General features: G+C 32.3%; 57 protein-coding genes (2 of these 57 only partly in view). 23 read left to right on the forward strand and 34 right to left on the reverse strand.

Annotated features, from left to right (window positions below; genetic code table 11):
• The 6 genes in view from BLQ93_RS00910 to BLQ93_RS00935 are tightly spaced (at most 3 nt apart) and all read left to right on the forward strand, a layout consistent with a single transcriptional unit that may run on beyond the window.
• A protein-coding gene (locus BLQ93_RS00910; protein WP_092127509.1) for a Lon protease family protein crosses the window boundary here: on the forward strand, positions 1-2,287 show its 3' portion. It extends 56 nt beyond the left edge of the window; only the last 2,287 of its 2,343 coding nucleotides appear in the window; the start codon falls outside the window, past its left edge; it ends in the stop codon at positions 2,285-2,287.
• A complete protein-coding gene (aroC, locus tag BLQ93_RS00915; protein ID WP_092127510.1) occupies positions 2,280-3,434 on the forward strand; it encodes a chorismate synthase in 1,155 nt (384 codons plus the stop codon). The genes BLQ93_RS00910 and aroC overlap by 8 nt, the downstream gene beginning before the upstream one ends.
• Positions 3,431-3,898 carry a shikimate kinase gene (locus BLQ93_RS00920; RefSeq protein WP_092127512.1) on the forward strand — a complete coding sequence of 156 codons (468 nt, stop codon included), beginning with the start codon at positions 3,431-3,433 and terminating at the stop codon, positions 3,896-3,898. Before aroC ends, BLQ93_RS00920 begins: the two co-directional genes overlap by 4 nt.
• Before the next feature lie 3 nt (positions 3,899-3,901).
• Positions 3,902-7,276, forward strand: a complete 3,375-nt coding sequence (gene dnaE / locus BLQ93_RS00925) for a DNA polymerase III subunit alpha (protein ID WP_092127514.1) — start codon at positions 3,902-3,904, stop codon at positions 7,274-7,276.
• Positions 7,273-9,276: an LUD domain-containing protein gene (locus tag BLQ93_RS00930; protein WP_092127516.1), complete on the forward strand. Its 2,004-nt coding sequence runs from the start codon at positions 7,273-7,275 to the stop codon at positions 9,274-9,276. Before dnaE ends, BLQ93_RS00930 begins: the two co-directional genes overlap by 4 nt.
• A gap of 2 nt (positions 9,277-9,278) precedes the next feature.
• Entirely contained in the window at positions 9,279-9,803 is a 525-nt protein-coding gene (locus BLQ93_RS00935; RefSeq protein ID WP_025392554.1) for a cob(I)yrinic acid a,c-diamide adenosyltransferase, read from the forward strand.
• On the opposite strand, the gene BLQ93_RS00940 is transcribed toward BLQ93_RS00935, so the two are convergent.
• The 5 genes from BLQ93_RS00940 to BLQ93_RS00960 are packed head-to-tail and all read right to left on the reverse strand — an operon-like array spanning position 9,804 to position 12,604.
• Positions 9,804-10,667 (reverse strand): sulfate/molybdate ABC transporter ATP-binding protein, encoded by an 864-nt coding sequence (locus tag BLQ93_RS00940; protein ID WP_143338644.1) that lies wholly within the window; start codon positions 10,665-10,667, stop codon positions 9,804-9,806.
• On the reverse strand, positions 10,654-11,328 hold the full coding sequence (gene modB, locus BLQ93_RS00945; RefSeq protein WP_025392556.1) for a molybdate ABC transporter permease subunit: 675 nt from the start codon (positions 11,326-11,328) through the stop codon (positions 10,654-10,656). Before modB ends, BLQ93_RS00940 begins: the two co-directional genes overlap by 14 nt.
• A complete protein-coding gene (locus tag BLQ93_RS00950) occupies positions 11,321-11,713 on the reverse strand; it encodes a TOBE domain-containing protein (protein WP_092127519.1) in 393 nt (130 codons plus the stop codon). Before BLQ93_RS00950 ends, modB begins: the two co-directional genes overlap by 8 nt.
• A 43-nt stretch (positions 11,714-11,756) precedes the next feature.
• On the reverse strand, positions 11,757-12,113 hold the full coding sequence (locus BLQ93_RS00955) for a DUF4282 domain-containing protein (protein ID WP_092127521.1): 357 nt from the start codon (positions 12,111-12,113) through the stop codon (positions 11,757-11,759).
• 11 nt (positions 12,114-12,124) lie between these two features.
• Positions 12,125-12,604 carry a hypothetical protein gene (locus BLQ93_RS00960; protein ID WP_025392559.1) on the reverse strand — a complete coding sequence of 160 codons (480 nt, stop codon included), beginning with the start codon at positions 12,602-12,604 and terminating at the stop codon, positions 12,125-12,127.
• A 138-nt stretch (positions 12,605-12,742) separates the two neighbouring features.
• Between BLQ93_RS00960 and BLQ93_RS00965 the strand changes: the two genes are divergently transcribed.
• The 6 genes from BLQ93_RS00965 to BLQ93_RS00990 are packed head-to-tail and all read left to right on the forward strand — an operon-like array spanning position 12,743 to position 17,771.
• Complete coding sequence (locus BLQ93_RS00965; protein ID WP_092127523.1) at positions 12,743-12,967, forward strand: hypothetical protein; 225 nt, start codon at positions 12,743-12,745, stop codon at positions 12,965-12,967.
• Complete coding sequence (locus BLQ93_RS00970) at positions 12,951-13,595, forward strand: metal-dependent transcriptional regulator (RefSeq protein WP_092127525.1); 645 nt, start codon at positions 12,951-12,953, stop codon at positions 13,593-13,595. The genes BLQ93_RS00965 and BLQ93_RS00970 overlap by 17 nt, the downstream gene beginning before the upstream one ends.
• A gap of 4 nt (positions 13,596-13,599) precedes the next feature.
• Complete coding sequence (locus BLQ93_RS00975) at positions 13,600-13,821, forward strand: FeoA family protein (RefSeq protein WP_092127609.1); 222 nt, start codon at positions 13,600-13,602, stop codon at positions 13,819-13,821.
• Positions 13,818-15,809 carry a ferrous iron transport protein B gene (gene feoB / locus BLQ93_RS00980; protein ID WP_092127527.1) on the forward strand — a complete coding sequence of 664 codons (1,992 nt, stop codon included), beginning with the start codon at positions 13,818-13,820 and terminating at the stop codon, positions 15,807-15,809. Before BLQ93_RS00975 ends, feoB begins: the two co-directional genes overlap by 4 nt.
• Before the next feature lie 9 nt (positions 15,810-15,818).
• Positions 15,819-16,550 (forward strand): FeoA family protein, encoded by a 732-nt coding sequence (locus BLQ93_RS00985; protein ID WP_092127529.1) that lies wholly within the window; start codon positions 15,819-15,821, stop codon positions 16,548-16,550.
• Between the two features lie 9 nt (positions 16,551-16,559).
• A complete protein-coding gene (locus tag BLQ93_RS00990; protein ID WP_092127531.1) occupies positions 16,560-17,771 on the forward strand; it encodes a hypothetical protein in 1,212 nt (403 codons plus the stop codon).
• An 86-nt stretch (positions 17,772-17,857) separates the two neighbouring features.
• On the opposite strand, the gene gdhA is transcribed toward BLQ93_RS00990, so the two are convergent.
• Together gdhA and BLQ93_RS01000 are read right to left on the reverse strand one after the other, a co-directional pair.
• On the reverse strand, positions 17,858-19,222 hold the full coding sequence (gene gdhA / locus BLQ93_RS00995) for an NADP-specific glutamate dehydrogenase (protein WP_092127533.1): 1,365 nt from the start codon (positions 19,220-19,222) through the stop codon (positions 17,858-17,860).
• A 63-nt stretch (positions 19,223-19,285) separates the two neighbouring features.
• Entirely contained in the window at positions 19,286-20,356 is a 1,071-nt protein-coding gene (locus tag BLQ93_RS01000) for an NADH:flavin oxidoreductase/NADH oxidase (RefSeq protein WP_092127535.1), read from the reverse strand.
• A 116-nt stretch (positions 20,357-20,472) separates the two neighbouring features.
• Here BLQ93_RS01000 and BLQ93_RS01005 point away from each other — a divergent pair, with 116 nt between their 5' ends.
• The gene (locus tag BLQ93_RS01005) at positions 20,473-21,480 is read left to right on the forward strand and encodes a FecCD family ABC transporter permease (protein ID WP_092127537.1); all 1,008 of its coding nucleotides are present in this window, start codon (positions 20,473-20,475) and stop codon (positions 21,478-21,480) included.
• Positions 21,473-22,204 (forward strand): ABC transporter ATP-binding protein, encoded by a 732-nt coding sequence (locus tag BLQ93_RS01010; protein WP_092127539.1) that lies wholly within the window; start codon positions 21,473-21,475, stop codon positions 22,202-22,204. The genes BLQ93_RS01005 and BLQ93_RS01010 overlap by 8 nt, the downstream gene beginning before the upstream one ends.
• A 61-nt stretch (positions 22,205-22,265) precedes the next feature.
• On the opposite strand, the gene groL is transcribed toward BLQ93_RS01010, so the two are convergent.
• Positions 22,266-23,897 carry a chaperonin GroEL gene (gene groL, locus BLQ93_RS01015; protein ID WP_092127542.1) on the reverse strand — a complete coding sequence of 544 codons (1,632 nt, stop codon included), beginning with the start codon at positions 23,895-23,897 and terminating at the stop codon, positions 22,266-22,268.
• A gap of 20 nt (positions 23,898-23,917) precedes the next feature.
• Positions 23,918-24,178: a co-chaperone GroES gene (gene groES, locus BLQ93_RS01020; protein ID WP_092127544.1), complete on the reverse strand. Its 261-nt coding sequence runs from the start codon at positions 24,176-24,178 to the stop codon at positions 23,918-23,920.
• Positions 24,179-24,385: 207 nt separating this feature from the next.
• On the opposite strand from groES, the gene argB reads away from it, so the two are divergent.
• Genes argB through BLQ93_RS01045 form a run of 5 tightly spaced genes read left to right on the forward strand, consistent with a single transcriptional unit; the run spans position 24,386 to position 29,383 of the window.
• Positions 24,386-25,231, forward strand: a complete 846-nt coding sequence (gene argB, locus BLQ93_RS01025; RefSeq protein ID WP_092127546.1) for an acetylglutamate kinase — start codon at positions 24,386-24,388, stop codon at positions 25,229-25,231.
• 2 nt (positions 25,232-25,233) lie between these two features.
• Positions 25,234-26,235 carry a galactose-1-phosphate uridylyltransferase gene (gene galT / locus BLQ93_RS01030; protein ID WP_092127548.1) on the forward strand — a complete coding sequence of 334 codons (1,002 nt, stop codon included), beginning with the start codon at positions 25,234-25,236 and terminating at the stop codon, positions 26,233-26,235.
• A gap of 8 nt (positions 26,236-26,243) precedes the next feature.
• Entirely contained in the window at positions 26,244-27,674 is a 1,431-nt protein-coding gene (gene glgA / locus BLQ93_RS01035; protein ID WP_092127550.1) for a glycogen synthase GlgA, read from the forward strand.
• Positions 27,661-29,049: a sensor histidine kinase gene (locus BLQ93_RS01040; protein WP_092127552.1), complete on the forward strand. Its 1,389-nt coding sequence runs from the start codon at positions 27,661-27,663 to the stop codon at positions 29,047-29,049. The genes glgA and BLQ93_RS01040 overlap by 14 nt, the downstream gene beginning before the upstream one ends.
• Entirely contained in the window at positions 29,021-29,383 is a 363-nt protein-coding gene (locus BLQ93_RS01045) for a response regulator (protein WP_038572420.1), read from the forward strand. Before BLQ93_RS01040 ends, BLQ93_RS01045 begins: the two co-directional genes overlap by 29 nt.
• On the opposite strand, the gene BLQ93_RS01050 is transcribed toward BLQ93_RS01045, so the two are convergent.
• From BLQ93_RS01050 to BLQ93_RS01060, 3 genes are read right to left on the reverse strand one after another with little or no spacing between them, the layout of a single operon-like run.
• On the reverse strand, positions 29,380-29,850 hold the full coding sequence (locus BLQ93_RS01050; RefSeq protein ID WP_092127553.1) for a PaaI family thioesterase: 471 nt from the start codon (positions 29,848-29,850) through the stop codon (positions 29,380-29,382). The genes BLQ93_RS01045 and BLQ93_RS01050 overlap by 4 nt on opposite strands.
• The gene (locus tag BLQ93_RS01055) at positions 29,838-30,119 is read right to left on the reverse strand and encodes a hypothetical protein (RefSeq protein WP_025392576.1); all 282 of its coding nucleotides are present in this window, start codon (positions 30,117-30,119) and stop codon (positions 29,838-29,840) included. Before BLQ93_RS01055 ends, BLQ93_RS01050 begins: the two co-directional genes overlap by 13 nt.
• Positions 30,116-30,484 (reverse strand): hypothetical protein, encoded by a 369-nt coding sequence (locus BLQ93_RS01060; RefSeq protein ID WP_092127555.1) that lies wholly within the window; start codon positions 30,482-30,484, stop codon positions 30,116-30,118. The genes BLQ93_RS01055 and BLQ93_RS01060 overlap by 4 nt, the downstream gene beginning before the upstream one ends.
• 288 nt (positions 30,485-30,772) lie before the next feature.
• Here BLQ93_RS01060 and BLQ93_RS01065 point away from each other — a divergent pair, with 288 nt between their 5' ends.
• Together BLQ93_RS01065 and typA are read left to right on the forward strand one after the other, a co-directional pair.
• The gene (locus BLQ93_RS01065) at positions 30,773-32,356 is read left to right on the forward strand and encodes a DEAD/DEAH box helicase (RefSeq protein ID WP_092127557.1); all 1,584 of its coding nucleotides are present in this window, start codon (positions 30,773-30,775) and stop codon (positions 32,354-32,356) included.
• Entirely contained in the window at positions 32,349-34,187 is a 1,839-nt protein-coding gene (typA, locus tag BLQ93_RS01070) for a translational GTPase TypA (protein WP_092127558.1), read from the forward strand. Before BLQ93_RS01065 ends, typA begins: the two co-directional genes overlap by 8 nt.
• Here typA and aroQ read toward each other — a convergent pair.
• The 10 genes from aroQ to BLQ93_RS01120 all read right to left on the reverse strand — a co-directional run bounded on the left by aroQ (position 34,184) and on the right by BLQ93_RS01120 (position 44,293).
• Positions 34,184-34,618 (reverse strand): type II 3-dehydroquinate dehydratase, encoded by a 435-nt coding sequence (gene aroQ, locus BLQ93_RS01075; RefSeq protein WP_092127560.1) that lies wholly within the window; start codon positions 34,616-34,618, stop codon positions 34,184-34,186. The genes typA and aroQ overlap by 4 nt on opposite strands.
• Positions 34,615-34,962: a histidine triad nucleotide-binding protein gene (locus tag BLQ93_RS01080; RefSeq protein ID WP_025392582.1), complete on the reverse strand. Its 348-nt coding sequence runs from the start codon at positions 34,960-34,962 to the stop codon at positions 34,615-34,617. The genes aroQ and BLQ93_RS01080 overlap by 4 nt, the downstream gene beginning before the upstream one ends.
• 11 nt (positions 34,963-34,973) lie before the next feature.
• Positions 34,974-36,239 carry an adenylosuccinate synthase gene (locus BLQ93_RS01085; protein ID WP_092127562.1) on the reverse strand — a complete coding sequence of 422 codons (1,266 nt, stop codon included), beginning with the start codon at positions 36,237-36,239 and terminating at the stop codon, positions 34,974-34,976.
• Between the two features lies 1 nt (position 36,240).
• Entirely contained in the window at positions 36,241-37,176 is a 936-nt protein-coding gene (locus tag BLQ93_RS01090) for an ATP phosphoribosyltransferase regulatory subunit (RefSeq protein WP_092127564.1), read from the reverse strand.
• Entirely contained in the window at positions 37,166-38,287 is a 1,122-nt protein-coding gene (locus BLQ93_RS01095; RefSeq protein WP_092127566.1) for a pyridoxal-phosphate-dependent aminotransferase family protein, read from the reverse strand. Before BLQ93_RS01095 ends, BLQ93_RS01090 begins: the two co-directional genes overlap by 11 nt.
• A gap of 16 nt (positions 38,288-38,303) precedes the next feature.
• Positions 38,304-39,500 (reverse strand): M16 family metallopeptidase, encoded by a 1,197-nt coding sequence (locus BLQ93_RS01100; protein ID WP_092127568.1) that lies wholly within the window; start codon positions 39,498-39,500, stop codon positions 38,304-38,306.
• A complete protein-coding gene (gene pnp / locus BLQ93_RS01105; protein WP_092127570.1) occupies positions 39,481-41,619 on the reverse strand; it encodes a polyribonucleotide nucleotidyltransferase in 2,139 nt (712 codons plus the stop codon). The genes BLQ93_RS01100 and pnp overlap by 20 nt, the downstream gene beginning before the upstream one ends.
• Positions 41,616-41,894: a 30S ribosomal protein S15 gene (gene rpsO / locus BLQ93_RS01110; RefSeq protein WP_025392588.1), complete on the reverse strand. Its 279-nt coding sequence runs from the start codon at positions 41,892-41,894 to the stop codon at positions 41,616-41,618. The genes pnp and rpsO overlap by 4 nt, the downstream gene beginning before the upstream one ends.
• A 64-nt stretch (positions 41,895-41,958) precedes the next feature.
• Positions 41,959-43,236, reverse strand: coding sequence for a methylenetetrahydrofolate--tRNA-(uracil(54)-C(5))-methyltransferase (FADH(2)-oxidizing) TrmFO (gene trmFO / locus BLQ93_RS01115; RefSeq protein ID WP_092127572.1), 1,278 nt, complete (start codon positions 43,234-43,236; stop codon positions 41,959-41,961).
• A 79-nt stretch (positions 43,237-43,315) separates the two neighbouring features.
• The gene (locus BLQ93_RS01120) at positions 43,316-44,293 is read right to left on the reverse strand and encodes an aldo/keto reductase (RefSeq protein ID WP_092127574.1); all 978 of its coding nucleotides are present in this window, start codon (positions 44,291-44,293) and stop codon (positions 43,316-43,318) included.
• 183 nt (positions 44,294-44,476) lie between these two features.
• Between BLQ93_RS01120 and BLQ93_RS01125 the strand changes: the two genes are divergently transcribed.
• The gene (locus tag BLQ93_RS01125; RefSeq protein ID WP_092127576.1) at positions 44,477-44,818 is read left to right on the forward strand and encodes a hypothetical protein; all 342 of its coding nucleotides are present in this window, start codon (positions 44,477-44,479) and stop codon (positions 44,816-44,818) included.
• Between the two features lie 11 nt (positions 44,819-44,829).
• Positions 44,830-46,959: a bifunctional diguanylate cyclase/phosphodiesterase gene (locus BLQ93_RS01130; RefSeq protein ID WP_281182313.1), complete on the forward strand. Its 2,130-nt coding sequence runs from the start codon at positions 44,830-44,832 to the stop codon at positions 46,957-46,959.
• On the opposite strand, the gene BLQ93_RS01135 is transcribed toward BLQ93_RS01130, so the two are convergent.
• The 12 genes from BLQ93_RS01135 to BLQ93_RS01190 all read right to left on the reverse strand — a co-directional run.
• Positions 46,939-47,898 carry a 2-hydroxyacid dehydrogenase gene (locus BLQ93_RS01135; RefSeq protein WP_092127580.1) on the reverse strand — a complete coding sequence of 320 codons (960 nt, stop codon included), beginning with the start codon at positions 47,896-47,898 and terminating at the stop codon, positions 46,939-46,941. The two genes, BLQ93_RS01130 and BLQ93_RS01135, sit on opposite strands and share 21 nt — an antisense overlap.
• A complete protein-coding gene (locus BLQ93_RS01140; protein ID WP_092127582.1) occupies positions 47,895-48,536 on the reverse strand; it encodes a cytidylate kinase-like family protein in 642 nt (213 codons plus the stop codon). The genes BLQ93_RS01135 and BLQ93_RS01140 overlap by 4 nt, the downstream gene beginning before the upstream one ends.
• Positions 48,536-50,047 carry a DHA2 family efflux MFS transporter permease subunit gene (locus BLQ93_RS01145; protein ID WP_092127584.1) on the reverse strand — a complete coding sequence of 504 codons (1,512 nt, stop codon included), beginning with the start codon at positions 50,045-50,047 and terminating at the stop codon, positions 48,536-48,538. The genes BLQ93_RS01140 and BLQ93_RS01145 overlap by 1 nt, the downstream gene beginning before the upstream one ends.
• Positions 50,044-51,075, reverse strand: a complete 1,032-nt coding sequence (locus BLQ93_RS01150) for an HlyD family secretion protein (protein WP_092127586.1) — start codon at positions 51,073-51,075, stop codon at positions 50,044-50,046. Before BLQ93_RS01150 ends, BLQ93_RS01145 begins: the two co-directional genes overlap by 4 nt.
• Positions 51,072-51,650, reverse strand: coding sequence for an OmpA family protein (locus BLQ93_RS01155; RefSeq protein WP_092127588.1), 579 nt, complete (start codon positions 51,648-51,650; stop codon positions 51,072-51,074). The genes BLQ93_RS01150 and BLQ93_RS01155 overlap by 4 nt, the downstream gene beginning before the upstream one ends.
• A gap of 67 nt (positions 51,651-51,717) precedes the next feature.
• Positions 51,718-52,410, reverse strand: coding sequence for a tryptophan synthase subunit alpha (trpA, locus tag BLQ93_RS01160; protein ID WP_092127590.1), 693 nt, complete (start codon positions 52,408-52,410; stop codon positions 51,718-51,720).
• The gene (gene trpB, locus BLQ93_RS01165; RefSeq protein ID WP_092127592.1) at positions 52,407-53,567 is read right to left on the reverse strand and encodes a tryptophan synthase subunit beta; all 1,161 of its coding nucleotides are present in this window, start codon (positions 53,565-53,567) and stop codon (positions 52,407-52,409) included. Before trpB ends, trpA begins: the two co-directional genes overlap by 4 nt.
• On the reverse strand, positions 53,564-54,136 hold the full coding sequence (locus tag BLQ93_RS01170) for a phosphoribosylanthranilate isomerase (RefSeq protein WP_025392599.1): 573 nt from the start codon (positions 54,134-54,136) through the stop codon (positions 53,564-53,566). The genes trpB and BLQ93_RS01170 overlap by 4 nt, the downstream gene beginning before the upstream one ends.
• A complete protein-coding gene (locus BLQ93_RS01175; protein WP_092127594.1) occupies positions 54,127-54,843 on the reverse strand; it encodes an indole-3-glycerol phosphate synthase TrpC in 717 nt (238 codons plus the stop codon). Before BLQ93_RS01175 ends, BLQ93_RS01170 begins: the two co-directional genes overlap by 10 nt.
• Positions 54,836-55,783: an anthranilate phosphoribosyltransferase gene (gene trpD, locus BLQ93_RS01180; protein WP_025392601.1), complete on the reverse strand. Its 948-nt coding sequence runs from the start codon at positions 55,781-55,783 to the stop codon at positions 54,836-54,838. The genes BLQ93_RS01175 and trpD overlap by 8 nt, the downstream gene beginning before the upstream one ends.
• On the reverse strand, positions 55,770-56,345 hold the full coding sequence (locus tag BLQ93_RS01185) for an anthranilate synthase component II (RefSeq protein WP_092127596.1): 576 nt from the start codon (positions 56,343-56,345) through the stop codon (positions 55,770-55,772). Before BLQ93_RS01185 ends, trpD begins: the two co-directional genes overlap by 14 nt.
• Positions 56,329-57,671 carry the 3' portion of an anthranilate synthase component I family protein gene (locus BLQ93_RS01190; protein WP_092127598.1) on the reverse strand. Its footprint extends 67 nt past the window's final position, so the window shows 1,343 of its 1,410 coding nt (coding positions 68-1,410); the start codon falls outside the window, past its right edge — the gene reads right to left on this strand; the stop codon is at positions 56,329-56,331. The genes BLQ93_RS01185 and BLQ93_RS01190 overlap by 17 nt, the downstream gene beginning before the upstream one ends.

Below are 57,671 nucleotides of genomic sequence, written 5' to 3' on the forward strand. Positions count from 1 at the left end.
TAATATAGATGAAGAAAAAGCTGACTACTTTGTTGAACAAGAACGTTTAAATCGTGCGCTAAAACTGCTTGTTGATATGCAAAATCCATACTACAATCTATATATATCTGGAGATATGGGACAAATCAAAGAATATATAAAAGATAAAATTATTGAATTATCCAACAATAAAGAATTTAAGATATATGATTATGCTTATGTAAATAATTTTAAAAATCCAAAAATGCCAAAATTACTTGTTTTGCCAAAAGGCAAAGCAAATATTTTAGCAACAAGAATGAATGAATTTGTAGAGTATCTTGTATCAAATATACCAGCAATTTTTGAAAGTAAAGAGTATGAAAATAGAATTCAAGCTATTAATCTTGAATATAACGAAAAACAAAATCAAATATTTGAAGAATTAGAATCAAAGGCTTCAAAACTGGATTTTGTTATTAAACCAACTCCATCTGGTCTTGTAGTAAATCCTGTTCTTGAAGGTAAAATTATTACAGAAAAAGAATTTTCCATGCTTGATGTTAATATAAAAAAGGAAATTGAAGAAAAAAGAAAACAACTGGAAGTACATATAAATGAATTTATGTTTGCATCAAGAGAATTAGAAAAAGAGCGTATCCAAAAAATAAAAAAAATTAACGACGAAATGGGTTTATCAATCATAAGCACAAAACTTGATAAAATAAAATCTGAGTTTGAAGGAATAAAGTGCGTAGAGGATTATTTAAATGAAGTAGAACATTATACAATAAACAACATAGTAATTTTTCTACCCAGCAAAAACGAGCCTTTCCCGTTTTTAAGCATGCCTTCAAAATATATTGAATACAAAGTTAATGTAATTGTGGATAACTCAAATATTGATATTCCAATATATTATGAACAAAATCCAACATATTCAAATTTATTTGGAAAAATTGAAAAACAAGCGTACTTTGGTATGCTAGTTACAAATTTTACAAATATTGTTGGAGGCCAGATAGTAAAAAATAATGGTGGTTTTTTAATACTTGATGCATTGAGTGCACTTACAAATCCTTTCGTATGGGATAGTCTTAAAAAAACACTAAAATCAAGGCAATTAATAATAGAAGATCCTTTTGATAAATACGGCGCCAACGTAGCAGAAAGTCTAAAACCAGAACCTATAGATTTGAATATAAAAGTTATACTGATAGGTGATGAATTTTTATACGATTTATTGTATGAATACGATGAAGACATGAAAAATCTATTCAAACTTAAAACCAATTTTAATCATATGATAGATGCAAAAACTTCTACCATAAATCAATATTTAGCAAACATAATAAAATTATGTAAACAAAAAAACCTCAAAATACCAACAAAAGATGGCCTTTTAGCAGTTGCAAAATACGCATTTAGACTTGCCGAAAGCTCAAATAAAATCTGGTCTAGAATTGATGAGTGTATAGATATTATTGAAGAAGCAAACACACTAACTACTGATAACATAGAATATAAACACATACAACAAACCATTGAAAACAAAATATTTATAAAAGACCTATATAGAGAAAAAATTCAAGAAATGATCAAAGAAGGGACAATCTTGCTTGATTTGAAAGGTGAAAAAATAGGTCAGGTCAATGGCTTATCCGTTTTGCAAATTGGAGATTTTTCTTTTGGTAGACCAAATAGAATTGTAGCTAAAACCTATGTTGGAAAAGGCGGTGTAATAAATATAGAAACTGAAAGCAAATTATCTGGCAAAATATTTGATAAATCATCATTTATAATTGGTGGGTATATAGGCTCTAAATATGCTTACGATAAACCACTTAGTTTACAGGCTACCATTAGTTTTGAACAATCCTACTCTTATATTGAAGGAGACAGTGCAACATTAGCCATGGTAATAGCTCTTTTGTCATCGATTGCAAAAATACCAGTTAAAAATAATTTAGCCGTTACAGGTTCGATGAGCCAGGATGGACTCGTCCAACCTATTGGTGGCGTAAATGAAAAAATTGAAGGCTTCTTTGATGTTTTAAAAATTTCTGGTAATTTATCAGATGCGGGGGTTGTTATTCCCTATCAAAATAAGAAAGATTTAGTTTTAAGAGACGATGTATTAGAAGCCATGAAACAAGGTATTTTTAAAATATACACAGTTGAAACAATAGATGATGCTATTGAAATTTTTATGGGCAAACCTGCAGGAAAAATTATTAAAAATAGATACGAAAAAGGAACAGTTCACTATATGGTAGATATGGCTTTTCGAAAGACAATAAAGCAATTAAAAGATAACAACAATGATTAGTTACCTTGATGCGGGCGAGTCGCACGGAAATTGCCTATGTGCTATTATAGATGGTCTCCCAGCTGGCCTAAACATTGATGTAAATTTTATCAATAATTTGCTCAGTTTAAGACAAAGTGGTTATGGTAGAGGGGGCAGACAAAAAATTGAAAAAGATAAAATCGAGATCTTAAGCGGTGTGCGTTTTGGTCAGACAATAGGAAGTCCAATCACACTAAAAATAGCTAACAACGATTATAAAAACTGGCAAGATATAATGGCACCTTTTGCTACTTATACAAACCAAAAACAGGTCACAAAGCCAAGGCCCGGTCATGTTGATTTAGTAGGATATTTAAAGTATGACAGAAACGACATGAGAGACTGCTTAGAACGTTCAAGTGCAAGGCAAACCGCCATTAGGGTAGCTGTTGGGGCAATTTGCGAGTTATGTTTAAAAGAAGTAGGTGTCAACTTTTACAATTTTGTAAGTGCCATTGGTAATGTAAAAGCTAACATTGACTATTCGAATGTAGATGAAATTAAAAACAACTTAGACAATGAATTGCTCTGTCCAGACAAAAATGCATTGGTTGAAATGAAAAAAATTATTGATTATGCATCACAAAATGGTGACAGCCTGGGAGGCGTTGCTGAAGTTATTGTGGAAGGTGTAGTTGCTGGAATCGGCTCTTATAAATGGGACAAAAAACTTGATGCAAGGATTGCTTTAGCTGTTATGAGTGTGCAGGCCATCAAAGCGGTTAGCATCGGTGAGGGAGTTGAAAACGCATTTAAATACTCAAGCCAGGTACAAGATGAAATATTCTATGATAGCCAAACTCAAACCTATAAACGATTTACAAATCGCTTAGGTGGTATTGAAGGTGGTATATCAAATGGAGAAAATATTATTGTTAAAGCATATATGAAACCTATTCCAACTACGCGCAAGGGCTTAAGAAGCGTGGATGTGAAAACAAAAGAAGCTCAATTATCTACTTACGAACGATCTGATGTTTGTGCAACAAGTGCTGCAAGTGTTGTAATAAGAGCTGCAATTGCTTTTGAAATATTAAACGCATACTTAGAAAAATTTGGTGGTGACTGCATAAATGAATTTAAAACAAATGTGAATAATTATAAAGAGTATTTAAAAACAAAATGAATCTGATTTTAATTGGTTTTATGGGAAGCGGCAAAACCACTGTCGGCAAAATTCTTTCAAAACAACTAAATTGGAAATTTGTTGATACAGATGAAATTATTGAACAAAAAGTAAAAATGCCTATTAAAAAAATATTTTTCCTTTATGGAGAATATTTTTTTAGGAGGCTTGAACGCCATATTCTGCAAAATATTGATATAAAAGAACCATTTATCCTCTCAACAGGCGGCGGAATGCCTTGTTTTAAAGATAATATTGATATAATGAAAAAAAAAGGTATTGTTATTTATTTAAAAGCTCCAAAAAGCCGTTTGTTTAAAATTGATAAAAAAAACAGACCGCTTCTTAAAAAAGCTAAAATACTTATAAATAAAAGGAAATACTGTTATCAAAAGGCGGATTACATAATAGAAAACTATAAAATTGATTCGTGTATCAAACAGTTAAAACAACTTGTGAGGTGAAATATGGCATTTGTGCATTTGCACAATCATTCAGAATATAGCTTGCTTGATGGAGCAACAAAAATCAATGCAATGGTAGAAAAAGCAAAAAACGATAATCAAGAATACATTGCTCTAACAGATCATGGTAATATGTTTGGCGCACTTGATTTTTATAAAACCTGTATAAAAAATAATATAAAACCTATAATTGGATTTGAAGCATATCTTGTAACAAATAGATTTGATAAAACAAACAAAGGCAATTTTCATTTAACTCTTCTTGCAAAAAATAACGAAGGTTATAAAAACTTACTTAAATTATCGACTTTTTCTTATACCGAAGGTTTTTACTATAAACCAAGAATCGATATGGATCTTTTAAGAAAATACTCAAGCGGCATAGTAGCCGGAAGTGCATGTTTACACGGCGAAATCAATTATTATCTTTTAAATAACGACTACAATTTAGCAAAGAAAGCCTGCCTTGAATATCAAGAAATTTTCGGCAAAGACAATTTTTTTATCGAAATTATGAGGCATGACTTACCTGAGCAAGCTCAGATAGAGCCATTGTTACTTAAACTTGCCAATGAAACTAATGCTCCAATTGTTGCCACAAATGATTGTCACTATTTAAACAAAACAGATGCAAAAGCCCAAGATGCACTGCTTTGCATTCAGACAAACAGGCTCATAAGTGAAGAAGATAGGATGAAAATGAGAACGCAGGAATTCTACTTCAAAACACAAGAAGAAATGTATGATAAATTTAAAGACTTAAAAGAAGCACCAGATAATAGCTACCTTATAGCAAAAAATTGCTCAATTGATCTTGAGCTTGGAAAACTTATATATCCAATCTTTTCTGAAAACATGCAAAAAGACAATGAGATGCTTGAAAAACTTGCAAAAGAAGGTCTTGAAAAACGTATAAAAAATTTTGGTCTTGAAAATCAAAAGGATATTTATTATGCACGTCTTGAGTATGAATTAAATGTAATCAAACAAATGCATTTTAGTGGTTACTTTTTAATCGTTTGGGATTTTATAAATTATGCTAAAAGTCACTCAATACCTGTTGGGCCCGGAAGAGGCTCAGCAGCTGGAAGCCTTGTTTCTTATAGTCTTGGGATAACTGATATAGATCCCCTAAAGTACGGTTTGCTATTTGAGAGATTTTTAAACCCAGAGCGAATATCTATGCCTGATGTTGATGTAGACTTTTGCGTTGAACGAAGAGATGAGGTAATAAATTATGTTCAAAATAAATATGGACAATACAATGTAGCCCAAGTTGCAACATTTGGTACGATGCTTTCAAAAGCAGTAATTAGAGATGTAGCGCGAGTTATGGGATTTAGCTATGCAAGCGCCGATAAAATTGCAAAACTTATACCAACAAATGCAACGCTTGATGAAGCTATAAATCAAGTCGATCAATTAAAAAAGATGATTCAAGAAGATAAGCAAATACAAGAATTGTTTGATTTATCAAAAACACTTGAAGGCTTAAAACGCCATGCATCAAAACATGCAGCTGGTGTTGTTATCTCACAAGAACCAATATACAATAGATGCCCCCTGTATAAACCAGCCGGCGAAGATGCTATAATTGCTCAGTTTTCAAAAGAACATTTAGAGGATGTTGGTTTAATAAAATTTGACTTTTTGGGCTTAAGAAACCTTACCGTTATTGATTTTGCAGTTAAACTGATAAAAAAATATGAAGATGAAAGCTTTGATTTACTAAACATACCAACGGACGATAAAGAAGTTTTTAAACTACTTCAAAGTGGTGCCACGCTTGGTGTGTTTCAGCTTGAAAGCTCTGGTATGCAAAAGTTAATAAGCGAGCTTAAGCCAACAGTTTTTGAAGATTTGATAGCTTTGGTTGCACTCTATAGACCTGGACCACTAGGTAGTGGTATGGTAAAGGATTTTATTGAAAGAAAACACGGCATCTCAAAAGTAGAATATCCTTTGCCTCAATTGGAGCCCATTTTAAAAGAAACCTATGGCATAATACTATATCAAGAGCAAGTTATGCAAATTGCTAATGTTTTGGCAGGATACACTCTTGCAGAAGCTGACATTCTTCGCAAAAGCATGGGTAAAAAAGATAAAGAAAAAATGGCTCAACAAAGAAGTGTATTTGTAGAGCGTTGCGTCAAAAACGGCATTGATGAAAAAAAAGCTGAAAGCATTTTTGATTTAATGGAATACTTTGCTGGATATGGTTTTAACAAATCTCACTCAGCTGCTTATGCTTATATTGCTTATCAAACAGCTTACCTAAAAACCCACTACCCTGCGTACTTTATGTGTGCTTTACTGACAAGCGAAGCAAACAACACAGACAAAGTTGCAATCTATATTGATGAATGCAATAGGCTAAATATACCTATTTTGCCACCAGATATAAATGAAAGCTATACTAATTTTACTGTTGTTTCTCAAAAAGATTCAAATAAAAAAGCTATCAGATTTGGTCTTTCAGCAATAAAAAATGTAGGCGATGCAGCTATAGAAAGCATCATTGAAGAAAGAAAAAAGGGTCCTTTTAAAGATTTATTTGATTTTTTAAATCGTGTAAACCAAAGAAAAGTAAACAAAAAAGTTGTAGAAAGTCTAATCAAAAGCGGTTGTTTTGATTTTGTCGATAAAAATAGAAATCAATTGCTTATTCAAGCAGAAAACCCAAAAAAGGCTTCACTTGATTTGTTTGGAATGGATAATAATGTATCTCTTAAACCTCAAGTCACAACAACCCAAGAAGAAATTACAAGTTACGAAAAAGAACTATTAGGTGTGTTTATAAGCTATAATCCCCTTAAAAAATACGAAAGTTTAATTAAATCTCTTGATATAAACTATACTTCACAGTTGGACAATTTAAATGATGAATCAGAAATAAAACTTATAGGTGTCGTTTCAAGTTTAAAAGAAATTAATACAAAAAACAAACAAACAATGGCTTTTGTTAATTTTTCAGATTTACACGGTAGCATCGAGATTGTAGTATTTCCAAGCTTATACGAACAGCTAAAACAACTAAACAGTATCGAACCAATTTTGATTATTGGAAAACTTGAAAAAAATGAAGAAAAAACATCAATTACAGCTAAGCAAATAATCCCTATACAAGAACTAATAAACCAAATCTCAAAAATAACAATTGAAGTAGACTCTAATGCCTCCGATGCAGAAACTATACTAAAAGATATAAAACAATTAACAAATAGTAATTCAGGTAATGCTCAATTATTTATTTGTTTAAAAAAATCTCAATCAAAACAAACTATGTTTAAAACAAAATCAAGTTTAAAATGTGATTTTGAATTACTGGAACGTCTTAAAAAATATGATATAGGTATAAAATTAGAGTTAGCTTCATGAAAGAAGAAGATTTAGTAAATGATAAATTCTTGCAAGATGCTCTATCAAGACTTGAAACAAATTATTTTCAAAAAAGAAAATATTTAGAAAAGATATTTGACTATGATAATTACAAAAATATTACACAAACAATAAAGCAAAAAAATATAAAAAATCTTAAATCAAACACACTGGCTCTTTTTGAAAATTTAAAGAGAAAAAACATAGATGTTGTATATGCGCAAGATTCGGCTGAGGCTTGCAATGCCATATTAAATATACTGCAAAAACATAATGTAAAATGTGTTGTTAAATCAAAATCGCTAACAACGGAAGAAATACATCTTAATGAATTTTTAAAACAAAATGGAATTGACGCATTTGAAACTGATCTTGGAGAATGGCTTGTTCAAATTGCAAACCAGCCAAGCACCCATATGACAGCTCCTGCAATACATATGTCAAGAGAAAAAATTCAAAACCTGCTCAACGAAAAATTTGGTGCAAATCTATCTAATGATTTAGATGAACTCGTTCAATTTTCTAAAAACAAGATCAGAGAGTATTTTAACTATACTAATGTAGGTATTTTTGGATCAAATGTTGTAACTAAAGATGGTTTATTTTTTATTATAAGCAATGAAGGCAATGTAGAACATGTTATATTAAAAGACATTAACATATGCGTTATTGGAATAGACAAAATTGTAGATAACATTGAAGAAGCATTAACTATTGTTGATTTTTTGCCAAAAGCCGCAACTGCCCAGTTATCAACATCCTATGTAGATTGTTTTGAAAAACCATTTGGCGAGTTTCATGTAATTCTGTTGGATAATGGCAGAAGCAAATTATCAAAAAATAATGAATTCTCACCAATTTTGCAATGTATTCGCTGTGGAGCCTGTCAAAATGCATGTTGTGTATATACAACTGTGAGCGGTTTGGCTTTTAGAGGCGATGCGTACGCTGGTCCAATTGGTGTTTTACTATCATATTTGACTAACTACCCTGATATTGGAGAGTTTGCAAACTATTGCCTTGGTTGTATGGCTTGTGATTCTATTTGTTCAAGCAAGATCCCCATACAATCTTTAATTTTGAAAATTAAGTCAAAACACCCAAAAAACAGTCTAATTAAAGACAAAATTTTAGATAGCCTTACCAATTACTCTATGTTGCGCTTTTCTATCACTATACTATCAAAACTCTTTAAAAATCAAATGAAGTTTAACAATAAAACACTTGATGAGTATTTTGGATTTGATTTTAGAGTATTTCCAAAACCAAACAAAAAATCATTTGATCTAATAAAAACACAAAAATCAAACATTGGTTTATTTGCTGGATGCGCTGTGAACATTTTTTATGATGATTTAGGCAACGATTGTTTAAGCTTAGCAAAAAAACTCAACATCAATATTTCGGTAATCAAACAGAGTGCCTGTTGTGGAGCTGCTTGTTATTACAACGGAAAACAGTCTCAAGCTGTAAATAGCGCAAAAAAAGTTTCAACCCAGATAGAACAATATGATGAAGTTATTTTTTTGGATCCTCACTGCCAACATATGATTGAAAGAGATTACTTTGAACTTGCAGGCATAGACCTAAATGCTGCGTTAGTTGATGCAAGCTCATATTTTCTTAAAAAAATAGATAAAAATAAGTTAAAACCACTTAACAAAAAAATCACATACCATCATCCATGCCATTTACTAAGAGGCCTTAAAACTTCTTTGATATTAGAATCATTTATCAAAGAAATAGAGCCAAAATTTGTTAATTTAAATGAAAGTGATAAGTGTTGCGGTTTTGCTGGAAGTTATTCTATAATGCACAAAAGTATATCAAAAAAACTTGTTGAAAAAAAAGTAAACAATATTGTTGATACTGATGCAGAAATTGTAATTACAGCTTGTCCTGGGTGCATTATGCAAATACAAGGGTTTATACAAAATAAAGGTCTTAATATTAAAGTAATGCATTTTGTTTCTTATTTGAACGAAATTTTAGGAGGCTAAATGTGAAAGAAAAAGGCTATGTACAAGTATACACAGGAAACGGCAAAGGTAAAACAACCGCAGCAATTGGTTTAACAATACGAGCTTTAGGAGCAGGATTAAAGGTTTTGTTTGTACAATTCGTTAAAGGATTACCCTACAGCGAACACAAGGCGCTTTCAAGGTTTGAAAACCTTACAATAAAGCAATTTGGCAGACCAGAATTTATTCATTCAAAACCTTCAGACGAAGACATTAAAGCCGCAAAAGATGGGTACAATTACGTAATGGATATATTTACCAATAGCCCGAATCTTTTTGATGTTGTTGTGTTGGATGAAGCAAATATTGCCGTGTTTTTTGGACTTTTTAGTGATGATGAGCTTATTGAGCTAATTGATAAAAAGCCACAAAACACCGAGCTTATTATAACTGGCAGGTATGCAACGCAAAAAGTTATAGATAGAGCCGATTTGGTTACAGAAATGAAAGAAATAAAACACTACTATACCCAAGGCGTAATAGCAAGAGATGGCATAGAAAAATAATTAATCAAGTATAATTTTTTTTGTAGAAAAATTAAACGCTTTTGTAGTTATAAGTATTTTGTCACCAATAGATAAATTTGAAAACTGGTTTTTATTTGTAGGTATATAAACTATACTATTTCCTATTAATACCTTTAGTATACCTAAAAGATCACTAGCTTTTTTATCAATTACTGTTCCAAAAATATTTACATTATTTGTATCTATATCAAAAATTGCTTGAGGTTTGCCATGCTTTGTTATTTTGCCATTTTTTATAACAAAAATGTAATCACTTAGCTTTGCTACTTCTGAAATTTCATGGCTAACCATTATAGCAGTAATGTTAAATTTTTTTTGCAAAAACAATAGCTCATCTTGCAATGTTGCCCTCAGTGACCAATCCAAAGCAGACATAGGCTCATCCAAAAGCAAAACTTTCGGTTTTCTAGCTAAAGCTCTAATTAGTGCAAGTCTTTGCTTTTGCCCACCAGATAATAAACTAATTTTTTCATTTTTATACTCTCTTAAATTCACCAGTTCAAGCAACTCATCAACATATCCAGAATCTTTTTTTGATTCAAGCGCAAACTCTACATTTTTTGCCACACTCATATTCTCAAACAAGGCATAATCCTGAAAAACAAAACCTATTTTCCGTAGCCTGACCGGCAAATCTATATTGTCTTTACTTGAATACCACACTTTACCATCAACGCAGATATATCCAGAATCTGGTTTATCAAGGCCTGCAATAAGCCTTAAAATAGTGGTTTTACCAGCACCGGATGGACCAAAAATTGATACAAAATCATTTCCCTGTATAGTTAAATCCACATTTAATTCAAATGTAAAAAGTTTCTTTTTTAACTTAACTTCTATCATTTGATACGAATTTTTTATTGATAAAAAACACAAACATCAAAAAACTCAAAGATACTAATGACAAAACAAGCGAGTAAAAGTTTGCCAATTTGTAGTTAAGTGCCATAGAAGCATCAAAAATAGCTATAGAGGCAACTTTTGTGACACCTGGAATATTGCCACCAATCATTAATACAACACCAAATTCGCCAATTGTGTGGACGAATGTCAAAACAACCGCACTTAAAATAGACGGCTTCATGTTTGGCAATAAAACCTTAAAGAATGTTTCAAGCTTTGTTTTGCCCAGCGTATACGAGGCTTCTTTGAGAGATTTAGGTAAAGCTCTAAATCCTGATACCAGAGGATTTACCATAAATGGAAAACTGTAGAGAATGCTTCCAACAACAAGTCCAGAAAAACTAAATACAAGTTTTATACCAAAATATTCCAGTATTTTACCCAAAAACGAAGCAGGACTAAAAATTACAAGTATATAAAAACCCAAAACAATTGGTGGCAAAAACAAAGGTATATTTACCAAAGCTTCATATACAAAACGTAGCTTAGACTTTGTGTATGCTAAAAAATATGCAACGAAAATACCAATAAAAAATAATACCACTGTGGCAATAATTGCAAGTTTAAATGTCAGGTAAAGCGGCAGTAAAAAATCACTCACATAAAACCTCTATAGAAATAGCTTTTACCAAAAAATAAACTTCGTCGTTAACTTTTATATTAAGTTTTTTAAGCGATTTATTTGTTACTAAACTATAAATAAGATGACCTTTGTATAAAAGCTCAATTCTAGCAAGTAAGTGGCCACTTTCTATGCTCTTTACAATAGCCTTGTGTATATTTGAAATGCTAATTTCTGAGATTGCATTCTTTGCAATACTTACATCATTTTCACGAAACCTTAACTTTACAGTATTTAGTTTGTCGCATCCATTTTGTAGCTGCAAAATAAAAAAAGTATCACCTTTTACATTAACTTCAAAAAAATACACACCATTTGAAAATTCCGTGTTTTCTAATACACCCTCAATTTCATTAATTATCATTTCGGGTGTATTATATTGTATATACCGCTTGCAGTCAAGCCAATTAAACTAATTTGTTTTTTTCATTTATTTGTTTTAATTCCTCATAAATTCTAAAAACAACAATAATAAACTCAAAATAAACTCTAATAAGCAAAAATAACAAAACAAATACTATTGGTGCAGCTAAGATAAAATAAACTCCTCTTGTCATCATACCTATACTTACAAGCGCAACACCAAATAAGCTTAACCAGTAAAAAAATTGCAACAACTTTGGCGTAAGCATTTCCTTTAAAAACAATATACTGTTTACAAAATCATTTGTGTTTTTACTTTGAGGTTTATCAAATCTTGTGCCACAACTTGGACAAAATTTTGAATCATCTGGTATTTGAGTACCACAATTTGGACAAAACATTTACTTGCCTCCTATATTTTCACTAATTTATTGTTAATGAGTTTTAATTTCAAAATTTTGTGAAGAGTAGGCTTGCAAGCCATACAATCGTTAGGTCCGTGCTCATAATAATCCACATATAAAATATTACCTTTTATATAAGCTTTTTTGTAATCTATCCTATCTCCTAAGTCTATATTATTTGAAATCTGTTTGTATTTACCGCCGACTTTTTCCATTACCCTAACATAAGAAAAACAACCGCTACCGCCACCACCTTCACCGCTAACAAGCACCGCAACTCTTTTATTGTTTAAATTACCAAAAACCACATCATATACACTTATGTAGCACCTTTGCAAATCTGATTTGAATTCTCCATTTTTCAAATGTACGGTCAAATCACAAGCACCGCTTTGTATCGTAGAATTTTTAACCAAACTCAAATCATTAGCAAAAGCCTTACTTACAAGAACTAGACATAAACCCAAAAAAACCACAAGTTTCTTCATACTTGCACCTCCATCAAAGTGTTTTCAATATTAAAAACGAATTTTTTGAATTTTTTTGACAATTTAGCATAAAATTTTTTGCTTGACAAATTGTTAGATTTATCTAATATTATTTTATGATTCTATCTTGGAGGTTTTATGAGAGAGTATATAATGCATTTATTGCACAAACAAAAAGGCATAACATTCAATGATTTATTGAAAAAAACAAATTTAAAGCCAGAAGCTTTGATCAAAATAATATTTGATTTATCAAAAAAAGACAAAGTATATTTTTTGAATTCAAAATCAATAAAAAATTGTTCAGTATGTTTTGCAAAAAATATCTGCAAAAAAAGGAGGCAAAATGGTTTACTTAAGTGAAACGCAAGAAGATTACCTGCTTGATATCTTAGAGCACACAACAAAAAGTACAGTTGCCCGTATAAAAGATATAGCCAAAACAAGAAATGTAAGTTTACCTACAGTTGTTAGTGCAATAAAAACGCTTGCAGAAAAAAATATTATTAACCATGAAAAATACGGTTATATAACGCTTACAGATTACGGTATTGAACTTGCAAAAAATTTACTTGAGCGCAAAAAAAATATACTAAGATTTTTAACTTTTACGCTGGGAATTCCAGAAGATATAGCAATTATAGACGCTCACAAACTTGAACATGATTTATCCAAACAAACTTATGAACAATTTATAAAGTTAACAGATTTTTTAGCAGCAAATCCGCTTATTAAAGAACAATTTGATAAATTTGCAAAAAGGGAGGCATATATGAAGTTAAACGAGATTAATGTGGGAGAAACAGCTAAAATTGTCAAAATAGAAAACTCTCCAATAAAAAGTAAATTGCTTTCTATGGGTACAACGCCAGGTGTGCAGATTAAAGTAGAAAAAGTCGCACCTCTTGGAGATCCAATTGAAGTAACGCTTCTTGGATATCATTTAACACTAAGAAAAGACGAGGCGGAGAAAATAATTGTTGAGAGGTGAAGCTATGTCACTAATTTTAGCAGATGAAAATGCTGAGTATGAAGTTGTTAGAATAGAAGGCGGTCATGGATCGTACACAAAATTTTTAGAAATGGGTTTAGTACCAGGTGCAAGGCTAAGGGTAATCTATAACGCAAAAGGACCTATAATTATTGCAATAAACGGTTCAAAGTATGCTTTAGGCAAAGGCCTGGCTTCAAAGATTATAATTAAGGAGGTTGCATGAAAAGCTTTACGGTTGCCTTAATTGGCAATCCAAATGTAGGAAAATCAGCCATATTTAACGAACTAACTGGCTCAAGCGCACATGTTGGCAACTGGCCTGGTGTTACAGTAGAAAAAAAAGAAGGTAAATTCACATACCTTGATGCACAAATTAATGTAGTAGATTTGCCAGGTATTTATAGTCTAAGCGCAAATTCCATAGATGAGCGAATAGCGCGTGACTTCATAGTAAAAGAAAAACCAGATTTAGTTGTTTGCATAGTAGATTCTACAAACTTAGTAAGAAATTTGTATTTGTTTGTATCATTGAAAGAGCTTGGAGTTAAAACGCTACTTGTGCTAAATATGATAGATCTAATAGAAGATAAATTGGAAATCGATACAACAAAATTGTCTAACAGTCTTAAAACACGTGTTGTTAAAACCTCAGCTACAAAAAAAATAGGAATTGGCGAACTAAAAGAGGCAATATTTGATGAACTCCACTATCCACAAGAAGAATTGTATGTTGACTATGGGAATGATATTGAACGCTCAATTGAAAGAATAAAAAATTTACTTAATGGTACAAATTTGCCATACAATAAACGGTTTTTAGCTATAAAGCTTTTAGAACAAGATCCTCTCATTATACAAGAACTAAAACAGCAACAAAAGGAAAATATTGTAGAAAATGCTATTTTAGAAATAAACAGTCTTGAAAAAATATACCCTGATTTAGAAACAGAAATTATTGAAAAAAGGTATGGTCTAATAGAAGGCGTTGTAAAAAATTCAACAAAACATTTAGTAAGCATCGAAGATAGACTAACAACATCGGATAGAATAGACAAGATTGTAACGAACAGGTATCTGGGTATACCGCTTTTTGCTATTGCAATGCTTATAGTTTTTGAAGCTACATTTAAACTTGGCGGTTTTTTTGCTGACTACATAGAGCAATTTTTTGGGTGGGCTGGTGATGGATTATCTCAATACATTTACAACCCAATATTGCAATCATTTGTAAAAGATGGACTCATTGGAGGCGTTGGTACAGTAATTGTATTTTTACCCAATATACTGATTTTGTTTTTATTTTTATCGTTTTTGGAAGATGTTGGCTATATGGCAAGGGCAGCTTTTGTTATGGATAGACTGATGCATAGCATAGGACTTCCTGGTAGGGCTTTTATACCTTTGATACTGGGTTTTGGGTGCAATGTGCCAGCCATTATGGCAACACGCACAATTGCAGATGAAAAAGACAGACTGCTTACAATACTTATAAATCCATTTATATCTTGTACTGCACGCTTGCCTATATATGTTTTGTTTACTGGAATTTTTTTCAAAGAAAACCATCCCGGCCTTATTATTTTTTCACTTTATGCTTTAGGTATAATTGTGGCAATATTGAGTGCAAAACTATTCAGAAGCACAATACCCCAACTTAAAGGTAAAGTATCGTTTTTGATAATGGAGCTTCCTATCTACAGAATGCCTACAATAAAAGCTGTCTTAATACATGCATGGGAGCGATCAAGAGAATTTTTAAAAAAAGCTGGTACAATTATTCTACTTGGCGTTATTTTGGTGTGGTTGCTATCAAGTCTACCATTTGGCGTGAAATATGCAAGTGAACAATCATTTGTAGGCGCATTGGGTAAGTTTTTTGCACCTATTCTATCACCATCTGGGTTTGGTTTCTGGCAAGCCGCAGTAGCTTTAATCTTTGGACTTTTAGCCAAAGAAACCGTTGTTGGCACAATGGGAACACTCTTTGGTGGCGAAGACAAACTATCTATAGCGCTACCTCACCTATTTAGCCCGCTGAGTGCTTATGCTTTTATGGTAATGAGTTTGCTCTATATACCCTGCATTGCAACAATTGGTGTAATTTATAGGGAAACAAATTCATTAAAGTGGACTGCTTTTAGTGTTTTTTACAGTTTATTCATTGGATGGATTAGCGCAACTTTAATTTACCAAATAGGATCAATTTTATAGGAGGTTTTTATGTCTGAAGTAAAAGCTTTAAGCGAATTTTTGCAAAATGGTCACACAAAATTTGAAGTGGTAAAGATTGAGGGAGGCAGGGAACTAAGAGACTATCTTGAGCAAGAGGGCATAAAAGAAGGTAAAATATTGGTTTTAGAACCAACTATAGTTCATCAACATCACGGACCGTTAGCAGTAGAGTTTGATTCTAAGGAGGTTATTTTAAGTCAGGGTATTGCAGAAAAGATAATTGTCGAAGCGCATGGTACTAAAAAAAATCTCCTGGAGCTTGAAGCAAACGACACAGGGATTATTAAAAGTTTTGAGTGCGGCAAAAAGATAAAAGAAGGCTTAGACAAAATCGGCTTAAAAGAAAATATAAACATAAAGGTAAAAGGACACCTAACAGATGAAACATACAATATAGAGTGCAATGGACAATCGGCTGAGCTTTGCACAGGAGAAGCCTCAATGCTTTTGATAAAAACAGGCGAAAAAATCCTGCAACTACCACAACTCAAAACAGGCGACGAAGGCAAACTCGAATACATAATAAGTGGGATTGCACTGGAAGAAAGACTAAAAGATGCAGGCATACAGGTAGGCAAAACCATAAAACTTGTCTCAAAAACATCCGTTTCTGGTCCAGCAAAACACATAGGTTGCAATTTTCACTTTTTAGTAGATGGAAAGAAAGTTTCAATTGGTCATGGTATAACTCAAAAAATTAAAGTCAAACCTGTTGAATAGGAGGAATGAATGGACTGCAAAATATTTGGCTCAAAGGTTTTAAAAGGAAACCTGTTAGTGTATATAAAAAGTTGCAATACTTGTGTATTAAAAGTTTTATCATTCATTCTATTTTTCTTTTTACCTGTAATGTCTTTTGCAGGTAGTGTTACCTCAAGCGATGATACAAAATTATCTCTTTATGGCTCAATAAAGCAATATTTTGTTTGGGGAAATGGCAACTACGCAGAAGGTTATCCAGCCAATACTGCAATTAGAAAATCCGATCTAACAACATTTAACTCCTATATGGGCTCTACAAAACTTGGTCTTGATATAGAATCTGATAAAATATCTGCAAATATTGAATCAGACTTTGAAGGCGACAAAAATACTCTTATCTTGCTAAAAGCATACTTTGCATACAAATTATCCGATAACCTAAAACTTTTAATTGGACAGGATGAACCACTAGGGGAGTTAAATACATTTTCAGATAACTACTATGCAATGCCTGGATTTGATAAAACAAGACCAGAAGGCGTAAGCCAAATCAGGCTTGAAGGCAACTTTGACCTTGGATCAATAAGTCTAACACCTGCCATTGCAATTGAAAATGTTTACCCGTATATGTTTAGAGACGAAGAACAAGAAGAAAAAAATATCTCTGTAAAAATGCCAGGAATTGGAGCAAAATTAGCTTTAGAATTTCCTTTTTTGCAGCAAAAAGCAAGAATTTACGGATTTTTTGAAACACAAAAAGTCTACTTCCAAAACAGCGAATCTCACTGGCCCTACATTTACGGGATAGGCGTGCAGCTTCCAATAAAGATGGTTACATTGCAATCGGAATTCCTATACGGCAAAGGTTCAACACACTATGTTGGCTTAATTGAAGCAATAAATAAGTTAGGTATGGAAACAGAAGTGCCACGTGGATATACAGACAATTTAAACGCCAGAAGACTTAGGGCATACAACATAGAAGCTAATATTGCCCTAAATGATGCATGGGGCATATATGGAGGCTTTGACAAGGTAAACTTCATGAATGAATTACACAACGCCAACATACAATCTGCAGATGGCAAGTTTATTGGCATCTCTTTCAATTTAACAAAATCAACCACGCTAAAACTTGAATATGATAATTTTAAAACACAATTTTACTGCCCAAAACATGATGAACTAAAAAGCGCAACAGCAAACCAGGTATTCTTGAGCGCTCAATACAATTTCTAAACCAGTCATTAAGCATCAGCGAAGAATCTCCTAGCATTCTAAAGCTGAGGGGTTCTTCGCTGTACTTATAATTACAAAGCCTTTTTTTAAACAATGCCTTGTTCAATCATTGCATCAGCTACTTTTTTAAAGCCTTCTATATTTGCGCCAACTATATAGTTATTTGGAAATCCATACTCTATAGCAGCTTGTGAACAACGCCTAAAAATGCCTTGCATTATTTTTTTTAGCTTATTTTCTGTGTACTCAAAATCCCATCTGGTTTTGCCAGCGTTTTGCTCCATCTCTAATGCAGATGTAGCAACACCACCTCCATTTGCAGCTTTACCTGGACCAAACAACACTTTTGCCTTTTCAAACACCCTGATAGCTGCAGGTGTACATGGCATATTTGCACCTTCTGCTATAGCAATAACTCCATTTTTTACAAGCATTTCTGCATCATTTTCATCAAGCTCGTTTTGTGTTGCACAAGGTAGCGCTATATCACAAGGGATTTCCCAGATATTTCCGTTTGGTTTATAAATTGCATGTTTATGATAAGGTATATAGTCTTTTACGCGCCTTCTTTCAACTTCTTTTAACTGTTTGAGTAAATCCAAATCAATACCTTCTTTATCATATATATAACCATCGGAATCAGAGACAGCTATAACTTTTCCGCCTAATTGGTGAATCTTTTCAACAGTATAGATTGCAACATTACCAGAACCAGAAACCACACAAGTTTTACCTTCAAATGTTTCATTAATCGTTTTTAGCATTTCATCAACAAAAAAAACAAGCCCGTAACCAGTTGCCTCAGTTCTAACTGCAGAACCACCGTACCTTAAACCTTTTCCCGTTATTACACCCGCTTCAAATTTATTTGTGATACGTTTATACTGACCAAATAAATATCCAATTTCTCTTGAACCCACACCAATATCCCCTGCCGGAACATCTGTATTTTCTCCTAGGTGCCTGTAAAGTTCTGTCATGAAACTTTGACAAAAAAGCATTATTTCTTTATCAGATTTTCCTTTTGGATCAAAATCCGCTCCACCTTTTGCGCCACCAATTGGTAAATCTGTAAGAGAATTTTTAAATATTTGCTCAAAACCTAAAAACTTAATCACACCAAAATTTACTGATGGATGAAATCTTAATCCACCTTTATAAGGACCAAGTGCACTGTTAAATTCTATTCTAAAACCTCTATTTACATGTATTTCGCCTTTATCGTCAACCCACGGTACGCGAAACACAATTTGTCTTTCCGGCTCTACGATACGTTCCAATAATTTTTCTTCTAAATATATAGGATTTTTCTTCAAAAGAGGAATAATAGAAAAAAACACTTCTCTTACTGCCTGATGAAATTCAGGCTCAGCAGGATTTTTTCTTACAACCTCATTGTATATTTCTTGTACTCTTTGTTCAATATCAATTGTTGCCAAACTCCTACCCATACTACCTCCAATTAAAAATTTATTTCATAATAGTATAACTTATTATATATATTTCGTCAAGTTTTAAATATGTTTTGCCCTTAAATACTGTTGTGGCCAATCAATATCTACATTAAGCACTTTAGCTGCATGCAAACACCAATATGGGTCAGAAAGTAACGCTCTGCCCATAACTACGATATCAGCTTGCTTACTTGAAAGTATATGCTCGGCCTGATAAGCATCTGCAATTAAACCTACAGCAGATACAAGAATATCTGCCTCATGCTTTATTTTATAGCTAAAATAAGTCTGATAGCCAAAATCTGAATCTATTTGAGCGTATGGCACAAGACCGCCACTTGATACATCCATCAAATCTACGCCTAATAGTTTTAGTTGCTTTGAAAATTCAATAGAGCTTTCTAAATCCCATCCATCTTTTGCCCAATCTGTTGCAGATATTCTTACAAATAACGGGATTTCGACAACCTCCCTAACAAATTTTGCTATCTCTAGTGGAAAACGCATTCTATTTTCTAAACTCCCGCCATACTCATCTTCTCTTTGATTTGATAATGGTGACAAAAATTCATGCAATAAATAACCGTGCGCCATATGAAGTTCAATAAAATCAAACCCTGCTTCTTTTGCCATTTTAGCTGATTTAATAAAACTTTCTTTTACAAAATCGAGTTCCTGTTTGTTAATTTGTTTCGGCATAGAAGAATTTTCATCAAATGCAATTTGGCTTGGTGCTATTGTATCATATCCATTTTCTTGTTTTGTTAGAAGTTTTTCACCTAGCCACGGTTTATCTTTTGAACCTTTTCTTCCAGCGTGTGCAAGCTGAATACCAATTTTAGTATCTGGGCTAAATTTTTTAATGATATTAATTAATTCTAAAAATGCATTTTTTTGCTCATTGTTATATAATCCCAGATCAAATGGAGTAATTCGACCTCTGGGTTCTACTGCCGTTGCTTCTATAACTATAGCACCAGCACCGCCAATTGCCCTTGATAAATAATGTGTAATATGCCATTGATTAACAAGACCATTTTGAGCACTATATTGACACATTGGCGACATAAAAACGCGATTTTTAAAATTTACGTTTCCAATTGTAATAGGCGAAAATAATAAATTTTTCATAAACCCTCCTTTTTAAGGTTAGCTACAAACTATCTAAAATATATACAACATTCACCAAAAAACAACGCCAAAACTTTTTCTTGATAAAAATACAAATTTTAATACACTTTGTGTGTATGAAAAGAAAAGAAGTTTATTTAATAGTTTTGGTTGCACTGCTTGTAATGGCTTTTTTTTGGTCTTTGGGGTTAGGAGATGTTCATATAAGTACAAAAAAAATTATCGAAATCTTTGAAAATCAAATGTTTAATACACACAATAAGGTAAGTTTTACAGATAAATATGTGCTCTTAAACTTAAGACTGCCAAGAATTCTAAGCGCAATGCTTGTTGGTGCAAGTTTATCGCTTTGCGGTGTTATTTTTCAAGCAGTACTTTTAAATCCATTGGCTGATTCATATACATTGGGAGCAGCAAGTGGTGCCGCTTTTGGTGCTACGCTTGCTTTTATATTAAATTTATTTTATATAAGTGCATTTTCTGTTTCGTTGTTTGCATTTTTTGGGGCAGTTTTATCTCTTGTTATTGTTCTTTACGTAGCAGGCTTTAAATCAAATCTATCAAGTATCAATTTAATTATTTCTGGTATAATAGTGGCTACGATTTTTTCGTCCGCTATAGCATTACTTGATTACCTGGCATCAAAAGATGTTGCATACATTATGTTCTGGCTTATGGGTAGCTTTGATTCAAGTAACTGGCATAATATACGTATTTTGTTTCTTGTACTTACAATTGTATGGTTTTTTGCCTTTTTCTGGGCAGATGAGCTTGATATAATATCTCTAAATGAACTCTCGGCTCAGAGTTTAGGCGTAAATGTTGTCAAAATAAGATTTATCGCTTTGATTTTAGCTACATTACTTACCGCTGTATGCGTCAGCTCATCTGGCATTATTGGCTTTATTGGATTAATTGTACCACATATTGTAAGATTTATAATCGGACCAAAAAACAGATTACTTTCAATTTATTCAGTTTTACTTGGTGCATTATTACTTTTAATAGCGGATACTTTTTCTCGAAGTTTTTCATTTCAAATACCTATTGGTGTTTTAACAGGTCTCATTGGTGGTCCATTTTTTTTGTACATTTACAAAATAAAGGTGAAAAAGTTTGTATAAACTTAATAATATAAGTTTTTCATATACCAAACCAATTTTAGAAAATATCACTTTAAATATACAAAAAGATAAATTTTACTCAATAGTGGGACCAAATGGGGTCGGTAAAACTACATTATTACTGTTGCTTGCTGGCTTACTAAAACCAAAAAGCGGGAATATTTTGCTTGAAAACAAACCAATAGACTTTTATTCAAAAAAACAATTAGCAAAAAAGATATCTTTGGTTTCCCAAGAAAGAATTTTTTTTGATTATACCGTATATGAAATAGTAAGTATGGGTAGGTATCCCCACAAAAAGCGCTTTTATTTTTCTATTCAGGATTGTATAAAAATCGATCAAGCAATAGAAATTTGCGGACTTTCTCATTTTAAAAACGAAAGTATACTAAAACTTAGTAGTGGTGAATATCAACGAGTTTTAATAGCTCGCAGTCTTGCCCAGGATACACCTATTTTACTTTTAGACGAAGCCTTTTCTAATTTGGATTTAAAGTATATTTTAACTATACTTGATGCCTTAATTTCTCTAAACAAAACAATCATAAGCGTTTTTCATGACCTTAGACTTGCACGTTTAGCTGATTATACAATATTTTTAAAAAATGCAAAAATATACAAAATAATTAGTAAATCCGAACCAATTTCTCCTGTTTTTCTTGAACAATTTTACGAAATAGAAACTTCTCAATTTTATAATATTAAAAATTTTGCATTAATATAAAATAAATAAAATAAATTATTTTCATTAAAAAAGGGAGGCAAATAAAACCTCCCTATTTTAATTAATACATATCTGGCATGCCACCTGGCATTGGCGCAGCTGGCTTGTTTTCTTCTGGCATATCTGTAATTAAAGCTTCTGTCGTTAGCATTAATCCTGCAACTGAAGCTGCATTTTGGAGTGCAATTCTTTCAACTTTTGTTGGGTCAATTATACCGGCTTTTAACATATCTACAAATTCGCCTTTTCTTGCATCGAAACCATAGCTTTTACTACTGTTTTCTTTAATTTTATTTACAATTATTGAGCCTTCAAATCCAGCATTTTTTGCGATAGCCCTGATAGGTTCTTCTAATACTTTGAGAATTATTGAAGCACCTATATTTTGATCTTCGTTTTCTAATTTAATATCTTTAAGCGCTTCTGCGCATTTTAGTAATGCAGTACCACCGCCTGGAACAATGCCTTCTTCAACAGCTGCCTTTGTAGCATTTAGTGCATCTTCTACTCTTGCTTTTTTCTCTTTTAGCTCGGTTTCAGTCGCTGCACCTACTTTAATTACAGCAACACCACCTGCTAATTTTGCTTTTCTTTCTCTCAGCTTTTCTTTATCATACTCACTTGTTGACTGTTCAATTTGGGCATCTATTTGTTTAATTCTGCCTTGTATATCTTCTTTCTTGCCAGCGCCATCAATAATAGTCGTATTTTCTTTATCAACTACGATCTTTTTTGCCCTTCCAAGCATTGATAAATCAGTAGTCTCTAATTTCATACCCGTTTCTTCACTAATTACTGTCCCACCTGTTAGAATTGCTATGTCTTTAAGCATTTCTTTTCTTCTATCGCCAAAACCCGGAGCCTTTACGGCTACACAAGAAATTGTACCCCTAATTTTGTTTACAACCAGGGTTGCAAGAGCTTCACCTTCTACTTCTTCAGCAATTACTAAGAATGGCTTTCCGGCTTTTGCAATTCTTTCTACTAAAGGCAAGAATTCTTGCATAGAAGAAATTTTCTTATCAGTTATAACTATAAATGGGTCTTCTAGCTCTGCTATCATCTTTTCTGTGTTTGTAACAAAATACGGAGAAATATAACCCCTATCAAATCTCATACCCTCTACAACCTCGAGCTCTGTTTGGGTGGATTTTGCTTCTTCAACTGTAATTACGCCATCTTTACCTACTTTGTCCATAGCTTCTGCAATTATCTCGCCAATTTCTCTTTCATTATTGGCAGAAATTGATCCAACTTCAGCAATTTCTCTTTTTTCTTCTATTGGTTTGGAAATTTTCTTTAATTCTTCAACAACTTTTTCTACAGCTTTATCTATGCCTCTTTTGAGTTCTATTGCACTAACTCCTGCTGTAACATGCTTTAAGCCTTCCCTGTAAATTGCTCTTGCCAAAACTGTAGCTGTCGTAGTACCATCGCCTGCTACATCGCTTGTTTTGCTTGCAACTTCTCTAACAAGTTGCGCTCCCATATTTTCATAAGGATCTTTTAGTTCAATTTCTTTTGCAACTGTAACGCCATCTTTTGTAATAAGCGGGCTTCCAAATTTTCTATCTATAACAACATTTCTACCTTGTGGCCCAAGTGTTGCACTTACTGCATCTGCCAACTGATTTATACCTTTTAAAATTTTCGATCTAGCAATGTCTCCAAATTCTATTTGCTTTGCGCCCATATCTTCACCTCCTTAATAAATTACTCAAAAATACCTAAAACTTCGTCTTCTTTTAAAATAATGTAATCTTGATCATTGAGCTTTAGTTCTGTGCCAGAATATTTGGCAAACAATACAAGATCTCCTACTTTAACATGCTCAACATCGCTACCTACAGCTTCAACTCTTGCTTTTTGTGGTTTTTCTTTTGCAGTGTCTGGTATAATGATCCCAGACTCAGTCTTTTGTTCTTGTTCTTCAATTTTACCTAAAATCCTATCAGCTAATGGCTTAAACTTCATAAACTCACCTCCCGTTTTTATTAGCAGTAAACTAACACTGATGCTAATAATACACTTAATATTCAAATTTTCAAGTCTAATTATAAGCATTTACAAGAAATTATAAAAATTTATATCAAATTATGTTAAAATAATTTTGTTTTTTGATAAAAAAATTGCTTGCTTTTTTTGTTGATTTAGTCTAAATTATAAAAAGAGAGTATTTATATGTATAAAAGCGAAAAGGGTCAATATTTAGTAGAGTTTTTGCCATACATTAAGGAATTTTATGGTAATACTTTTGTTATAAAATACGGCGGAAGCGCTATGATCAACGATGAACTTAAAATGGCTTTTTCAAAAGACATAGCGCTACTTAAACTTGTAGGAATAAACCCTATTATTGTCCATGGTGGTGGTAATGAAATTGGTGATACATTAAAAAAACTTGACATAACAACAAAATTCCATAAAGGTTTGCGCATTACCGATGAAAAAACTATGGAAGTTGTGGTAATGGTATTAGCTGGAAAAGTAAATAAAGAAATTGTACTAAATATAAATCGTTTCGGCGGTAGAGCTGTAGGCTTAAGCGGTGTTGATGCCAGTATTATAAAAGCCAAAAAATTGCTTTTAGAAGATGTAGATTTAGGTCTTGTTGGAGATGTTGAAGAAGTAAACCCAGATATATTAGTTAATTTATCTAAAAATGGCTACATTCCTGTAGTATCACCAATTGGCTTTGACGATGCAGGATCAAGATACAATATTAACGCAGATACAGTGGCTTCAAGCATAGCACAGGCTCTGCAAGCAGAAAAATTAATATACATATCAGATGTTGATGGCGTTTTGGATACAGAAAATAAACTAATTAGCGAAATAAAAATCAAAGACATAGATAAAATGATAGGAAGTGTATTAACGGGCGGCATGATACCAAAAGTTATATCAGCCAAAGAAGCTATAGAAAATGGTGTAAAAAAAGTCCACATTATAAATGGTAAAAAACAACATGCAATTCTAGAAGAAATATTTACAGATGCCGGTATAGGCACTCAAATAGTGAGGTAGACATGAGTGAACTAAGAAAAGACCCTATCGTAGAAAGGTGGGTTATAATATCAACCGAGCGTGGCAAAAGGCCACATGATTTCAAACAAGAAGAGCAGATTAAAATAACCGGTGGTTTTTGCCCTTTTGACCCTGGAAACGAAAAGTACGTGCCACCTGAGATTTATGCTGTTAGGGCACCAGGCAGTCAGCCAAATGATCCGCACTGGACATTGCGTGTTGTGCCAAATAAATTTCCCGCTTTAGGTATAGAAGGTGATTTAGATAAACATGCTGTAGGCTTATACGACGCTATGAATGGAATTGGAGCACATGAAGTTATAATAGAAACACCAAATCATTCTGAAACACTTGATATTATGCCACTTGATAGAATGAAAGATGTTGTATTTGCATATAAAGCGCGCATTGAGGATTTAAAAAAAGATAAGCGCATGAAGTATGTGCTTGTCTTTAAAAATTACGGGGCAGTAGCAGGTGCAAGCTTAGAACACTCTCACTCACAGCTTATTGCATTGCCTATCATACCAAAAAGGCCACTCGAGTTATTTTCGGGAGCAAAAACATACTTTTCATATAAAGATAGATGCCCATTTTGTGACATTATAAGACAAGAATTAAATGATAAGGTACGATTAATCGAAGAAACAAAACATTTTGTATCAATTACACCATTTGCATCAAGATCTCCTTTTGAAGTGTCCATTTTTCCAAAAAAACACAGTACACATTTTGAGTTTGAAGACGTTGAAATTTTGTACGATTTTACATATATCTTACAAAATACGCTAAAAAGACTAAAAATTGCCTTAGATAACCCTCCGTATAATTTTGTTTTATTAAATGGAGCATTTATATTTGATCATGATGATTATTTCCACTGGCATTTAGAGATTACGCCCAGATTAACAAAAATAGCTGGATTTGAGTGGGGCAGTGGCTTTTATATTAATCCAACACCACCAGAAGATGCAGCAAAATACTTAAGAGAAATTACATTGTAGGAGGTACAATGAATGTAGTTATAGCTTCAAGCGAAGTTTTTCCTTTTTCAAAAACAGGAGGATTAGCCGACGTTGCGGGTGCATTACCAAAAGCTCTTGCACAAAATGGACTAAATATTAGTGTTTTTAGCCCTTTATACAAAACAGTAGATAGATCTTCTTTAACAATTGTTTCAAATGTCGAGGTGGATTTTAACCATACAAAAACCAGTATTAATTTATACGAAACACAACAAAATAATTGCACTTTTTACTTTATTGAAAATCAAAATTATTACAACAGAGACTACCTTTATGGTATTGGTGCACAAGATTATGAAGATAATGCTTTAAGATTTGGTTTTTTTTCAAAAGCTGTATTAGACAGCTTAAAAACTCTTAATATAATACCAGATATTTTGCATACAAACGATTGGCAATCAGCGCTTATTAATGTTTACTTAAAAGTATTTTATAAAAACATATTTACTAAAACCAAAACTGTTTTTACTATACACAATTTAGGCTATCAAGGTATTTTTGATAAAAATTACATGAATAATTTAGAACTTCCGTGGGAATTATTTACTATTGATGGCCTTGAGTATTATGATAAAATCAATTTTCTAAAAGGTGGCATTGTATTTGCTGATGCGGTAACTACCGTTAGCAAAACATACGCTTTGGAAATTCAAACGCCAGAATTTGGTTTTGGTCTTGATGGATTATTAAAAAAATTCTCATACAAGTTAAGTGGTATCGTAAACGGAATAGATGTAGATGTTTGGGATCCAAAATCAGATAAATTTATTGATTACAATTTTAATAATCCAAAAGATAAAATAAAAAACAAAAATGCCCTTCAAAAACTACTTGGTTTACCAATCAAAGAAGTACCGGTTTTTGGTGTTGTGTCAAGACTTGCAGCGCAAAAAGGCATGGATATTTTCTCAAGTAGTGTCAAAGAATTATTGGAATCAAATACTAACGTACAATTTATTATTTTAGGCAGTGGTGAAAAAGATATAGAAGATCAACTGTCCCAGCTAGCCAGCCAGTACAAAGACAAAATATCTTTAAACTTAAAATTTGATGAGCCATTAGCACACAAAATCTATGCTTCTAGTGATTTCTTTGTAATGCCATCAAAATACGAACCATGCGGTTTAGGTCAGATGATAGCTTATCGTTATGGAACACTACCAATTGTGAGGGCAACAGGTGGTCTAAAAGATACTGTCAAAAATTATTCCAATCGTTCTAAAAACCCAACAGGCTTTGTGTTTGAAAAATATGATTCTAAAGAACTAACAAAAACAATAAAAAAAGCAATTGAGTTGTTTAACAAAAAAGATGAACTATTAAAAATCGCACAATATGTTATGAGCCTTGATTACTCGTGGAAAAATCAGGCAAAAGAATATATAAAACTTTACAAAAAAATTTATGGATATAGATAGAATTGTAGAAGAGTGGAAATTATTATACGAACTTGGCATAGCAATAAGTTTAACAACTGATTTAAAAAAATTGCTTCACGTTGTTTTAACTGCTGTAACTATAGGTGATGGTTTAGGATTTAACAGGGCCGCTATATTTTTGTACAATAGGCCAAACAATACAATGGATGGAGTTTTAGGTGTAGCACCAGATTCCATACAAGAAGCTACAACTATCTGGAATAGCTTAAGAAATCTTGATATAAGAGGTAGAATGGCTTCCTGGCTATTAAATGAAATAAACATTGAAGCCCAGCTAAATTCAAACTTTAACAAAACTATAAGCAAATCCAGAATAAGTCTTCAAAAAGATACTATTTTTAAAAACATCAATCAAAAACAAGCCTTTGTGTTTGATGCAAGTAACTTAGGCGGAGATGATCAAATTCTTAGAGAACTCAATTTTGAACAATTTGCATTCGCTCCACTAATTTCTAGAGAACAGCCCATTGGTGCTATTGTTGCCGATAATTTCTATAATAAACGTCCAATCGAACAAGATGATATTACTACATTATTTTTGTTTGCTAATCAATCTGCCATTGCCATAGAAAATCTTATGAGTATCGAAACATACAAAAATATGAGTAAGCGCCTAATTGAAGAACAACAAAATCTCATTCATCAAAAGCATATATTTAATTTAGGTAGAGCTGTAGCAGATATCACACATGAAATAAAAAATGCACTTATCGGCGCTATAGGATTTCTTGATAGAGCAAGAAAAATTTCTGCTGATAGTAACCCTCAAGTTTATCAATACCTTGAAATTGTAAAAAAAGAATTAGATAGAGTATACAATTTAACACTTGATATTAACAGATATGCCAAAGGACAAAATAGAAGCGTTAAAAAAATATTCGATCTAGAAAAGCTTATTCTCGATACCATAGAAGCTATAAAAAATATTAATTCTTCAAACATACAATTTATAACAGACCTTTCTGAATTTGCAAAGTATCTTTATGGTGACCCAGATCAGATTAAACAGGTTTTAATTAATCTTATAAAAAATTCTACAGAAGCAATAGCAAATAAAAAAGATGGGCTTATTAAAATCTCTACTTATAAAGAAGATAAGTTTATTGTTATTACAGTGGAAGATAATGGTGGAGGTATTGATATAAAGTTTCTGCCATATGTATTTAAGCCATTCTATTCTACAAAAACTCATGGTACTGGACTTGGCTTATCGATTGTAAGAGAAATAGTTCAAGAACATAACGGCGTAATCAGTTTGGATAATTTTGTTGGAAAAGGAGCAAAATTTATCATTAAAATTCCAAATTTAGTTGAGGAGGAAAAGAATGAAAAAAAAGATAATGGTAGTGGATGATGAAGAATCCATAAGGTTTTTATACGAAGAAGAGCTAAAAGATGAAGGCTATGATGTAGTGTCTTACCCTGATGCACTATCTGCTATTGATGATTTTGATAACCAAAAACCCGATTTAGTTTTATTAGATATTGCAATGCCAAAGATGAGCGGCCTTGATGCGCTAAGAATATTAAAAGAAAAATCACCAGACACACCTATTATTATGTCGACAGCCTACTCTCATTATAAGCAAGATTTTTCCACATGGATAGCAGATGCATACATTGTAAAATCGCCTGATTTAACTGAACTAAAAGAAAAGATAAAAGAATTATTGAAACTTAACAATTAATAGTCTCTAATGAGTAATTTTTCTACACTATCTTGGTCTTTCAAATCAAGCGGATAATATTTACCTTTGGCTGTAGCTATAATTTGTTTGCCATCAGTTATTGTAGCTTGCGTAAAAGCTATCTTTCCTTTATTGGTTAAAAATTGAGCTTTTGTAAAAAATTCCGTATTAGGCTTTGCGATATTCCTGTATTTGGAGCAAAGCTCTATGGTATAATAGAAAAGCTTCGTCTTAACGGTGGTTGCCCAGCCCATTGCTTCATCTAAAATAGCTGAGATTATGCCACCATGAATCCTATCTGGATAACCAATATAATGTTCATCTAACACGCAATTATTATAAACAAACTCAAAATCTGTAAAAAACCAAGTTTTTAAACCAAAATCATTTTCATTACCGCATACTATGCAATTTTTATATCGAGGTAACTTTTTATGCAAAGTTTGGTCAAATTCTACCAATGCCATCCCTTTTCAAGCAATGTACGCATAATAGGCAAAACTCTATCGTATGTACCTTCAAAATAACCTTTTATTATACCTTTTTTTGTTAAATCATAATTAATACCTAAATCTTCGAGCTCTTTTCTTACTTGAGCTTCATTTTTGTCGTCTACTTCAGCATAAACATCTAAAGTACAAACACCATCCATAGCCCATTTTGCAGCATTGTAAAACCCTAGTAATTTCTTTTTTGAGTCTTCGTGACCATGATCGTGCCCATGTTGTGTACTCATTTATTACCTCCTTTTAATTCTAAATATTTCTGAATATCTTTTTCAACTAAGTAAATACAAAAACCAATCAATAAATCACTATCAATGTTTTCTTTTAAAATACTTAATCTTTTAATTTTTTTGCCTATAGCAAAAGTTAAAAGTAATAAAAGTGCAATAAAGGTATTTTTTGGTACAAAGCTTTTTTGCTTTAAAAAATCTTTAAGCAACTCAAACATAATTGTTATATCATTTTTAGATGCAATAACAAAATCAATTGGCTGTTTTTTTATATAGGCAGTTTTTTCTTTCAATAAAGACATAAACTCTTCAATATCGCTTGTTTTTATCAAACCTTCCACGATACTCAATATTTTCTCTTTCATAAGTCTTTTTCCTTTTTTTAAATTCTAAGTTTATGATAGCTAATTTTTTACTTTTGTCAATTATTGAAAAAACAAATTTATTGCAAAATAAAAAAAAGCTGGTATAATGAGTCCCGTGAATTTTAAATGCGCTTTTAAAAAGCTCATTTGTCTTAAGAAAAATACGGGGCTTATTTGTACGTCTTGTCTTGTTATCCAATGACATTTGTGCTTTCCAGCGCAAAGTTAAAAACTCGCTTTTTAGCTAAATAAAAGTTTTTAAACTGTTTAAAATTACAAGGAAGTAGTATGCAAAGGTTAGAAAAGTTTGCAAATTTGGGAATTTCGGAAAATATTTTAAAATCACTTCTAAAAAAAGGCTATGAAGAACCAACGCCAATACAAGAGCAAGTAATACCATTAATGCTAAAAACAAACATAGACTTAATAGCCCAAGCTCAAACAGGTACAGGTAAAACGGCAAGTTTTGGTGTACCAATTATAGAAAAAGCCCAAGAAAAATTAGATCACATACAATGTTTGATACTTACACCAACAAGAGAACTTGCTATTCAAATATCTCAAGAACTTAACTCTTTAAAAGGCACAAAAAAACTCAAAATTTTACCAATCTATGGTGGTCAATCAATAGATTTGCAAGTTTCAAGACTCAAAAGCGGCATTGATATAATTGTTGGAACACCTGGGAGAATATTAGATCATATAAACCGAAAAACAATTGATCTTTCGTTAATCAGCGATATGGTTTTAGATGAAGCCGATGAAATGCTAAATATGGGTTTTATAGACGATGTGGAAGAAATCTTAAAACACACAAACGATACCAAAAGGTTGTTAATGTTTTCTGCTACTATACCAACACAAATTGTATCAATAGCAAAAAAACATATGAAAAATTACGAAATCATAAAAACAAAAAAAGACGACACAACATCAAACCTTACCCAACAAATCTACTTTGAAGTAAACTACGAAGATAAATTTCAAGCATTGTGCCGCATAATTGATATGCAAAAAGAATTTTATGCACTAGTTTTTTGCAAAACAAAAATTGAAACAGATGAACTTGCAAATAAATTGCAAGACGCAGGTTACAATGCGCTTGCACTTCATGGTGATATGACACAAAAATCGAGGGAAATTGTTTTAAATAAATTTAAAAGAAAAAGTGCGCAAATACTAATTGCAACAGATGTAGCAGCACGAGGCATAGACATTGAAAATCTTACTCATGTGATAAATTATTCCATACCTGAAAATGTCGAATCCTATATTCATAGAATCGGTAGGACAGGAAGAGCTGGTAAAAGCGGCATAGCTATAACTTTCGTCACACCAAATGAGTATAATAGGCTCATTTACATGTTAAAAACCGCTAAACTTAATATAAAAAAACAAGGTTTACCTACTGTTGAAGAAATTATAAGTTTTAAAATAAATAAAATTCAAACTGAGATAGAAAATCTAATTCAAGATAACCATGAAGAAAAATATACAAATTTAGCAAACAAATTGCTAGAACAATACAAACCCACAGAAGTTGTTGCAGCATTGCTAAAGTATAATTTTAAAGAAGAACTTGACGAAAAAAACTATCATGAAATCAAAGAAGTTAAACCCCTTGAAACTTACTCAAAAACACGCCTTTTTGTGGCACTTGGAAGACAAGATTCTATGACACCAAAAAAATTAATAGATTTTATAAAACAACAAATTGAAATCAATGAAAGGGACATAAAAGATATAAGAATATTTGATAAATTTTCGTTTGTAAGTGTTCCATTTGAAGAAGCTCAGGTTTTGCTTCAAATTTTTAAAAAGAAATCAAATACAAAAAGTTTAATTACAAAGGCAAGGGAAAAAAATGACTAAAAATTTTAATGACAATATTAGAAATATTGCAATAATTGCACATGTAGATCACGGCAAAACAACTCTTGTTGATGCTATGTTTAAACAGTGTGGAACATTCAGGCAAAATCAAAACATACAAGAGCGAATACTTGATAGTATGGAGTTAGAAAAAGAAAGAGGTATTACTATTGCAGCTAAAAACTCGTGTGTTTTTTGGAATGGCGTTAAAATAAACATTTTAGATACACCCGGACACTCTGATTTTGGAGGGGAAGTTGAGCGCGCTTTATCAATGGTTGATGGTGCTATATTGCTTGTTGATGCAGCAGAAGGTCCACTACCACAAACGCGATTTGTGTTAAAAAAAGCATTGGAATCAAAATTAAAGATAATTGTAGTAATAAATAAAATTGATAGACAAGACGCAAGAATTAATAAAGTATTGGATGAAATATACGATTTATTTATTGACCTTGATGCAAACGATGAACAATTGGAATTTAGCGTTCTTTATGCTATAGGAAAACAAGGTATAGCCAAAAAAAACCCGGATAGTAATGAATATGATCTATCAGTACTTTTTGAAGAAATAATAAATCAAATACCGCCACCAATATACACAAGCAAAGAAAGTTTTTCAATGCTTGTAAGCGATCTTGGATACTCTGATTACTTAGGAAAACTGGCTATTGGCAAAGTTTTTAACGGCTTTTTAGATAGTGTAAAAGGTAGAGCTTTTTCTTATTTTAACTCACACAACACTAAAAAAACTGCTTCAATTAGTAAAATACAAACCTACGATGGCATAATTTTAAAACCCATTGAGTCAATTCAAGCTGGCGACATAATCGTGGTATCTGGTATTGAGGATATAGCAATAGGAGATACGATATGTACAAGTGATGTGGAAAAACCTCTAAAACGCATTGTAATCGATGAACCTGTTGTTTCAATGGTTTTTAGCGTAAACGATTCACCTTTTGCCGGCAAAGATGGCAAAATCGTTCAATCTCGAAATATAAAAGAACGACTGATTAAAGAAACGCTTAAGAATGTATCAATAAAATTTGAAGAGACAGAAGATACAGATAAGTTCATTGTAAAAGGACGAGGCGAATTTCAAATGGTCATACTAATTGAGCAATTAAGAAGAGAAGGTTTTGAGTTTTGTGTGAGCAGACCACAAATCATTTACAAATTTGAAAATGGTAAAAAATTAGAGCCTTATGAACATTTATTTATTGACTGTGCAGAAGAATTTATGGGTATTATTACACAAAAAATACAAACTAGAAAAGGCAAAATGATAAATCTTTCAAATAACTTTAAAGGACGTATAAGAATTGAGTTTCTTGTGCCATCTAGATCGCTAATAGGTTTTAGAGATGAATTTTTGACCGATACAAAAGGCACTGGTATTATGAATTCATATCTAGAAAAATACGATATTTACGCAGGCGATATCGCAACGCGCTACAGTGGATCATTAGTAAGCGATAGGCAGGGTATTTCAATTGCATATGCATTGTTTAATTTACAACCAAGAGGTCAATTATTTATTGGACCAAATGAGCCTGTTTATGAAGGTATGATAATTGGAGAACACAATAAAGAAGTAGATTTGAATGTAAACCCATGCAAAGAAAAAAAGCTTTCAAATATGAGGGCTGCTGGAAAAGATGATAATATTATACTTTCAAGCCCAAATGTTATGACACTAGAGAAAGCTATAAATTTTATAAAAGATGATGAAATGGTTGAAGTTACGCCGCTTTCTATTAGATTGAGAAAAACAGAACTTAGCGCCCAAAAACGAAAAGTTTTAAGCCATACACATGAGCAAGACTAGCTATTTTGGAAATTTATTAAAAAGTTTAGTGCACAAATGTATGAATATTGACCAAGCCCACTTACTACACCTTGTGCAATATCACTTAGGTAGCTTTTGTGTCTAAATGATTCTCTGCTAAACACATTTGATAAGTGGACTTCTACAAATGGTATATTAACGCTTAAAAAAGCATCTCTTATGGCAATGCTTGTGTGTGTATAGGCACCTGGATTTATAATTATGCCATCAGAATTACCGAAAGCTTGATGAATCTTTTCAACAATGGCACCTTCGTAATTTGATTGAAAAAACTCAACTTCTACACCTAAACTTTTTGCATGGTTTTTAATTGTTTCTTCTATGTCAGACAAAGAGAGCTTTCCATAAATATGGGGCTCTCTTTTGCCAAGCATATTTAGATTTGGCCCATTTAAAATTAAGATTTTCATATTTTAGCAAATAATTTGGAACCTAAAAAATTACCGCCTAATAAATGCATATGTATGTGATATACTTCTTGACCGGAATCTGGGCCATTGTTTATCACAATTCTATAGCCTGATTTATCAATACCCAGTTTTTTTGCTAAGTTTTTTGCAAGTAAAGCCATATCTGAAATCATACTAATATCTGACTCATCCATATCATTTAGATTTTCAACATGCTTTTTTGGTATAATTAATAGGTGTATTGGTGCTTTAGGGTTAATATCATAAAAAGCCATATATTTTTCATCTTCGTACTCAATTTTCGATGGTAATTCTTTATTAACTATCTTGCAAAATACACACATTTAACCACCTCCTATCTAAAAATCGTATCTGATCTATCTGTACCTGTTGCAATAATTGAGATTTTAGTATTGATGATTTTTTCTATCTCTTCTATGTAATTTTTTGCTTCTTTTGGTAATTTGGAATAGTCATTTATGCCTTTTGTACCACTAAAGCCTTTAAATGTTTTATAAATGGGTTTTACTTTTTCAAATTCACTATTTAAAGCTGGCATGTAATCTATTGTTTTGCCATCTAATTCATAGGCTATGCATACTTTTATCTCATCAAGGCCATCTAAAACATCAATTTTTGTCATAGCAATCTCATCTATACCGCTAATCATTATGGCGTATTTTACAACCACTAAATCAAGCCAACCGCACCTTCTTGGTCTGCCAGTTGTAGCACCAAACTCATTGCCGTTTTTTCTTAGGTATTCACCTTCGTTATTTAAAAGCTCTGTTGGAAAATGGCCATTGCCTACTCTTGTGGTGTATGCTTTCATAATACCTATCACTTTATTAAGTGACTTATACGGCAGACCTGTGCCACAAAATGCACCACCTGAAGTTGGGTTTGATGATGTTACATAAGGGTATGTACCAAAATCCACATCAAGCAGTGAGCCTTGAGCACTTTCAAATAGTATGTTTTTGCCTTTTTTGTATGAATCATTAAGAAAGTAAACACTGTCTTTTATATAAGACTTTAACATTTGACCATACTCTATATACTCATCGTATATAGCTTTCTCGTTTAAAGGTTCTATATCGTATAAGCTGTATATTCTATTTGCATGTTCTACATTGTTTTTGATTTTTTCTTTAAGCGTTTCTTTGTCCAACAAATCGCAGGCCCTGATGCCTACCCTTGCGTACTTATCCACATAAGCTGGGCCAATACCTCTTCCTGTTGTGCCTATTTTTCTATCACCCAATATATGCTCGCTATTTACATCCATACTTTTATGGTATGGCATTACAATATGGCATCTATCGCTAATGAGTAATTTAGAATCCAGCTTTACTCCTAGGTCTTCAAGTTGTTTTTTTTCTTCAAAAAAGCTTTTTGGGTCAAATACTACGCCATTTCCAATAACGCATGTTTTGCCATCGTGCAAAATACCCGAAGGTATTAAGTGCAAAACAAACTTTTTGCCATCCACACATACAGTATGGCCCGCATTGCTACCACCCTGATAGCGCACAACAATATCAGCCTTTTGGCTTAAAATATCTACAATTTTTCCTTTTCCTTCATCGCCCCACTGAGAACCCAAAACTAATGTGTTCATTTCAAATCTCCTTGGTATATAAAAAATCCATTAACTTATCTAAATTTATAGCAAAGCCTGTAGCTGGTATATATTTACCCATAAGTTGCATTAAATTACCATACCTGCCACCTGTGCACAAAACTGCATTGTTGCTAAATATATCAAAAGACACACCGCTGTGATAGGTAGGGTATTCATAGTAAAAAAAATCCAAAAAAATTTCGCAATCTTTGTTAATTTTATTTGAAATTTCAATCAAATTTCCAACATTTTGTTTTATAGGTTCAATTTTTAATAAAGCGTTTATGTCTCCTAAAAAAAGCGCATCAATAATAGACCCAAATTCACCCAAAGGCATCTGTTTTAAAAACGAGAGATTTTTTTTGTTAATTAAGCGCAATATTGCTTTTTTTTTATCAAAAAACTGTGGACTTAAATATACATCAAGCAATTTATCAATGATTTGAGAATCAGAAATCCTAACTACAAGATCTTTTATGTCTACTAAATTCAATACATCTATTGCTAAAGTTATTATCTCTATATCTGTTTCAATAGAATTTTGTCCAAAAATTTCTGCCCCAATCTGCTTAAATTCTCTTTTTAAATTAGCATGTTGCTTTTCATCCCTATAAATGTAATGGGCATAAGAAAACCTTGCAGGTAAATCAATATCGGCAAGCAATACCGCTAAAGCTACCTGAAGCGTTACATCTGGCCGTAAAATAATCGTTTTTCCACTATTTCTATCAACAAATTTAAACAATTTCGATTTTAGCGGTTCGTATAGATCCTGATACACATTATCTTCATAAATGAATGTTGGCGTTACAATTTCTTTATAGTCTTTTGAATCAAGATAATCCATTATCTTATTTTCTATGTCGCGTCTTTTGCGAGAATGTGGATAGAAAAATTGCAATACACCTTTTGGAATATTGTGTTTAATACTCAACAAATATCTCCAAAGCTTTTTTTGTACCTACGCCAAGTTTATCTATACCGAGTTTTTTAAGAGCTATTTCAAGTGTCCCTATCGTTAATATAACATCTGGAGGGTAAAAATAACCCAGATGCGCTATCCTAAATATCTTGCCCTTCATAGAACCCTGCCCATTTGATATAGAAACTCCAAATTTATTCATGATATCTATAATTTGCTTCGAATCAATTGATTGAGGGGCTTTAACGGCAGTCAAAGAATTGGATGGCCTTTTTGCAAAAAGCTCTAAATCCATAGCTAAAATAGCTGCTTTAACTGCTTTGGCTAAAAACTCGTGCCTTTTAAAAACATTACCTAAACCTTCTTCAAGCATCATATCAACTGCAGCGTTTAAACCTAAAACAAGCGTAACAGCAGGTGTAAAGTGACCCGTTTGGGCATTAAGCTCGCCTAAAATGTCAAAGTAATACCTTTTGTTTTTATTTTGAGCTGCTATTTTTTTTGCCTTTTCGCTTATAGATAACATTGCAAGGCCAGGTGGCAACATAAAAGCTTTTTGAGAACCAGTCAAAAGTATATCAATACCCCATTCATCTGTTTTTATATCAATACAGCCTACAGCAGTAATTCCATCGACAACAAAAACAACTTCAGGATATTTTTCTTTTAGCATTTTGCCGATCTCATCAATTGGATGAAATACGCCTGTGGAGGTTTCGCATGCTTGCATATAAACAGCTTTAGGAGAGTATTTTTTAACATAATCTTCAATCTCTTGAGCGTTTGCAAAATCTCCGTATTCTTTTTTCAATATTATCGCTTGAGCCCCAAAACTACTAACAAGTTGGCTAAAGCGCTCACCAAATTTACCAGCTTCAACAACAAGTGCTTTATCATTTTCTGATAGGATATTAGAAACTGAAGCTTCCATTGCACCAGTTCCACTTGATGCAAAAATTACTATGTCGTTTTGCGTTTGAAATATTTTCTTTAATTTTTCTCTAACTTTTTCATGTAAATCTATATATTCTTTAGTCCTATGATGAATAATAGGCGCTGCCATAGCTAATGCAATTTTTTCTGGCACTGGCGTAGGACCTGGTGTCATGAGGTATCTTTTCATGATTTTTCTCCTTTAATTAAAAAGAAATGTCGTTAATATTACCCAAACATGTTAAATGCATTTTTTCTGTGTTCAGTAGATTCAATACTTCCATAATATCATTTAAAGTTACTCTGTCTACATTTAAAAAAATATCCTTTGGATCCTGGTATGCATTGTAAGTTAGATAATCACTACCAAGTTTTATCATCAAACTATTTGTACTCTCAAGAGATAAACCATATTGACCTTTAAAATTTGTTTTTATATCCTCAAGCTCACTCTTTGTCATGCCATTTTTTTTAAATTTATTAAATTCTTCAATGCAGGCATCTATTAAATTTTGTGTTTTTTCATTGGATGTTGAACTTGATATATAAAAAATACCACCCTTTTTGAAAAACATAATACTTGAGTAAATACTGTAACATAGAGATTTTTCTTCTCTGATTGACTGAAAAAGCCTAGAACTCATATTGCCACCAAAAAAATTATTAGCCAAAAAAGCAGCGTATTTTCTTTTGTCATAAATACTAAATAACTCACAACCTAAAATTATGTTGGTTTGTTCAAGTTGTCTCTTTATTATGTCTTTGCCGGGTATAAATTTAAATTCATAATCACTTATAAAACTCGATTTTTCAAAATAATCTTTATAATAAAATTCTTGCTTATCTTTTACCTCAATTTTTGCTCCTTCCCCAACATAAGCAACAATCATATTTTCTGGTTTGTAAAACTTTCCTAAAAAGTTAAGTAAATCCTCCCTCGTGTAAGATGCAATTTGCTCTTTTTTACCAAGTATAGGCTTTCCTAAACTCGTAGGAATTGCATTTTCAAAAAATGCATCAAATACAGCTGATTGCGGATCATCATTTGATGCATTAATTTCTTCAATAATTACATCTTTTTCTTTTTCCAGCTCGACATTATTTAAAGTAGGATTTGTAATAATATCAATTAATACATCCCATGCTTTTTCAATATAATCATTTAAAACTTTTACATAAAAACATGTATACTCTTTTGATGTAAAAGCATTTATAATACCACCAAGCCTATCAATTTCTTTTGCAATATCAAAATAAGAGCGCTTATTAGTCCCTTTAAATACCATATGTTCAAGCATATGGGACAAGCCTCTTTCATTATCATTTTCATAAGCGCTACCTACTTTAACGAAAATACCAACACTGCCAACAACACCGGATTTTTTAAGTGTCTGAAGCTTCATTTTTATTGTCTTCTTCTTGATTTTCTTGATTTTCTAATTTTAGAGCTTTAAGGGATAAAGAAATTCTTCCAAATTTATCTATGCCTATAATCTTTGTTGTAACTCTATCACCAACACTCAACACATCAGAGACACTTTTGACTCTTTTTGTGTCAATCTGAGATATATGCATCAAGCCTTCTTGATTTGGAGAAAACTTTACAAAAGCACCATAATCTTCAATACGACTTACTACACCCTCAACAATTTGGCCTTCTTCAAGCTCGCCTATGGATATTTTTATAAGCTGAATTGCTCTTTCTAAATCTTTTGTATTGCTTGCAAAAATATTTACTCTCCCATCTTGTTCTATGTCAATTTTTGTATTTGTCTCTTCTATTATAGACTTAATTACTTTACCACCTGGACCAATTAAATCCTTTATTTTATCAGCACTTATGTTTATAACTGTAACCTTTGGAGCATACTCAGAAAGCTGCGATCTGTATGTAGGCAAAGTTTCAAGCATTTTATCAAGTATAAAAAGCCTTGCCTTTTCTGCTTTTTCTAAAGCATACATTAAAAGCTGTTCATTAACACCTTCTATTTTTATATCCATCTGGAGTGCATTTATACCATCTTTTGTACCTGCAACTTTAAAATCCATATCGCCATAATGATCTTCATCGCCCATTATATCAGTTAAAATATAATAGTTATCTTCCGATTTTATAAGGCCCATAGCCACGCCACTAACAGGCTTTTTTATAGGCACTCCCGCGTCCATTAAAGACAATGTAGCACCGCACACAGTAGCCATAGAACTCGACCCGTTTGACTCTAAAATATCAGAAACTATACGTATAGCGTATGGAAAATCAGCTTCATCTGGTATTACTGGCTCGATTGCACGCTTAGCCAAAGCCCCGTGACCTATTTCCCTTCTTCCTGGCGCCCCAAGACGTCTTACTTCTCCAACACAAAATGGTGGAAAATTATAATGCAACATAAATCGTTCAAATGTTTCACCACCAATATTATCAATAATTTGCATATCGGATTTTGATCCAAGTGTAGTAACAACTAAAGCCTGTGTTTCTCCCCTTGTAAAAACAGCAGAACCATGAGTTCTTGGTAAAATACCCACTTCACAGGTAATCGGCCTTATGTCATCAAGCCCTCTGCCGTCAATTCTTATACCTGTTGAAATAATTTTATCTCTAACTAAATTTTTAATGATTCCTTCAAATGCTGCTTTTAACTTTGCTTCAAAATTTTCTTCTTCGCTGAATTCTTCACTTAGCTTTTCTAAAGCTGCTTTAAAGATAGAATCTATCTTTTCATGCCTTGTTTTTTTGTCTATTATATTAAGAGCCTGTTGTAATTCATCTATACATAAAGCTTCCATTGCAGTCATAATTTTATCGCTAACAGTCATAGGCTCATATTGTCTTTTTGGTTTTGCTGCATCTTTGATTATTTTTTCTTGCAAGTCAATAAGTTTATTAATAACTTTTTGAGCGTAGGAAATAGATTCTACCATTGTTTGAGTTGTTATTTCATTTGAACCAGATTCTATCATGTTTATAGCATTTTTAGTGCCTGCTACTATCAAATTTAATGGAGAATCTTTAAGCTCAGACTGCGTAGGCAGTGGTATAAACTCTTTGCCTCTAAGCCCTATCCTGCAAGCTGCGCAAGGTCCAAAAAACGGTATATCAGAAATATTTATAGCACAAGACGCTGCCAATACTGAAGCAACAACGATATCGTTTTCTTGATCTGCAGAGATTGTAGTAACTATTACTTGCGTTTCTTGCTTATAATCCGATGGAAAAAGTGGCCTAATTGACCTATCTATAAGTCTTGAGACAAGTGTTTCATAATCACTTGGTTTACCTTCGCGTTTTACAAATCCACCTGGAATCTTACCTATTGCGTAAAATTTTTCCTGATAATTAACAGTTAATGGAAAAAAATCCAAAAATTCTTTTGGTGGTTCTTTAGTTGAAACTACAGTAGCTAAAACTACAGTATCACCAATTGATACCACGCAAGCACCATCAGCCTGCTTTGCCCACTTCCCAGTTTGGATAGAAATCTTTTTTCCATATATGTTGTCTTGTACTTCGAAAATCATATTTGACCTTTAACTCTTAAACCTAACTCTTTAACCACTTTTTTAAATTCAGAAAAATTGTGCTTTTCTAAGTATTTTAACAACCTCCTTCTCTGGTTAACCAGTCTTAGTAAACCTCTGCGTGTTTGAAAATCTTTTTTATAGTTTTTAAGATGCTCTGTTAAATAATTAATACGTTCTGTTAAAAGAGCAATTTGTACTACAACCGAACCGCTATCTTTCTCATTAGCACCAAATCTTTTAATTATTTCCTGTTTTTGTTCCTTGGTTAACATACACAACTCCTTCTCTTCATCTTATTGTTATTATACTCGATAAAAGATGCTTTGTAAAGAATTATTAAAACAAACCGTTATTTTTGCAAAAATCAAACAAACTTTTTAATGCTTGCTTTGCTTTATCTAATTTTGGTTTAGAATTTTCAATTAAACCAAAATTAGGTCCCATAGGCTGTAGGTAATCTTTGGGTTGTGTAATATAGTTTATTAAGCCGCCAAGCATGGTGTCTTTTGGTAATTCTAACAAGTCTTTCTTCTCAAGAAGCCTTGAAACATTAATACCAACAAACATACCACTTGCGGCACTTGCAATATAGCCTTCAACACCTGTAATTTGACCGGCAAAAAAAATATCTGGCATATCTTTCAAGTTTAAATATTTGGTAAGCAAATGCTGAGATTGCAAGTAGGTATTTTTGTGCATAGAACCTAGTTTTGCAAATTCAGCATTTTTTAGAGCAGGTATGAGCCTAAATACCCTTAATTGCTCTTTATAGGTGAGTTTCGTTTGAAAGCCAACCAATGATAAAATAGTGCCTGATTGATTTTCTTTTCTAAGTTGAACCACAGCATAAGGCCTTTTGTTGTCTTTTAGTAAACCAACTGGCTTCATAGGCCCAAAACGCAGCGTTTCAAAGCCTCGCTTTGCAAGCTCTTCTACTGGCATACAACCTTCAAAAAAGTGCGGTTTTTCAAAATCTTTATATTCAACACATTCAGCATTAACTAAGGCGTTATAGAACTCTTTATATTCATCTTTAGATAATACACAGTTAAAGTAATCTTTGCCACTTTCGTACCTGTTTGCCCAAAAACCTTTTGAAAAATCTACACTTGAAGCTAAAACATGTGGAGCTATGGCATCGTAAAAATACAGATTTTTTCTCCCTGTTATTTTTATTATTTCGTTTTCCAAATCTGCTGAAGTTAAAGGACCACTTGCAATAATGACTATATCATACCCAATAGGTATTTTCTTTACTTCTTGTCTTACAATTGTAATATTTGGGTGTGCTTCTATTATTCGCGTTATTGTTTGAGAAAATATGTTTCTGTCTACAGCTAAAGCTCTACCTGCTGGCACTTTAGAAAACCTTGCAGCAGACATAGTCAAAGAACCCAATAGACTCATTTCTTTTTTTAGCAAGCCTGCAGCTGTTTTTATAGATATTGAACCCAAAGAATTAGAACATACAAGCTCGCATAAATTACCTGTCGTATGAGCTGGTGTTTGCTTTAGGGGGCGCATCTCATACAAATCAACTCTAAAACCATTTTGAGCTATTTTATATGCTGCCTCGCAGCCAGCAAGTCCGCCACCAATAACACACACTCTCACAATTGATTAATCCTACATAAATTTTTGTGTTTTTTCAAGGCAAGAGGGGTCTTTGCAGACCCCCGTTTAGATGGGTCGATTACGGCGGCGCCATAAATTCTGGGCCGATAGGATCTTTGATGAAGGTATTTAATATAAGATCGATTTGGTGGCTATCTTGCAATGATACTATAAAATCAAACAATTCCTTTATATAAGACAGTTGAGAAGGTTTTCTTGCTCCAATTAATGCTATATCGGCTCCTTTTTGATCTAAAATCCATCTAATTGCCAAATGTATAACACTTTTATTGTACTTTTCTTTTGCAAATTTATCCAACTCTTGCGTAGCTTTTAAGTATTGCTCATATCTTGGAAGCTGAAATTTTGGGTCAATTTTTCTTAAGTCATCACCACTAAACTGTGTATCTTTTGTCATTCTTCCGCTTAGCAAACCTCTACATAAAGACCCATAAAGTAACGTTTTTATATTATTTTCGTAGCAGTACGGTAAAATTTTTTCTTTTGCGCTTTGTTCGTATAAATTAAATGGCGGTTGAGAAGTATGAATTGGCGCATATTTTCTAAAAATTTCCATCTGCTCTACAGAATAATTGCTTACACCAATTGCTCTTATTTTTCCTTCTTCATATAAATTAAGTAATGTTTCTGCAGTTTCTTGAAAATTTACAGTTTCATCTGGCCAGTGTACTTGATATATATCAATGTAATCTGTTTGCAATCTTTTAAGTGAATCTTCAATTTCTTTTTGAATACGATCTTTACTTGAATTTCTAAAAACTTTACCGTCTTTCCATTCAAGCCCAACCTTTGTAGCAATGACTACTTCATGTCGTTTGCCAAAAAGTTTTACTGCTTTACCAACAATCTCTTCAGATAAACCAAAACCATAAACGGGCGCCGTATCAATTAAATTTATGCCTATATTTAAAGCTTCCAAAATTGTTTCGATAGATTGCTTTTCATCGCTTCCACCCCACATCCAACCGCCAATTGCCCATGTCCCAAGTCCAATTCTGGAAGTTTTAATTGTATTGTTAATATATGTAAACTCCATTTTACCCCCCAATAGAAAATTTTCTAATTACTTATACTAAAATAATAAACATAATTTATAAATTGTCAAGCTTTAAGCCTCTAGATTTTGTTTGCTTGACAAAAGCTTGTCTTTTGATATTATTAATGTAGATAAATTTTGTAAACTTCTAGTGATGAAGTAAACCGATAAGGATTACATTTGATGGATACAACAAAGCAAGAGATTTTTGAAAAATTGTTTTTAGCTTTAAAAAACATAAACCAATTAATCATTAGAGAGGACGACCAAAACAGTTTATTTGAAAAAATGTGCGAAAACCTGATAAAAGATTTAGGATTCAGCATTGTTGTTGTAGGAGAAATAGATAATACAAACCATCTTAAAATAATACACAAAAAACGAGAAAATTCACAATTATTTGATGATATTCCAATTTCAATTAATGGCAAAAGTGAATATGGCAAAGGCACGGCTTATTTAGCTTACAAGACAAATACGGTTATTATAAATCAAAATACACTTACAACATCCTATCAAAAGTAAATCATTTACTTATAAAATCTACATCTAAAAACGAACTATTTGAAAAAATTTGCGATGTTTTTGTAAATTATGGCGAGTTTGATTTAGCTGGATTATTCATTTTAGATGATAAAAACAAACTTAAACTTACAAAATACTCAGGGAAAAATAAAAAAGATATTGAGTATTTGTTTTTTGCAAATGATAAATTTCAAAACCCTCATGAATCCTGGCCAACAATTAAATCATTTAACAAAAAAAGTATTTTTATAAATAATGATACGCTGCAAAATAAAAATCTCGCTGTTTTTAAACAAAAAATGCTTGAATATAATTTGCAATCATCATGCGCTTTGCCTATTATACAAAATGGAAAAACCATTGGCGTTATTAATCTATATTCAAAAAAACCTCACATATTTGATAAAAAAACTTATGAACTTTTGAAAGAAATTGTAGATGACATAAATTATGCATTGGATAAATTTGAAAATCAAAAATGGATGCAGATGTTTTCTGTTGCTTTAAATAGTAGTTTTGATTTTGTAGTAATTACTGATTTCAAATTTGATATTGTATATGTAAACGAAACCACATTACTTGCAAGCGGTTATAAAAAAGAAGAATTACTTGGCAAAAACCACAGGATATTTTCATCAGAGCTTCATTCTAAAGAATTTGCCAAAAATTTTTATACAACGTTAAAAAATAAAAAAGTGTTTGCTGATATTATTTTGTACAGAACCCAAAATGGCCAGATAATCCAATCTTACACTACCGTTGTACCATATGAATTTAGTAATGAAATATACTACATTGCAATCGGAAAAGATTTATCAAAAGACAAGGGTCTTCAATTTAAGCTGGATTACTACATAAACCACGATCCAGTAACGAGTTTATATAATCAAAAATATTTTTTAGAAAATATTGACATATACCTTAAAGAAATCAATGAAAAAAAACTTAAATATGCATTAGTCATACTTGATCCAAAAGATTTTACAAATATAAATACTTACTATGGTTTTAGTGTTGGTGATGATGTATTAAGAGAAATTGTAAGAAAACTACAAAATATCATTAAACCAGATGATATTTTTGCAAGACTTTCTGAAAATAAATTTGGTTTATTTGTTAAAAACCTTTATGCAAAAGAGCAAATACTTGATTATATCGAAATTTTAAAAGATACATTAAGCAAACCAATTACTGTCTCTTATGGTAACATAAATATTGAATTTAATATCGGCGTGAGTTTTTTTCCGGATAATGCCAAAAATGCACAAGATTTGCTTGCTAAAGCGTATGTTGCCCTAAAACATGCAAAAGAAGGTAACTATCCTTATAAATTCTACCAAAAAGAAGACGAAGAACAGTTAATTAAACAAATTCAATTAAAAAAAGACCTCGAAAAAGCTGTAAAAGAAAATGAATTTACCTTATATTATCAACCTTATGTTAAAAACGCTTCAAGTGAAATTTGTGGCGCTGAATGTTTACTTAGGTGGAATCACAATGGAAAAATTATTGCGCCTGGTGTATTTATAGAAACACTTGAAGCTACAGGCTTAATAGAATATGTTGAAGATTTTATTATTGATAAAGTAGCATATTTTCAAAAAACAATTCTTACGCAATATAAAAAAACTATCCCCATATCTATAAATATTGCACCAAATAGCTTTAAAAGTAAAAGTATAATTAGAAAATTAACAAATGCTATTACAAAGTATGATCTTGACCCAAAATATCTTCCTATTGAAATTTTAGAGAGACTTTTTGTTGAAAACTTCGATTACATAAAACAGATACTGCATACAATAAAAGGACTTGGAGTATCTATTGCTTTGGATGATTTTGGTACAGGATACTCTTCTTTGTCTTACCTTTCTCAATTACCTATAAATACCATAAAAATTGATATTTCTTTTATAAAAACATTGGAAACCAATCAAACTTCATACCAGCTTGTCAAAGCCATTGCATCAATATCAAAAAATTTAAATTTAAAAACTATTGCAGAAGGAGTCGAAAATTCTAATCAACAAAAGATTTTAAAAGATTTGGAAATTGATTGCCTACAAGGTTACTTATTTTATAAACCAATGGACGAAGAAAATTTCAAACAATTGCTTAACTCAACAATTTACACAATTTAGCGGCTTTTTTCCTTCAAATACCCTTTTTATATTTTCACAAACATAAAAAGCTATTGCTTTATAAGAAACATCTGTAACACCTGCAATATGAGGAGTTACAATAACATTTTTCATATCAAAAAAATCTTCTTTATCCGGTGGCTCTTTCCAAAAAACATCCAAAGCAACTCCGCCTAAATGATTCTTATTGAGTGCATCAATTAATGCCTGCTTTTCAACAATATCCCCTCTTGAAGGATTAATTAAAAACGCTCCTTTTTTGAACTTGAATATATTGTTAGAGTTTATAAGGTTTTGTGTTTCTTTGTTTAATGGTAAAGCCAAAAATACATAATCAACCAATGGTAAGTATTTTTCAAGATTATCTGGCCTGCCTATTGCTTCAAGTTTATATTGCTCGACTAATTTATTGTCTAAATTTTGCTTAATAGCCCATATATGAACACCAAAAGACTTGAGCCTTTGAGCAATCGCTCTTCCTATGCCACCAAAACCTATAATCAAAGCTTTTTTCCCAATCAAACTAATACCAACGGGACATCCCCACCCAACTGCATTATAAACATTATTTTGAATATACGGAAAACCCCTTGCGAGCGCGATTGCAGCCATTATAGACCATTCCGCTACCGATTCGGCATTACCTGTATTTGCTGTAGGTACGTTTGCTACGTATATACCTTTTTTTGTTGCAGCAACAATATCAACACCATCCAGACCAGCACCCCACTGATGTATAAGTTTTAAGTTTTGTGCCTTTTCAATTAAATTTGCATCAATTTTTGACATGGCAGGTATTAACACATCACACTCGTGTATCCTATATTCAAGCGCGCTTTCTGGTATAAACTCAAATTCTAGTACATCAAGACATTCATTAATATAATTTTGAATACCAACAAAATGTATACCTGCTACAAAAACTTTAATTTTTTTCATCTACCACCACCATTTTTGAAAAATTTATGCTTTATTACATCAATAACAAAATTTTTTGTTAACTCAAAACCTATACAAGAAACATCAAGAACAATATCATAATTTCGCAAATCACACCTGTTTAAACCTGTCATCTTTTTTATATACTCATTTCTATTTTTATCCGTTTGGTTTATGAGTTCTATTGCTTCTTTATCGCTTATATTGAATTCTTTTGCTACGTTTTTGACTCTATAATCCAAATCTGCTTTTAAAAAAACTGATAAATGTTTTGGATGGTCTTTAAATACAAAAAAAGAAGCTCTACCTAAGGCAACAATGTCATGATTTTGCGCAAAGTTCTCAAGCACTGTTTTTTGTACCTCAAATATCTCTGCGTCAGTTGGGTAAAAAGAACCTGCCAATGATCCAATTTCGGGTGTACCAATAGAAAAAACACTTAAAATTTTTTCAAGCAAACTTGAGGTTCTTTCTTCTTTTTTATCTAAATAGGCTACATCTGTTTTTAAAATTTTTGCTGCATGCACAACTAACTCTCTATCAATTAATTTAAAACCAAACTCTTCTGAAATAGCTCTTGCAAGATCATAACCACCGGATCCTATTTGTCTTGTGATTGTAATTACAATATTTTCCATTAATCCCTCTTGATATCTTTAAAACCTTTTAAGAAAAAAGCAAGTGGCAAGGACAAAACAAATATAAACATGATAAGCAAATATACATGATTGTACGAAAGCATCATAGCCTGTTGCATAATTGTTTCATTTAACATTTCTTTTATCTTTAAGTCTGGTAGTTGAAATGGTATGCCAAGAACCTGGTCTAATCTTGCTATATATTCTAAAGTATTTCTACTGAACATAGAAACATTTTGAGTTAAAACCGAGTAATAGGCATTTGTTCCTCTATCAACATATGTAGCAGCAAGTGCAACACCAATACTACCAGTAATAAGCCTAAACACATTGTAAATACTTGTGGCAAATGTTAAATCACTTTTTTCAATTGTAATTAATGCAGAAGTGCTAACAGATACGAATATAAAACCAAAACCGCTGCCCTGTAAAAATTGTGGTATAAATATATCCCAAAAGCTTGCATTTAAATTGAGGTTTGCAAATTGAAAAAAGGAAATAATAACAAGTATTAAACCAAAACTAACAAGGATTTTTGGTCCAAGTTTATTGAACAATTTACCCCCAATTGGCATCATTAAAGCCATTGCCAGACTTCTTGGAACCATTGCAACTCCAGCATCAAATGCAGTATATCCAAGCAAATTTTGCAAAAAAACCGGCAAAACAAACAAACTTGCAAAAAGCCCCATACCAAGAACACCACCAAGCAATGTGCCTAGGGTAAAGTTTATATTTTTTAAAATACGCAAATCAACAGCAGGTTTTTTTATTGTTAACTCTCTTATTACAAAAAATATTATACCTGCGCCTGCAATAATTGCAAGATGTGTGATATACTGAGATGTAAACCAGTCTTTATTTTCACCGTCTGCAAGAAATATCTGCAAAGTACCAAACCCAATAGCCATAAAAATCAAACCTAAAAAATCTATCTTGCTTTTTTCTCTTATTAAAAATTCTGGATCTTCTATAAAAATATTTACCATAATTAAAGCCACTATACCTATAGGTAAGTTTATGTAAAATATCCATGGCCAGCTATACCTATCTATTAGCCATCCACCAAGAGTAGGTCCAATAGCTGGTCCCATAACAACACCCATACCGTATATGCCCATTGCCATACCTTGCTCTTCTTTTGGGAAGACTTCCCTTAAAATTGCCTGAGCAATTGGTATTAAAACGCCTCCACCTATTCCTTGTATTATTCTAAAAATAACAATGGCATACAAATTCCATGCAATGCCGCAAAGCGCAGAACCCAATGTAAACAAAGCTATACCAAACATATAAAAATTCTTTCTGCCAAAGCGTGAGCTTAATAGTGCAATTATTGGCATAATTATGGTATTTGAAAGTAAATATCCGGTAGAAACCCATGTGATTTGTTCAAGGGATGCACCCATTGAACCCTGAATATATGGAATTGCAACATTTACTATACTGGTATCAAGCGAGCTCATTATTGTGCCTATCATTACAGTAATAGTAACAATCCACTTATTCATTTTATACTAACATAAGGCTCAACAGATAAACCAGGATAAAGGGGTGTTTTGGGGTTATAGGGTGTTGTAATATTAATTTTTACAGGTATTCTTTGAACTATCTTGATGAAATTTCCAACAGCATTTTGGGGAGGAAGCAAACTGAATACCGCCCCGCTGCCTGTTTGGAAGCTTTCTACGTAACCATAGAATGTTTTTCCAGGATAAGCATCAACTTTGATAGCTACCTTTGCACCAATATGTATATTGTGTATTGCAGTTTCTTTGAAATTTGCCACAACCCATACATGGTGGAGATTCACAATATTTAATAAAGGCAAACCTACCTGTGCATATTGGCCTATCTCTACATTGCGCTTTGTAACATAACCATCTATTGGTGCAATTACTTTTGTTCTTGATAAGTTTATGCTTGCTATATCAAGCTGGGCTTTTGATTGCTTTATTAAATGCTCTTGTTTTAAAAGCTGGGTTTTTAAGTCAGCAATTTCTATTTCAAGTTGCTTTATTGAAGCAAGCCTGGCATTAAAATCAGCTAAAGCTACGCTATAGTTCATCTTAACACTATCGTATTCCTGAGGGCTTATTACTTTTTCTTTAAGCAAATTATAATAGCGCATATTTTGTTTTTGAGCATATGTGAGCTTTGCATTGCTTGCCTTTAGATCTTGTTGCGCTTTTTGTATTGCAGCTTGTTTTTCCAATATGGATAATTTGAGATTTTCCATCTGAATCACATTTGACTGGTAAACATTTTGCGCATTTTTAACCTGTTGAATATAGTCAGTTGGGTCAATTTCAAATAGTATCTGACCTTTTTTAACAAACTGGTTTCTTTTTACATATACCTTAATGACCTTACCAGCAACCTGTGGCGAAATAGGCACAATGGTACCATCAATGTATGCATCATCCGTAGAAACATGATTTAAATCATAAATAAGCTTTGGTATAAAATAGATAGCTAACCCGGCTAATATTAACAAAATAACTAAAAGCTGTATGAATTTTTTGGTTTTTTTGGTCATTTTACTATAGAAACAACAAACTCATCATTTCTATTTTTAGCCCAGGCATACTCATTGTTTTGTGGATCGATAGGCTTTGACTTTCCATTACTTATAGTCTCTATTCTATTAGAGGCAACACCTTTTAGCACGAGGTAGTTTTTTGCTGCATCGGCTCTTTGTTGACCAAGTGCTAAATTGTATGCATCGGTTCCTCTTTCATCGCAATTTCCTTCAATAACAATATTAACTTGAGGATGTTGAATTAAAAATTCAGCTATTTTGTTTAGAACTTCAGACGGATCTTGGTTTATGCCCCACTCATCAATCTTTGTAATTGCAGCGCTATTTACCTTAAAATAAATTCTTTGCATTACCTCTTTTGCCTGTTTTTCCAACTCGCTTTCAAGCTCGTTTTGATTTTGTATGTTACTTAAACTAGAAGACGGCATATTCATAGATGAAGTGGGTGGTTGATTTGCAGATGTTTGTGGAACACTTGACTCAATTGGGGCTTTTGTACCTGGCACACTAGAACAACTATTAACTAAAAATGCAAAACCTGCTAAAAATAAAAACAATAATAACTTATTCATAACTTAAACCTCCGTTTAATTTTTATAATCCTTTTTGTTATAATGTCAATATAAATGCAAAATATAACTATTTTGTAATGCTTTTTATAAATTTTTCAAAATCACTTATACCTTTTTGAATTTCTATGGCTGCTTGAGTACCTATTATGACACCATCTGCAATTTTAGAAGCTTCTTTTATATCATTTGCGTTTCTTATACCAAAACCTAAATACACTTTAGCCTGTTTCCTGCAATAGTTAATTTTTTCAATAGTTTGACTCTCAAGTGAGAAACTACCGCCTGTTATACCTCTTTTTGAAATAAAATAAATAAAATCCTTAGTATTTTTAATAGCCAAATCTAGATCTTTTTTTCTGCTTTCTGGTGTTGCAAATTTTATAATATTACAATCAAGCTGTTTTTCGAAATTAATAGCTTCTCTAACAGGCAAATCAGCTAAAATAATTCCATTTAAAATTTTATTATAGTTTTTGAGTTCATCTTTTAAGCTATAGGCTATATTTGCATAAGTCATCATATATAGCCTTTTCTTAAAAAGCTTTTTTGCCTCAAAGAGACTTTCAAAAAAGTCTTGCGTGTCGTATTTTGAGAGACATTCGAATGCAGCTTTTTCCAAAATTTCACCATCTGCTATTGGATCAGAAAATGGTATACCTATTTCTAAAAAATCAACATCCAGATTATTGCAAATTTCAACTGCTTCCAAAAACATACTTTTTTTTGGATAATTAGAAACCAAATATATACCTACATTCATTGTTGTACCGCCTTTATAATATCTAAATCTTTATCTCCCCTTCCAGAAAGGTTTATTATAATTATTTTGTTTTTAAATTTTTCCTTATTTGCCAAAACGTAACCCAAAGCATGTGAACTCTCAAGCGCAGGTATAATACCTTCAAGTTTTGATAAAGCAAAAAAACCTTCCAGTGCCTGATTGTCAAACACATAATCGTAAATTACACGTTTTGTGTCTTTTAGATAACTATGCATAGGTCCAACGCCTGGATAATCCAGACCTGCAGATATTGAGTGTACTGAAGCAACATTTGCATTTTTTTGAAGTAAATAACTTAATGCACCATGCAAAATCCCTTTTGTACCTAAACTTAAAGTTGCAGAGTGATCACCCAAATTTACCGATCTGCCACCTGCTTCAATACCATATAATTCTACATTATCTTTTAAAAAAGCGCTAAAAATACCGTATGCATTGCTGCCACCCCCTACGCATGCAACTATAACATCGCAAAGTCTATTTTCATATTGTTTTATCTGTCTTTTTGCTTCTTTACCGATAATTGACTGAAAATCACCTACAATTGTTGGAAAAGGATGTGGTCCAACCACGCTTCCAAGTAAATAATGTGTGGTTTTAACATTTGTAACCCAATCCCTCAAAGCTTCGTTTATAGCGCTTTTTAATGTTCCTCCTGATTTTTCCACACTGATAACGCTTGCACCTAAGATTTTCATCTTATCTACATTAATGCTTTGGCGCTCAACATCTGTCTTTCCCATATATATAACACATTCTAAGCCCAATAAAGCACATACTGTAGCTGTAGCCACACCATGCTGACCTGCACCTGTTTCTGCTATGATTCTGTTTTTGCCCATAAACTTTGCCAAAAAACCTTGAGCTAAAGTATTGTTTATCTTGTGAGCTCCTGTGTGTGCCAAATCTTCCCTTTTTAGATAAACTTTAGCACCTACATAATCGCTAAAATTTTTTGCAAAATACAGTGGTGTAGGTCTTCCAACATAAGTTTTCAGCATATCATTTAGCTGTTTTTGAGCTTTTTTGTCTTTTTTAAAGGCAATATAGCCTTCTTCTAACTCATCTAAAGCCGGAATAAGCGTCTCTGGCACAAATTGCCCGCCAAACTCGCCAAAATAGCGTTTTAGTTTCATTTTATTCTCCTTAAGTTTTCCATAAAGTTTTTCATTTTGCCATGATCTTTTTTGCCAGGGTAAGCTTCGATTGAGCTTACCAAATCAACGCCGTAGGGTTTATAGCGTGCTATCTCAAATATATTATCTTCGCTTATACCACCTGCTACAAAAGCCCTGCTTAAATCATTGCAATCTTCGAGAATCTTCCAGTTAAACCTTTGAGCACTACCGCCAATCTGTGGGGTTTTGCTATCAAGCAAGATAAGACCATCGCTTAATTTTTGTGGCAATACATCATCAATTCTATAGACCCTGATGGTATTTTGAATATTAAAGTCATTGTAGACTTGAGCGTATCTTAATCCGCAATAGTTCATTATTGATACAATTTCTTCTTCACTTTCTTCTACAAATACACCAACACTGTTTGTCTGTTTTGGTATTTTCTGGATTATTTCTTTTACATCCTGAGCTTTTATATAACGCGGGCTTTTTTTATAAAACACAAAACCTATAAAATCTACACCTAAATCTAAACTGGCTAACACATCTTCTAAATTTGTCATGCCGCAAAATTTTACATGCATAAAAGCTCCTTAAAAGTAGATTCAACATCATTTGATTTTAAAAGTGCCTCACCTATTAAAAATACATTAGTGTATGGTAAAAACTCCTCTATATCATTTCTATTTCTTACACCACTTTCTGCTATTTTAATTTTAGCATCAATTTTACTTATAAGCTTTTTGGCTAAATTTTTATCTATCTTTAGCGTATCAAGGTCTCTTGTATTTACGCCTACAATTGTTGCATCGAAATCTATTTTATCTAGATCATTTTCTGTATGAAGCTCAATTAAAACACTTAAGCCCAAAAAGCATGCATAATCATAGAGCTTTCTTAGTTTGTCTTTTTCGAGTGCTCTTACAATAAGCAAGATAATATCTGCACCGCTATTGTATGCCCAATCAATTTGTTTTTTGTCAATTATAAAATCTTTACACAAAATTGGCAGGTTTGTCTTTTTTGATATTTCATGCAAAAACTCAAAGCTACCCCCAAAATATTTATTATCTGTAAGCACACTTATTGCTTTTGCATACTTTGAATAAATTTCAACGATATTTTTTTGTAAGATAAAATTACCATAAGAAGGAGATTTTGACTTGATTTCTGCAATGATATTTATTTTATCATTAAAATTTGGTTTCAAAACAGGCTTTGTCCTCTTATAAGGGCAGACTTTCATAGATTGAACTTCAAGGACTTTATCAGCTAAAATCTGCTCAATCATTTGTTATCTCCATCAGTTTATCGTAAGCCTTTCTATTTTTAATCGCTTCTTTTGCAAGCAAAAAGCCCTGTTTTAAATTATCTTCAACACCAGCTACAAGATATGCAAAAGCACAATTTATTGCTATGGCATCTGATAAAACATCGTGTTCTCCCAAAAAAACCTCTTTGAGAATTTTTGCATTTGTTTTTGCATCAAACCCTTTAACTGAATCTTTTGGTGCATATATTGAAAACTCTCTTGGGTCAAATTCAAATTTTTTAATATATGGGCCTTTCTTTTGATAACACAATGTAACATCCGAAAGGCTCACTTCATCCATATCGGAAGCTACAAGAACTACATTTTGAAAATCCAAAATATCAACAGCCTCCAGGTATACCGGTAAATATTCTTTACTAAAAACACCTATCATTTTGTAAGCAGGGTTTATTGGGTTGCACAAAGGACCTACAAGGTTAAAAATCGTTCGCTTTCCGATCTTTTTTCTAATGGGCATAATCGGTTTTAACTTTGGATGCCAATGCGGAGCAAACAAAAAGGCAAAATTTTTCTTTTCAAGGTTTTCAATTATTTCTTCCTTTTCTTGCTCAATCTTTACCCCAAGCGCTTCAAGAATATCTGCTGCACCAGATAAAGATGACACGGCTTTATTACCATGTTTTGCAACTTTTACATGTAAACTGCAAACAATGGAAGCTGCCGTGGAAATATTAAAACTATTTGAATTATCTCCACCTGTTCCAACAATATCTATGCAATTACCACTGTAGTCGATCAACCGAGCATTTTTTAACATAGCTTTTGCAAGCGCAGCAACACAAGCTGGATCTTCTTTTTGCTGGCTCATTTCAATAAGTGAGTTTTCAATGTCTTGTTCGCTTAACTTACCAGAAAGCATTGCATCAAAAAAATCTAAAGATTCGCTAAAACTTTTCATGGCACAACCTCACAAAATTTTCTATAAAAGTCAATCCATCTTTTGTTTGATAGGATTCTGGGTGAAACTGCAAGCCATAAAGCCCAATATCTTTGTTTTCAATTGCCATAATCTCATTATCACTTGAAGATACAGCGCAAACTTCAAAATCATTGTATACATTATCAACAACTAAAGAATGGTATCTCACCCCCAAAAAAGGTTGACTGATGTTTTTAAACAAAATACTATCACTAATGGGAATTATCCTATCTACTTTGCCATGCATGATTGTTTTTGCTTTCCTTATTGTTTTTCCATATACATAGCAAATAGACTGCATACCAAGGCATATACCTAAAATTGGCAACTTAGAACTAAAATACTCTATAGTATCAAGACTTAACAAAGCATTTTTGGGGTGTGATGGGCCAGGGGAAATCACTATGCCTTTTAGATTTTTAACATTTTTTATGTTATCAATTTTGGCATTGTTTAAAATAACTTCAACATCATCAAAATGCTTAAGGTAATCGTACAAATTGTATGTAAATGAATCAAAATTATCAATCAAAACTATCATTTATACCTCCTGCTTGAAGCATGGCACCCAGTTTTGATAAAACCTCTTTATACTCATTTTCTGCAATACTATCATACACAATCCCAGCACCTGCTTGAAATCTTGCCTTATCATTTTCAAAAAATGCAGTTCTTATGGTTATTGCCATATCCATATTACCACTTAGACCTATATATCCAACGCATCCTGCATAAAATCCTCTGCATTGCTTTTCTGTTTCTTCAATCAATTCTATTGCTCTAACTTTTGGAGCACCACTTACAGTGCCAGCTGGAAATGTATTTGTAAGGCAGTCAATTAAATCAAATGAATCATCTATTTGTCCTTCAACTTCAGAAACAAGATGCATGACATGAGAATAATGCTCTATTTGTCTAAATGACTTAACTTTGACACTCAATGGCTTGCATACGCGCGAGAGATCGTTTCTAGCAAGATCAAGTAGCATCAAATGCTCTGCGTTTTCCTTTTCGTCTTTCAATAACTCCTGTTCCAAAATGACAGTCTTTTCCAAACTTTCGCCAATTGGCCTTGTGCCTGCAATAGGTTTAATTATAGCTATATTTTTTCTTACGCTAATGTGTACTTCTGGACTTGAGCCTACAACATAGTTTGAAGCATCTTTTATAAAAAACATATATGGTGATGGGTTAAATTTTCTTAGGTTTCTATAAAACTCAAATGGATTTAGACCATTCACTTCAATATAATCGCTTAGAACTACCTGAATTGCTTCACCTTCTTCAATTTGTTTTTTCAAAAAATTTACCTTTTCTATAAAATCTTTCTTTGGTATTTTTCTTATTATTTTTGGACTTGATACGCCATTTTTAATTTCACAACTTAATAACTCTTCTTTAAATAACAAAAGATCCTGATGTGCTTTTTGATATGCGTCAGGTTCTTTAGCAATTTGCGATTTTGCAAGGTAGAGTTTATTTGTGTAGTTATCATAAACCAAAAATTTATCTACAAAATAAAATACCCCAAGGACATCTGGTAGATATTTAAGTTTTTCTCGTAAAATTCCGCATTCATTCACAAACTCAAAGCTTAAAAGTGCTATAAACCCACCAGAAAAATTACCATATTCTTCAAAGGATGCCGATTGATTTTTCTTTAAAAATTCTTTAATAAAGCCCAAATCTTGTCGCGTGCCTTCTAATTGGCCGTTTTTGTCTAAAACAAACTTTTTTACATTAAAAGCCAAAAAGGAAAACCTACTGTAAATCTTTTTTTGATTGGCACTTTCAAGTAACAGGCAATTTTCTTTATCCAGTAAGCTTCTAAGTAAACTAACGGGTGTGTCTAAATCACCATCAATTT

Origin of the sequence: Desulfurella multipotens (genome assembly GCF_900101285.1) — a bacterium.
GTDB lineage: Bacteria > Campylobacterota_A > Desulfurellia > Desulfurellales > Desulfurellaceae > Desulfurella > Desulfurella acetivorans.

What these genes read in the sequence shown, in the direction of transcription:
- aroC (WP_092127510.1), top strand. Translation starts at nt 2,280, where the DNA reads ATGATTAGTTACCTTGATGCGGGCGAGTCGCACGGAAATTGCCTATGT.
- BLQ93_RS00920 (WP_092127512.1), top strand. Translation starts at nt 3,431, where the DNA reads ATGAATCTGATTTTAATTGGTTTTATGGGAAGCGGCAAAACCACTGTC.
- dnaE (WP_092127514.1), top strand. Translation starts at nt 3,902, where the DNA reads ATGGCATTTGTGCATTTGCACAATCATTCAGAATATAGCTTGCTTGAT.
- BLQ93_RS00930 (WP_092127516.1), top strand. Translation starts at nt 7,273, where the DNA reads ATGAAAGAAGAAGATTTAGTAAATGATAAATTCTTGCAAGATGCTCTA.
- BLQ93_RS00940 (WP_143338644.1), bottom strand. Translation starts at nt 10,667, where the DNA reads ATGATAGAAGTTAAGTTAAAAAAGAAACTTTTTACATTTGAATTAAAT.
- BLQ93_RS00950 (WP_092127519.1), bottom strand. Translation starts at nt 11,713, where the DNA reads ATGATAATTAATGAAATTGAGGGTGTATTAGAAAACACGGAATTTTCA.
- BLQ93_RS00955 (WP_092127521.1), bottom strand. Translation starts at nt 12,113, where the DNA reads ATGTTTTGTCCAAATTGTGGTACTCAAATACCAGATGATTCAAAATTT.
- BLQ93_RS00960 (WP_025392559.1), bottom strand. Translation starts at nt 12,604, where the DNA reads ATGAAGAAACTTGTGGTTTTTTTGGGTTTATGTCTAGTTCTTGTAAGT.
- BLQ93_RS00965 (WP_092127523.1), top strand. Translation starts at nt 12,743, where the DNA reads ATGAGAGAGTATATAATGCATTTATTGCACAAACAAAAAGGCATAACA.
- BLQ93_RS00970 (WP_092127525.1), top strand. Translation starts at nt 12,951, where the DNA reads ATGGTTTACTTAAGTGAAACGCAAGAAGATTACCTGCTTGATATCTTA.
- BLQ93_RS00975 (WP_092127609.1), top strand. Translation starts at nt 13,600, where the DNA reads ATGTCACTAATTTTAGCAGATGAAAATGCTGAGTATGAAGTTGTTAGA.
- feoB (WP_092127527.1), top strand. Translation starts at nt 13,818, where the DNA reads ATGAAAAGCTTTACGGTTGCCTTAATTGGCAATCCAAATGTAGGAAAA.
- BLQ93_RS00985 (WP_092127529.1), top strand. Translation starts at nt 15,819, where the DNA reads ATGTCTGAAGTAAAAGCTTTAAGCGAATTTTTGCAAAATGGTCACACA.
- BLQ93_RS00990 (WP_092127531.1), top strand. Translation starts at nt 16,560, where the DNA reads ATGGACTGCAAAATATTTGGCTCAAAGGTTTTAAAAGGAAACCTGTTA.
- gdhA (WP_092127533.1), bottom strand. Translation starts at nt 19,222, where the DNA reads ATGGGTAGGAGTTTGGCAACAATTGATATTGAACAAAGAGTACAAGAA.
- BLQ93_RS01000 (WP_092127535.1), bottom strand. Translation starts at nt 20,356, where the DNA reads ATGAAAAATTTATTATTTTCGCCTATTACAATTGGAAACGTAAATTTT.
- BLQ93_RS01005 (WP_092127537.1), top strand. Translation starts at nt 20,473, where the DNA reads ATGAAAAGAAAAGAAGTTTATTTAATAGTTTTGGTTGCACTGCTTGTA.
- groL (WP_092127542.1), bottom strand. Translation starts at nt 23,897, where the DNA reads ATGGGCGCAAAGCAAATAGAATTTGGAGACATTGCTAGATCGAAAATT.
- groES (WP_092127544.1), bottom strand. Translation starts at nt 24,178, where the DNA reads ATGAAGTTTAAGCCATTAGCTGATAGGATTTTAGGTAAAATTGAAGAA.
- argB (WP_092127546.1), top strand. Translation starts at nt 24,386, where the DNA reads ATGTATAAAAGCGAAAAGGGTCAATATTTAGTAGAGTTTTTGCCATAC.
- galT (WP_092127548.1), top strand. Translation starts at nt 25,234, where the DNA reads ATGAGTGAACTAAGAAAAGACCCTATCGTAGAAAGGTGGGTTATAATA.
- glgA (WP_092127550.1), top strand. Translation starts at nt 26,244, where the DNA reads ATGAATGTAGTTATAGCTTCAAGCGAAGTTTTTCCTTTTTCAAAAACA.
- BLQ93_RS01040 (WP_092127552.1), top strand. Translation starts at nt 27,661, where the DNA reads ATGGATATAGATAGAATTGTAGAAGAGTGGAAATTATTATACGAACTT.
- BLQ93_RS01045 (WP_038572420.1), top strand. Translation starts at nt 29,021, where the DNA reads ATGAAAAAAAAGATAATGGTAGTGGATGATGAAGAATCCATAAGGTTT.
- BLQ93_RS01050 (WP_092127553.1), bottom strand. Translation starts at nt 29,850, where the DNA reads ATGGCATTGGTAGAATTTGACCAAACTTTGCATAAAAAGTTACCTCGA.
- BLQ93_RS01055 (WP_025392576.1), bottom strand. Translation starts at nt 30,119, where the DNA reads ATGAGTACACAACATGGGCACGATCATGGTCACGAAGACTCAAAAAAG.
- BLQ93_RS01060 (WP_092127555.1), bottom strand. Translation starts at nt 30,484, where the DNA reads ATGAAAGAGAAAATATTGAGTATCGTGGAAGGTTTGATAAAAACAAGC.
- BLQ93_RS01065 (WP_092127557.1), top strand. Translation starts at nt 30,773, where the DNA reads ATGCAAAGGTTAGAAAAGTTTGCAAATTTGGGAATTTCGGAAAATATT.
- typA (WP_092127558.1), top strand. Translation starts at nt 32,349, where the DNA reads ATGACTAAAAATTTTAATGACAATATTAGAAATATTGCAATAATTGCA.
- aroQ (WP_092127560.1), bottom strand. Translation starts at nt 34,618, where the DNA reads ATGAAAATCTTAATTTTAAATGGGCCAAATCTAAATATGCTTGGCAAA.
- BLQ93_RS01080 (WP_025392582.1), bottom strand. Translation starts at nt 34,962, where the DNA reads ATGTGTGTATTTTGCAAGATAGTTAATAAAGAATTACCATCGAAAATT.
- BLQ93_RS01085 (WP_092127562.1), bottom strand. Translation starts at nt 36,239, where the DNA reads ATGAACACATTAGTTTTGGGTTCTCAGTGGGGCGATGAAGGAAAAGGA.
- BLQ93_RS01095 (WP_092127566.1), bottom strand. Translation starts at nt 38,287, where the DNA reads ATGAAAAGATACCTCATGACACCAGGTCCTACGCCAGTGCCAGAAAAA.
- BLQ93_RS01100 (WP_092127568.1), bottom strand. Translation starts at nt 39,500, where the DNA reads ATGAAGCTTCAGACACTTAAAAAATCCGGTGTTGTTGGCAGTGTTGGT.
- pnp (WP_092127570.1), bottom strand. Translation starts at nt 41,619, where the DNA reads ATGATTTTCGAAGTACAAGACAACATATATGGAAAAAAGATTTCTATC.
- rpsO (WP_025392588.1), bottom strand. Translation starts at nt 41,894, where the DNA reads ATGTTAACCAAGGAACAAAAACAGGAAATAATTAAAAGATTTGGTGCT.
- BLQ93_RS01120 (WP_092127574.1), bottom strand. Translation starts at nt 44,293, where the DNA reads ATGGAGTTTACATATATTAACAATACAATTAAAACTTCCAGAATTGGA.
- BLQ93_RS01125 (WP_092127576.1), top strand. Translation starts at nt 44,477, where the DNA reads ATGGATACAACAAAGCAAGAGATTTTTGAAAAATTGTTTTTAGCTTTA.
- BLQ93_RS01135 (WP_092127580.1), bottom strand. Translation starts at nt 47,898, where the DNA reads ATGAAAAAAATTAAAGTTTTTGTAGCAGGTATACATTTTGTTGGTATT.
- BLQ93_RS01140 (WP_092127582.1), bottom strand. Translation starts at nt 48,536, where the DNA reads ATGGAAAATATTGTAATTACAATCACAAGACAAATAGGATCCGGTGGT.
- BLQ93_RS01145 (WP_092127584.1), bottom strand. Translation starts at nt 50,047, where the DNA reads ATGAATAAGTGGATTGTTACTATTACTGTAATGATAGGCACAATAATG.
- BLQ93_RS01150 (WP_092127586.1), bottom strand. Translation starts at nt 51,075, where the DNA reads ATGACCAAAAAAACCAAAAAATTCATACAGCTTTTAGTTATTTTGTTA.
- BLQ93_RS01155 (WP_092127588.1), bottom strand. Translation starts at nt 51,650, where the DNA reads ATGAATAAGTTATTATTGTTTTTATTTTTAGCAGGTTTTGCATTTTTA.
- trpA (WP_092127590.1), bottom strand. Translation starts at nt 52,410, where the DNA reads ATGAATGTAGGTATATATTTGGTTTCTAATTATCCAAAAAAAAGTATG.
- trpB (WP_092127592.1), bottom strand. Translation starts at nt 53,567, where the DNA reads ATGAAACTAAAACGCTATTTTGGCGAGTTTGGCGGGCAATTTGTGCCA.
- BLQ93_RS01170 (WP_025392599.1), bottom strand. Translation starts at nt 54,136, where the DNA reads ATGCATGTAAAATTTTGCGGCATGACAAATTTAGAAGATGTGTTAGCC.
- BLQ93_RS01175 (WP_092127594.1), bottom strand. Translation starts at nt 54,843, where the DNA reads ATGATTGAGCAGATTTTAGCTGATAAAGTCCTTGAAGTTCAATCTATG.
- trpD (WP_025392601.1), bottom strand. Translation starts at nt 55,783, where the DNA reads ATGAAAAGTTTTAGCGAATCTTTAGATTTTTTTGATGCAATGCTTTCT.
- BLQ93_RS01185 (WP_092127596.1), bottom strand. Translation starts at nt 56,345, where the DNA reads ATGATAGTTTTGATTGATAATTTTGATTCATTTACATACAATTTGTAC.